53 protein-coding genes, 12 tRNA genes, 2 rRNA genes and 1 pseudogene are annotated in these 57,162 nt (G+C 52.8%); 57 read left to right on the plus strand and 11 right to left on the minus strand.

All coding sequences use genetic code 11. The annotated features are described in order from the left end of the window. The 14 genes from F1379_RS20145 to F1379_RS20210 form a co-directional block, all read left to right on the plus strand. Positions 1–141: ribosomal RNA gene (locus F1379_RS20145) — 23S ribosomal RNA — on the plus strand; the annotation flags it as partial. A gap of 126 nt (positions 142–267) precedes the next feature. After that, positions 268–384, plus strand: a 5S ribosomal RNA gene (gene rrf / locus F1379_RS20150). A gap of 15 nt (positions 385–399) precedes the next feature. After that, positions 400–475 (plus strand) — tRNA-Asn (locus F1379_RS20155). Between the two features lies 1 nt (position 476). Continuing rightward, positions 477–552, plus strand: a tRNA-Thr gene (locus F1379_RS20160). Between the two features lie 8 nt (positions 553–560). Next, a tRNA-Glu gene (locus tag F1379_RS20165) sits at positions 561–635 on the plus strand. A gap of 48 nt (positions 636–683) precedes the next feature. Continuing rightward, positions 684–759 (plus strand) — tRNA-Val (locus F1379_RS20170). Between the two features lie 52 nt (positions 760–811). Continuing rightward, positions 812–885: transfer RNA gene (locus tag F1379_RS20175), tRNA-Gln, on the plus strand. A 5-nt stretch (positions 886–890) separates the two neighbouring features. Next, positions 891–963 (plus strand) — tRNA-Lys (locus F1379_RS20180). Positions 964–977: 14 nt separating this feature from the next. Next, positions 978–1,061, plus strand: a tRNA-Leu gene (locus tag F1379_RS20185). 9 nt (positions 1,062–1,070) lie between these two features. Continuing rightward, a tRNA-Gly gene (locus F1379_RS20190) sits at positions 1,071–1,145 on the plus strand. A gap of 6 nt (positions 1,146–1,151) precedes the next feature. Beyond that, positions 1,152–1,228 (plus strand) — tRNA-Arg (locus tag F1379_RS20195). A gap of 11 nt (positions 1,229–1,239) precedes the next feature. Then, positions 1,240–1,313 (plus strand) — tRNA-Pro (locus tag F1379_RS20200). 12 nt (positions 1,314–1,325) lie between these two features. Continuing rightward, a tRNA-Gly gene (locus F1379_RS20205) sits at positions 1,326–1,399 on the plus strand. Positions 1,400–1,412: 13 nt separating this feature from the next. Next, positions 1,413–1,486: transfer RNA gene (locus tag F1379_RS20210), tRNA-Pro, on the plus strand. A gap of 97 nt (positions 1,487–1,583) precedes the next feature. On the opposite strand, the gene F1379_RS20215 is transcribed toward F1379_RS20210, so the two are convergent. Both F1379_RS20215 and F1379_RS20220 read right to left on the minus strand, forming a co-directional pair. Further along, positions 1,584–1,997, minus strand: coding sequence for an ImmA/IrrE family metallo-endopeptidase (locus tag F1379_RS20215; protein ID WP_150273181.1), 414 nt, complete (start codon positions 1,995–1,997; stop codon positions 1,584–1,586). A gap of 44 nt (positions 1,998–2,041) precedes the next feature. Further along, entirely contained in the window at positions 2,042–2,476 is a 435-nt protein-coding gene (locus F1379_RS20220; protein ID WP_150273184.1) for a helix-turn-helix domain-containing protein, read from the minus strand. Between the two features lie 282 nt (positions 2,477–2,758). On the opposite strand from F1379_RS20220, the gene F1379_RS20225 reads away from it, so the two are divergent. The 26 genes from F1379_RS20225 to F1379_RS20350 all read left to right on the plus strand — a co-directional run bounded on the left by F1379_RS20225 (position 2,759) and on the right by F1379_RS20350 (position 31,538). Beyond that, a complete protein-coding gene (locus F1379_RS20225) occupies positions 2,759–3,235 on the plus strand; it encodes an ArpU family phage packaging/lysis transcriptional regulator (RefSeq protein ID WP_150273186.1) in 477 nt (158 codons plus the stop codon). A gap of 377 nt (positions 3,236–3,612) precedes the next feature. Continuing rightward, a complete protein-coding gene (locus F1379_RS20230) occupies positions 3,613–4,023 on the plus strand; it encodes a phage tail terminator family protein (protein WP_150273188.1) in 411 nt (136 codons plus the stop codon). Further along, positions 4,020–4,181, plus strand: a complete 162-nt coding sequence (locus F1379_RS30055; protein ID WP_203457145.1) for a hypothetical protein — start codon at positions 4,020–4,022, stop codon at positions 4,179–4,181. Before F1379_RS20230 ends, F1379_RS30055 begins: the two co-directional genes overlap by 4 nt. Then, positions 4,181–5,503, plus strand: a complete 1,323-nt coding sequence (locus F1379_RS20235; protein ID WP_150273190.1) for a phage tail sheath family protein — start codon at positions 4,181–4,183, stop codon at positions 5,501–5,503. Before F1379_RS30055 ends, F1379_RS20235 begins: the two co-directional genes overlap by 1 nt. A gap of 1 nt (position 5,504) precedes the next feature. Beyond that, complete coding sequence (locus tag F1379_RS20240; protein WP_150273192.1) at positions 5,505–5,975, plus strand: phage tail tube protein; 471 nt, start codon at positions 5,505–5,507, stop codon at positions 5,973–5,975. Positions 5,976–6,089: 114 nt separating this feature from the next. Continuing rightward, the gene (locus F1379_RS20245; RefSeq protein WP_150273195.1) at positions 6,090–6,512 is read left to right on the plus strand and encodes a phage tail assembly chaperone; all 423 of its coding nucleotides are present in this window, start codon (positions 6,090–6,092) and stop codon (positions 6,510–6,512) included. A 192-nt stretch (positions 6,513–6,704) separates the two neighbouring features. Next, complete coding sequence (locus tag F1379_RS20255; protein ID WP_150273197.1) at positions 6,705–9,074, plus strand: hypothetical protein; 2,370 nt, start codon at positions 6,705–6,707, stop codon at positions 9,072–9,074. Then, positions 9,075–9,830 carry a LysM peptidoglycan-binding domain-containing protein gene (locus F1379_RS20260; RefSeq protein WP_150273199.1) on the plus strand — a complete coding sequence of 252 codons (756 nt, stop codon included), beginning with the start codon at positions 9,075–9,077 and terminating at the stop codon, positions 9,828–9,830. A gap of 12 nt (positions 9,831–9,842) precedes the next feature. Then, on the plus strand, positions 9,843–10,805 hold the full coding sequence (locus F1379_RS20265; RefSeq protein WP_150273201.1) for an XkdQ/YqbQ family protein: 963 nt from the start codon (positions 9,843–9,845) through the stop codon (positions 10,803–10,805). Positions 10,806–10,809: 4 nt separating this feature from the next. After that, complete coding sequence (locus F1379_RS20270) at positions 10,810–11,103, plus strand: DUF2577 domain-containing protein (RefSeq protein WP_150273203.1); 294 nt, start codon at positions 10,810–10,812, stop codon at positions 11,101–11,103. Next, positions 11,100–11,528: a DUF2634 domain-containing protein gene (locus F1379_RS20275; RefSeq protein ID WP_150273205.1), complete on the plus strand. Its 429-nt coding sequence runs from the start codon at positions 11,100–11,102 to the stop codon at positions 11,526–11,528. Before F1379_RS20270 ends, F1379_RS20275 begins: the two co-directional genes overlap by 4 nt. Further along, positions 11,521–12,579, plus strand: a complete 1,059-nt coding sequence (locus F1379_RS20280) for a baseplate J/gp47 family protein (RefSeq protein ID WP_150273208.1) — start codon at positions 11,521–11,523, stop codon at positions 12,577–12,579. Before F1379_RS20275 ends, F1379_RS20280 begins: the two co-directional genes overlap by 8 nt. A 3-nt stretch (positions 12,580–12,582) precedes the next feature. Next, positions 12,583–13,131 (plus strand): putative phage tail protein, encoded by a 549-nt coding sequence (locus F1379_RS20285; RefSeq protein ID WP_150273210.1) that lies wholly within the window; start codon positions 12,583–12,585, stop codon positions 13,129–13,131. An 11-nt stretch (positions 13,132–13,142) separates the two neighbouring features. Then, on the plus strand, positions 13,143–16,871 hold the full coding sequence (locus F1379_RS30060) for a pyocin knob domain-containing protein (protein ID WP_203457146.1): 3,729 nt from the start codon (positions 13,143–13,145) through the stop codon (positions 16,869–16,871). 14 nt (positions 16,872–16,885) lie between these two features. Beyond that, positions 16,886–17,266, plus strand: coding sequence for a hypothetical protein (locus F1379_RS20295; RefSeq protein WP_150273212.1), 381 nt, complete (start codon positions 16,886–16,888; stop codon positions 17,264–17,266). Positions 17,267–17,513: 247 nt separating this feature from the next. Beyond that, complete coding sequence (locus tag F1379_RS20300) at positions 17,514–17,918, plus strand: hypothetical protein (protein ID WP_150273215.1); 405 nt, start codon at positions 17,514–17,516, stop codon at positions 17,916–17,918. Positions 17,919–17,921: 3 nt separating this feature from the next. Next, positions 17,922–18,632, plus strand: a complete 711-nt coding sequence (locus tag F1379_RS20305) for a M15 family metallopeptidase (RefSeq protein ID WP_150273217.1) — start codon at positions 17,922–17,924, stop codon at positions 18,630–18,632. Continuing rightward, positions 18,629–18,907: a holin gene (locus tag F1379_RS20310; protein WP_150273219.1), complete on the plus strand. Its 279-nt coding sequence runs from the start codon at positions 18,629–18,631 to the stop codon at positions 18,905–18,907. Before F1379_RS20305 ends, F1379_RS20310 begins: the two co-directional genes overlap by 4 nt. Before the next feature lie 340 nt (positions 18,908–19,247). Further along, positions 19,248–22,040 carry a phosphoenolpyruvate carboxylase gene (gene ppc / locus F1379_RS20315; RefSeq protein WP_150273222.1) on the plus strand — a complete coding sequence of 931 codons (2,793 nt, stop codon included), beginning with the start codon at positions 19,248–19,250 and terminating at the stop codon, positions 22,038–22,040. 795 nt (positions 22,041–22,835) lie between these two features. Then, a complete protein-coding gene (gene sigW / locus F1379_RS20320) occupies positions 22,836–23,402 on the plus strand; it encodes an RNA polymerase sigma factor SigW (RefSeq protein ID WP_150273224.1) in 567 nt (188 codons plus the stop codon). 125 nt (positions 23,403–23,527) lie between these two features. Further along, positions 23,528–24,142: a zf-HC2 domain-containing protein gene (locus F1379_RS20325; protein ID WP_150273227.1), complete on the plus strand. Its 615-nt coding sequence runs from the start codon at positions 23,528–23,530 to the stop codon at positions 24,140–24,142. Between the two features lie 213 nt (positions 24,143–24,355). Continuing rightward, on the plus strand, positions 24,356–25,186 hold the full coding sequence (gene cdaA, locus F1379_RS20330) for a diadenylate cyclase CdaA (RefSeq protein ID WP_150273229.1): 831 nt from the start codon (positions 24,356–24,358) through the stop codon (positions 25,184–25,186). After that, on the plus strand, positions 25,179–26,624 hold the full coding sequence (locus F1379_RS20335) for a CdaR family protein (RefSeq protein WP_150273232.1): 1,446 nt from the start codon (positions 25,179–25,181) through the stop codon (positions 26,622–26,624). The genes cdaA and F1379_RS20335 overlap by 8 nt, the downstream gene beginning before the upstream one ends. 110 nt (positions 26,625–26,734) lie before the next feature. Continuing rightward, positions 26,735–28,075 carry a phosphoglucosamine mutase gene (glmM, locus tag F1379_RS20340; protein WP_150273234.1) on the plus strand — a complete coding sequence of 447 codons (1,341 nt, stop codon included), beginning with the start codon at positions 26,735–26,737 and terminating at the stop codon, positions 28,073–28,075. Between the two features lie 637 nt (positions 28,076–28,712). Then, positions 28,713–30,545 (plus strand): glutamine--fructose-6-phosphate transaminase (isomerizing), encoded by a 1,833-nt coding sequence (glmS, locus tag F1379_RS20345; RefSeq protein WP_150273236.1) that lies wholly within the window; start codon positions 28,713–28,715, stop codon positions 30,543–30,545. 213 nt (positions 30,546–30,758) lie between these two features. Continuing rightward, positions 30,759–31,538: a hypothetical protein gene (locus F1379_RS20350; RefSeq protein ID WP_150273238.1), complete on the plus strand. Its 780-nt coding sequence runs from the start codon at positions 30,759–30,761 to the stop codon at positions 31,536–31,538. Between the two features lie 155 nt (positions 31,539–31,693). Here F1379_RS20350 and F1379_RS30370 read toward each other — a convergent pair. After that, positions 31,694–31,906: pseudogene (locus F1379_RS30370) on the minus strand (class I SAM-dependent methyltransferase); the annotation flags it as partial. Between the two features lie 262 nt (positions 31,907–32,168). Between F1379_RS30370 and F1379_RS20360 the strand changes: the two are divergent. Together F1379_RS20360 and F1379_RS20365 are read left to right on the plus strand one after the other, a co-directional pair. Then, positions 32,169–33,653 (plus strand): amidase family protein, encoded by a 1,485-nt coding sequence (locus F1379_RS20360; protein WP_150273241.1) that lies wholly within the window; start codon positions 32,169–32,171, stop codon positions 33,651–33,653. Between the two features lie 82 nt (positions 33,654–33,735). After that, on the plus strand, positions 33,736–34,611 hold the full coding sequence (locus tag F1379_RS20365) for a copper amine oxidase N-terminal domain-containing protein (protein WP_150273243.1): 876 nt from the start codon (positions 33,736–33,738) through the stop codon (positions 34,609–34,611). A gap of 103 nt (positions 34,612–34,714) precedes the next feature. On the opposite strand, the gene F1379_RS20370 is transcribed toward F1379_RS20365, so the two are convergent. Further along, positions 34,715–35,611, minus strand: a complete 897-nt coding sequence (locus tag F1379_RS20370; RefSeq protein WP_275262614.1) for an ROK family protein — start codon at positions 35,609–35,611, stop codon at positions 34,715–34,717. A 170-nt stretch (positions 35,612–35,781) separates the two neighbouring features. On the opposite strand from F1379_RS20370, the gene F1379_RS20375 reads away from it, so the two are divergent. Then, positions 35,782–36,396 (plus strand): spore coat protein, encoded by a 615-nt coding sequence (locus F1379_RS20375; protein ID WP_150273247.1) that lies wholly within the window; start codon positions 35,782–35,784, stop codon positions 36,394–36,396. Positions 36,397–36,490: 94 nt separating this feature from the next. Here F1379_RS20375 and F1379_RS20380 read toward each other — a convergent pair whose 3' ends face one another. Beyond that, complete coding sequence (locus tag F1379_RS20380) at positions 36,491–37,360, minus strand: helix-turn-helix transcriptional regulator (RefSeq protein WP_150273263.1); 870 nt, start codon at positions 37,358–37,360, stop codon at positions 36,491–36,493. Between the two features lie 116 nt (positions 37,361–37,476). Between F1379_RS20380 and F1379_RS20385 the strand changes: the two genes are divergently transcribed. From F1379_RS20385 to F1379_RS20395, 3 genes are all read left to right on the plus strand, one after another. Continuing rightward, positions 37,477–39,000: a glycoside hydrolase family 31 protein gene (locus tag F1379_RS20385; protein WP_150273264.1), complete on the plus strand. Its 1,524-nt coding sequence runs from the start codon at positions 37,477–37,479 to the stop codon at positions 38,998–39,000. Positions 39,001–39,197: 197 nt separating this feature from the next. Further along, complete coding sequence (locus F1379_RS20390) at positions 39,198–40,781, plus strand: methyl-accepting chemotaxis protein (protein ID WP_162551228.1); 1,584 nt, start codon at positions 39,198–39,200, stop codon at positions 40,779–40,781. A 367-nt stretch (positions 40,782–41,148) separates the two neighbouring features. Further along, on the plus strand, positions 41,149–41,982 hold the full coding sequence (locus F1379_RS20395) for a class I SAM-dependent methyltransferase (protein ID WP_150273266.1): 834 nt from the start codon (positions 41,149–41,151) through the stop codon (positions 41,980–41,982). An 81-nt stretch (positions 41,983–42,063) separates the two neighbouring features. Here F1379_RS20395 and F1379_RS20400 read toward each other — a convergent pair whose 3' ends face one another. From F1379_RS20400 to F1379_RS20415, 4 genes are read right to left on the minus strand one after another with little or no spacing between them, the layout of a single operon-like run. Further along, positions 42,064–42,903, minus strand: coding sequence for an ABC transporter permease subunit (locus tag F1379_RS20400; protein WP_239004751.1), 840 nt, complete (start codon positions 42,901–42,903; stop codon positions 42,064–42,066). 2 nt (positions 42,904–42,905) lie between these two features. Further along, on the minus strand, positions 42,906–43,886 hold the full coding sequence (locus F1379_RS20405; RefSeq protein ID WP_150273270.1) for an ABC transporter ATP-binding protein: 981 nt from the start codon (positions 43,884–43,886) through the stop codon (positions 42,906–42,908). Next, on the minus strand, positions 43,883–45,052 hold the full coding sequence (locus F1379_RS20410; RefSeq protein WP_150273274.1) for a hypothetical protein: 1,170 nt from the start codon (positions 45,050–45,052) through the stop codon (positions 43,883–43,885). Before F1379_RS20410 ends, F1379_RS20405 begins: the two co-directional genes overlap by 4 nt. Then, the gene (locus tag F1379_RS20415; RefSeq protein ID WP_150273280.1) at positions 45,009–45,575 is read right to left on the minus strand and encodes a sigma-70 family RNA polymerase sigma factor; all 567 of its coding nucleotides are present in this window, start codon (positions 45,573–45,575) and stop codon (positions 45,009–45,011) included. The genes F1379_RS20410 and F1379_RS20415 overlap by 44 nt, the downstream gene beginning before the upstream one ends. A 326-nt stretch (positions 45,576–45,901) precedes the next feature. Between F1379_RS20415 and F1379_RS20420 the strand changes: the two genes are divergently transcribed. After that, positions 45,902–46,246: a YojF family protein gene (locus tag F1379_RS20420; RefSeq protein ID WP_150273285.1), complete on the plus strand. Its 345-nt coding sequence runs from the start codon at positions 45,902–45,904 to the stop codon at positions 46,244–46,246. 23 nt (positions 46,247–46,269) lie between these two features. Further along, positions 46,270–46,953, plus strand: coding sequence for a bacillithiol biosynthesis deacetylase BshB2 (gene bshB2, locus F1379_RS20425; protein ID WP_150273291.1), 684 nt, complete (start codon positions 46,270–46,272; stop codon positions 46,951–46,953). 163 nt (positions 46,954–47,116) lie between these two features. On the opposite strand, the gene F1379_RS20430 is transcribed toward bshB2, so the two are convergent. Further along, positions 47,117–48,046, minus strand: coding sequence for a hypothetical protein (locus F1379_RS20430; protein ID WP_150273296.1), 930 nt, complete (start codon positions 48,044–48,046; stop codon positions 47,117–47,119). Positions 48,047–48,155: 109 nt separating this feature from the next. On the opposite strand from F1379_RS20430, the gene F1379_RS20435 reads away from it, so the two are divergent. The 3 genes from F1379_RS20435 to F1379_RS20445 all read left to right on the plus strand — a co-directional run bounded on the left by F1379_RS20435 (position 48,156) and on the right by F1379_RS20445 (position 50,977). After that, positions 48,156–49,043 (plus strand): hypothetical protein, encoded by an 888-nt coding sequence (locus tag F1379_RS20435; protein WP_150273302.1) that lies wholly within the window; start codon positions 48,156–48,158, stop codon positions 49,041–49,043. Between the two features lie 273 nt (positions 49,044–49,316). Beyond that, positions 49,317–49,721 carry a MarR family winged helix-turn-helix transcriptional regulator gene (locus tag F1379_RS20440; protein WP_150273306.1) on the plus strand — a complete coding sequence of 135 codons (405 nt, stop codon included), beginning with the start codon at positions 49,317–49,319 and terminating at the stop codon, positions 49,719–49,721. 29 nt (positions 49,722–49,750) lie between these two features. After that, positions 49,751–50,977, plus strand: coding sequence for an epoxide hydrolase family protein (locus F1379_RS20445; protein ID WP_150273311.1), 1,227 nt, complete (start codon positions 49,751–49,753; stop codon positions 50,975–50,977). Positions 50,978–51,258: 281 nt separating this feature from the next. Here the strand turns inward: F1379_RS20445 and F1379_RS20450 are convergent, their stop codons facing one another. Continuing rightward, entirely contained in the window at positions 51,259–51,897 is a 639-nt protein-coding gene (locus F1379_RS20450; RefSeq protein WP_150273316.1) for a GntR family transcriptional regulator, read from the minus strand. A 218-nt stretch (positions 51,898–52,115) separates the two neighbouring features. Between F1379_RS20450 and F1379_RS20455 the strand changes: the two genes are divergently transcribed. The 6 genes from F1379_RS20455 (at position 52,116) to F1379_RS20480 (ending at position 56,922) form a co-directional block, all read left to right on the plus strand. Continuing rightward, complete coding sequence (locus F1379_RS20455; protein ID WP_150273322.1) at positions 52,116–53,015, plus strand: phosphate/phosphite/phosphonate ABC transporter substrate-binding protein; 900 nt, start codon at positions 52,116–52,118, stop codon at positions 53,013–53,015. A 25-nt stretch (positions 53,016–53,040) separates the two neighbouring features. Beyond that, positions 53,041–53,835, plus strand: a complete 795-nt coding sequence (gene phnE / locus F1379_RS20460) for a phosphonate ABC transporter, permease protein PhnE (RefSeq protein ID WP_150273326.1) — start codon at positions 53,041–53,043, stop codon at positions 53,833–53,835. Next, on the plus strand, positions 53,835–54,692 hold the full coding sequence (locus F1379_RS20465) for a PhnE/PtxC family ABC transporter permease (protein WP_150273331.1): 858 nt from the start codon (positions 53,835–53,837) through the stop codon (positions 54,690–54,692). The genes phnE and F1379_RS20465 overlap by 1 nt, the downstream gene beginning before the upstream one ends. Before the next feature lie 16 nt (positions 54,693–54,708). Beyond that, positions 54,709–55,488 carry a phosphonate ABC transporter ATP-binding protein gene (phnC, locus tag F1379_RS20470; protein ID WP_150273336.1) on the plus strand — a complete coding sequence of 260 codons (780 nt, stop codon included), beginning with the start codon at positions 54,709–54,711 and terminating at the stop codon, positions 55,486–55,488. 68 nt (positions 55,489–55,556) lie between these two features. Next, entirely contained in the window at positions 55,557–56,300 is a 744-nt protein-coding gene (locus F1379_RS20475; RefSeq protein ID WP_150273338.1) for a tyrosine-protein phosphatase, read from the plus strand. 181 nt (positions 56,301–56,481) lie between these two features. Next, a complete protein-coding gene (locus F1379_RS20480; protein ID WP_150273343.1) occupies positions 56,482–56,922 on the plus strand; it encodes a hypothetical protein in 441 nt (146 codons plus the stop codon). Positions 56,923–57,162 lie beyond the last annotated feature (240 nt).

Consider the following 57,162-nt stretch of genomic DNA (forward strand, 5'->3'; position numbering starts at 1 on the left):
GCATCTAAGCGTGAAGCCCCCCTCAAGATGAGATTTCCCAGTATGTAAGACCCCTTGAAGACGACGAGGTAGATAGGTTGGAGGTGGAAGTGCAGCAATGCATGGAGCTGACCAATACTAATCGGTCGAGGGCTTATCCAAAAACTACCCCAAAAAGTGAAGAAGAGGCTGACGAAGCGGATTCCGAATACTTTCCGGGGGCCCCGAAGAGATGAAGGGCAAACACAAATTCGTTTCGATCCAGTTTTCAGGCGATCAAGCCTGCCGTTTGGTGGCGATGGCGGAGGGGTTCCACGCGTACCCATCCCGAACACGACCGTTAAGCCCTCCAGCGCCGATGGTACTTGGACCGAAGGGTCCTGGGAGAGTAGGACGCCGCCAAGCGGAACTATATAATATTCCCTGATAGCTCAGTTGGTAGAGCACTCGACTGTTAATCGAGTTGTCACAGGTTCGAGTCCTGTTCGGGGAGCCATGCTCTCATAGCTCAGCAGGTAGAGTGCTTCCATGGTAAGGAAGAGGTCACCGGTTCGAATCCGGTTGAGAGCTCCATCTTGTAAGGCCCGTTGGTCAAGGGGTTAAGACACCTCCCTTTCACGGAGGTAACATGGGTTCGAATCCCATACGGGTCACCAATCTTTATTTAAAGGTTATCATTTTGCTTTGAGGACAACCTTACATATGGAGGCTTAGCTCAGCTGGGAGAGCATCTGCCTTACAAGCAGAGGGTCGGGGGTTCGAACCCCTCAGCCTCCACCATAATCATCTTTAGCTTTAATGTGATTTTGGACACTCTATTGGTGTTCGCCCTAGGGGATTAGCCAAGCGGTAAGGCAACGGACTCTGACTCCGTCATCATAGGTTCGAATCCTATATCCCCTGCCAAGTGCGAGCCATTAGCTCAGTCGGTAGAGCACCTGACTTTTAATCAGGGTGTCGAAGGTTCGAGTCCTTCATGGCTCACTTTTATTGAATATGCGCGTGTGGCGGAATTGGCAGACGCACTAGACTTAGGATCTAGCGTCTTTGACGTGGGGGTTCAAGTCCCTCCACGCGCACCATTTATATTTGCGGACGTGGCTCAGCGGTAGAGCATCGCCTTGCCAAGGCGAGGGTCGCGGGTTCGATTCCCGTCGTCCGCTCCATATTTTGCGCCCTTAGCTCAGCTGGATAGAGCGTTTGACTACGAATCAAAAGGTCGGGAGTTCGAATCTCTCAGGGCGCGCCATTATATTTTATCGGGATGTAGCTCAGCTTGGTAGAGCACCTGGTTTGGGACCAGGGGGTCGCATGTTCAAATCGTGTCATCCCGATTTTACATCTGTGCGGGTGTAGTTCAATGGTAGAACTTCAGCCTTCCAAGCTGATAGCGTGGGTTCGATTCCCATCACCCGCTCCATATAATTTTATAACGGGATGTAGCTCAGCTTGGTAGAGCACCTGGTTTGGGACCAGGGGGTCGCATGTTCAAATCGTGTCATCCCGATCCAATAGTCTGCGGACTGCAAGAAACTCTTACTTCGGTAAGAGTTTTTTTGTTGTACTGGAATGTAATAAGTGAGATATAGAGAACCTATGTTCGATTATTCTTCCAAAAAAAAGCGCATTTCAGGTGGTATTCCGATACGCTGGAAATAAACTTTAAGAGATTCATCCTCTTCGGGTACGTAGCCTGCGGACAACAGTTTCAATGCAAAGAGATTGGCCTGCCGCTCCATCTTGCCGGGTGCAAAGAAAGAATTCTCCTCCAGGAAAAAGCGGTTCATCCATTTATGCAGCCGGTCATGACCCAGTTCATGGGCGCAGACAAATCGCTGCCACTCTGCCGAAAGCCCCTGGTGAATCACAATAAACCGTCTTCGTAATATCCGGTAGTATAAACCTTTGGTTCCTTCGCCCAAATCGCAAAAACGAATATGAATGCCAAGCGCTGCGGCTAACTCAAAAGGGTCGCTCGTTTTATATTTTATAATCAGCTTGTTGATTAACTCATCCATATTGTTCACCTGCGGGCAGTTAGTGTAATGTATATGCAATACGGTTATTGACTGGAATCATCACCGGGTTTCTTTCGTTTATTCATCTGTTTGGCCTCCCAGAAGAGTCCGGTTAATACATCCTTAATCCGCTGCTTGTCCTCTTGATTAAGCGGAATACCGTCGAACATCAATTCTCCATCATCCTCCAGCATCGTGCGGAAATCCCGCTTATCCTTACTTGTAGCCCATTCTGGAATATGGGACTCACTATGCCCTGCATGCTCCTCAAGATGCCCGGCCCGTTCCATCAGTGCCTCATAAGAGCTCTCCAGCGCATCTGCAAGCTTTCTTAAGGTTGCGGGCTTGGGCACGCCTCTTAACCCGTTCTCAATTCTTGATATTTGCGATCCGCTAATTCCAGCTCTACCAGCAACCTGATTAATGGTCAGGCCCTGCTGTTCCCGGAGCTGCTTCATATACTCTCCAAATGCCGTCATCGACCACCACTCCTTTTGAGCTTATTACCTAATGGTAATAATATAAAACACTTTTGTCAAAAGGTAAAGATATCGAGCATTAAATTGCCAAAAGACAAGAAAAAGGTTGGTAATCGGGGATTATGCTCCTAAAATGGCTTACTCCTGCGTTTTACGCCACAGGCAGAAAGTGGTATATTATAAAAAAATGCGAACAACATGAGAACACTAAGGATTGTACCACATTTCTGCAAAGACTTCCGCATCTGATCTCATTTAACTTAAACCAAGGGAGTGTATTTAATGATTAAATTATCCTCATTGCCCGAACTCGACCGACGTCGTACCCAGGTTACTATAGAAAACATGCTTGAACGGTACCGTATTTACAAGACCGTTACTTTTGAGGCAAGAGAAGCTGCAACTACTTACTCTTACAATGAAAGATTTCATGGTCCAACACATGCGGTATCCGATCAGACGGCATCGATTGCCTCATATAATGTGGATGTGCCTGCAGCCAGAAGAGGATACTGCGAAGCTATTGATTCCGTAGTGGACAGGCTGGACAAGAGGGAACAGCAGCTGGTGCGTGAGCGGTATATGCGCAGAGATGAAATGTATGATTACACCATTTACAATCACGTGTTTGATCCGCCGGTCAGCAAGGATACCTATGTGAAGATTAGGTCAAAGGCTTTTTACAAAATGGCACTGGCGCTGACGGACTTGGGGCTGATGTCCCTGGAGGCTTTGATCAAAGATAAATCTCAGCGTTAGGCAGTGAATACGAAAGGACAATTTATCAAGCATGGCAGCCGTGTTATCTGCATCCGCAGATGATGCGGCTTTTTTGATGAAGAGGTGAACGAAGACATCCATTGTTACTCTGTCGGCGAGCCGCTGCAAAACCGGCGGTTTTCGTCTCAAGATTCTCCCAAGCTCCGCCGGTGTTCCGTCTCTATGCGGAAATAAAGGGGGTATGATTATATCATGGCAAATGAAGCAACAGTTGCAATTACAAGCTCCTGTGCTAATCTGCCAACCTGAAAGAAGGATATGCTCTCTACTGCAGAGAGCGTATCCTTTTTGATTTCTTAGAGACAAGGAGGAGAGAGAGCAGCCTGTAAAGTTCAACGTATGAAAGGATGGATAGAATGCCTGTACAACAGCTGCGGGAACACATTTCGGATGCGCTTAAGCGGGCTTACCCGGAGATTCCCGTATTTGCCGGCGAAAATGCGCAAACGCCCCATTTCGTGCTGGAGCTGATCTCGGCTACCTATGACCGGCAACGGGAAGGCAGGTATATGGCGGTTTACCGCTTTGGAATACGTTTCGAGCAGGGAGAAGCGCTTCAAAGTGAAAACATGGCGGATGGTTTATGTGAAGCTTTGAGCGGCAGTGAGCCGGGGAATTCGGCGTACCGGGTTGTTCGGCAAGCGTGGGAAGCGGGGACGGAAGGCAAAGGTCCGCTTTTTACGGTGGATTATATGCTCTACCTGAACCAAACCCTGGCGGAGCCGGAGATGATGAGACAGATGATTGGAGGAGAACGGCTGAAATGAGCATGGACCGTTATTGCAAACAGCAATTAATTCGCTCCACCCAATTTAAGCTTGCGGAAAAGGATGTACTGAACGCAATGCTGGAGGAAGACGGAAGCTACACGCTGGATGAGGCAAAGGAAGTACTGGAGCTTTTTCTAAATAAGGAGGTTATCTAATGGCTGGTGGAATTTGGACAACACAAAACAAGGTGCGGCCGGGTGTATATGTAAACGTAACTGGAACAGGAAGTCCTGTTGGCAAAATGGGAGATCGCGGGGTAACGGCACTGGCGCTTGCCCTGCCATGGGGACCAAGCGGTTCGCTTCTGAAGCTCACGCCCCAAGACGATATGCAGAAGCAGCTCGGATATGATCTGACGACTCCGGCGCTGCAGCCGGTACGCGAAGCACTGAAACGTGCAGGCACCCTGCTGCTGTACCGTCTGAATGAAGGAGTAAAGGCACAGGGTACGGGCAGCGGCTTGCAGACTACAGCGCTTTACGGCGGCGAACGCGGCAATGACCTGAAGGTGGTCATCGAGAAGAATGTGGACGATAGCGCTCTGTTCGATGTCCGCACCCTGCTGGACGGCGTTGAAGTGGACAACCAAAGCGTGGCTGATGCCGGGGCACTGGCTCCAAACGACTATGTGCATTTTGCGGAGAGCGATGGCGTTCCTCTTGCACTGAGTGCAGGCATTCCGCTAGCCGGCGGGGCCAATGGCACTGCGACGGCTGCCGAGCACAGCAAGTTCCTGACGCTGCTGGAGGTACAGGATTTCCAGACGGTAGGCCTTGTGTCCACAGACAATTCGCTGAAGTCACTGTATGTGGCTTATGTGAAGCGGCTTCGTGAAACCGAAGGCAAGAAGGTTCAGGCGGTATTGTCCGATTATGCTGCAGCCGGGCATGAGGGCGTCATCAGTGTGGCGAACGGGGTAGTACTGGCGGACGGTACGCTCGTCGATAAGACGAATGCGGTAGCCTGGGTAGCCGGTGCGACGGCTGCGGCCGCTGTTAACGAATCGCTGACTTATCAGGCCTATGACGATGCGGTGGATGCCGATGTTCGCTTCAGCCATTCGGAGACGGTGGACAAGCTGAACCGCGGGGAGCTGCTCTTTACGTACAGCGGCGGCCGTGCGGTGGTGGAGCAGGATATTAACACCTTTACGACTTATTCTCCGACCAAGGGCAAAGCCTTCTCCAAAAACCGGGTGCTGCGCGTGCTGGATAGCATTGCCGGGGATATGAAGCGGATCTTTGAAAGCTACTTTATTGGCAAAGTTGCCAATAATGACGATGGCCGGGGGCTGTTCTGGTCCCAGTGTGTGTCGTATATGAACGATCTGCAGAACCTGGGGGCCATTGAAAGCTTCGATGCGCAGAAGGACATTACCGTCGTCGCCGGTGCGGACAGTGACAGTATCGTACTGGAAGTGGCTGTGAAGCCGGTCGATTCCGTAGAAAAAGTATATATGAAAGTGAAGGTGGTTTAAGATGGCATTTTTGAAGGCTAGCGATACGCTGTCCGGCCAGGAGGGCCGCGCTTATGCAACGATCAATAATCAGACGGAAGAGATGTTCTATGTAAAAACGCTGGAAGCGACGGTGGAGAAGCAGAAGGCGGAAGTGAAGACACTGGGCCGCCGCGGGGTGCAGCATAAAGCGACAGGTTGGTCGGGCAGCGGCACAATGACGATTTTTTATATGACGAGCCGGTTCCGCCAGCTGATGCTGGAGTATATGAAGACCGGGGTCGATCAATACTTCGACATTGTCGTTACCAATGAAGATCCTTCCTCCTCGGTTGGCGCGCAGCGCGTCATGCTGAAGCATGTCAATCTGGACAGTGTAATCATGGCTTCGCTGGATACCGAATCGGAGGCGCTGGAGGAAGAAGTGAGCTTTACCTTCGAGGATGTAGAGCTCCAGCAGTCGTTCGCTGCCCCGTCCAGTCTCGGTCAATAAACGAGTAGAACAAAGGCGATAGGCGTAAGGTGAGATGAGAGACCCGGGCGTAGATATACGGAGGGTCTCTTCTCATGTTATCACAACCATTCCAATTATATTAGGAGGATGTATATGAGTGATTTAAGCTTGTTTTTTGCGCAAAATGCTGCCAGTGACACTACCGAGGAATTCGTGGTTTCGCACCGCTTCAAGGATAAAGAGGGCAACCCGGCGCCTTGGCAACTGCGCAGCATGACTGAAGAGGAGAATCAGGAATGCCGGAAAGGCGCTACCCGCAAGATTAAGGGCAAGAACGGCACCTATACGTCGGAGATTGACCCGAATGAGTATATGGCCAAGCTGATGACCGCCAGTGTGGTCTATCCCGATCTGAAGAACAGCGAGCTGCAGCGCTCGTATGGCGTGATGGGAGCAGAAGCGCTGCTGCGTAAAATGCTGCTGCCCGGCGAATTTGCTTCGCTTGGCGAGCGGGTGCAGGCGCTGAACGGTTTTGATACGGATATGAACGAGCTGGTAGACGAAGTAAAAAACTGATCAACGAGGGCGACGGTGAGGCCAACCTGGCCTACTACGCCCTCCACGAGCTGCATATCCTGCCGCATGAGCTGATGAAGCTCTCCGTACGCGAGCGGGCGGCCATTTACGCCATGATCTCGGTCCGGGTGGACAAGGAGAAGCGTGAGCGTGCGCGGAGCAAGGGGAAGAAGAGATGAAGGGGGTGAAGGAATGGCACAGGATGCATCATTGAAGCTGTCCCGGAAATCGCTGTTGGTGTGGAATGTGATCGGCAAACAAGTCAAAAAGAGTAATGGACAGACGGAGTCAGCCAATCGTTTTTTGGGGAATATTCAGACTTTGCTTAAACAGGCCAATGGACAAAATAGTATTCTGTCAAGCAGGATAATTCAAAATCTGGAAGACATAAATGAGACGTTAGTTGAAGGGTTTCATAAGATACCAGAGCCATCCGACAGCACGAAAATAATTGTTGTGCAGCAGGATCAGAAGGCTATTCAATTCCAACAGTTGGCATTGCGAATAATAAGTACTGCTCCTGCTACCGAAGCCTCTAAGAAAGAAGAGGAGAAGGCCACAAAAGTAAATTGGTGGAAGGGGCTTAAAGAAGGGAAAGGAAACAAGGAGAACAAGCCGGACAATTTTCAAACTACTGAAACTCTCGGTAAAAAGGCGCTCGCCAACACGGAGAAGTCAAACAGAAACAATATCAACACTGACTCGAAACCTGCGGTCTCTGAAACCAATACGACTCAGGAGACGAATAAGGAAACGAATAAGGAAACGACAGAGAAGGCTACGGACTCCAACAGTCAAAACGCAAAAAAGAAGAAGGATTCAGCGAGTCCGGCGGAGTCAAAAAGCAAGAAAACTCCAAGCCGACAATCATCTGATGTTAAAGATGACAGACCTCCAAAAGATTATATGATGGATCAAATCCTCAGACTATTTAATAAAGTTAAGTCTTTAGGTGAAAAAGCCATGGCTCCCCTATTTGATACAGGGAACTTAAAGAGTTCTGAGGGCGGCAGGGACGCTGAAACGAAAAAGCGAGCTCAAGGCAACGCACCAGCCAATCCTGCGTCGAACTTAAACAGTAATACAACGGCTCCTTCGGGGCAGGTCTCTCAAGCTGCACCAAAAAAGGATTCCAAGGTTATGAATTTTCTGAAAACGGCCGATATCGCCAAACCCTTCAATGCGATCAAATCCTTTGGAGAAAAAGCGGTAACCGAAGCGGCAACGGACGAGGATAAAAAAAATTGGAATACAATGAACGAGAACATCGATAAAGCTCTGGGGCAAATTGGAGCAAAGGCAATGGGAGCCCTCCGGCCCGTAATGGATACCATCAACACCGCACTGACTTCCGGACAATTGGCGCCTCTAATTGATGCCATGGCAAACGGGTTCCTTGTTATTGCCAATACGATAGGCATGGTCGTGGATGGCTTGCTATGGCTGGCCGGTATTATACAAGAAAATTGGTCATTCATTAAGCCGATTCTGGAGGCGATAGCCATTGTCTATTTGGCGGCAATGATTGTTCAGGTGTATATGCTGGCTGCGGCTTGGCTGGCGGCCAATTGGCCTATCTTGCTGGTTATTGCGGTGATTGCTGTACTATTAATGATTCTTCAAAAGCTGGGTGTTTCGGCCTCTGAGGTTGTAGGTGCTATAGTGGGGGCTTTCGGCGTCCTTGTGGCTGTAGTTCAGAACATAGGAATCTGGATAAGCAACATGTTCTACCTTGTTTGCGATGGCATCATCAATGCTTTTAATAATGCTGTTTATAATGTGAGAGATTCTTTACATGATCTGGCCTCCAGGGGGTTGAACATCCTTTACAGCCTGGCTTTAGGGGCTGAAGGGTTTGCCGGTGGGTTTATGAAGGTTATGGCAGAGGCAATTAACTGGGTGCTTGGCAGATTCAAGGCTATGATTGACGCGATGAGTAAGATCCCGTTCTTTGATAAGCTGGGGATCGGCAATATTAAAGTGGATATGGTTGAACCGAAAACTCCCCATGCGGCCAGCGATGCCTTAAATCAAATGAGGCAGGGGCTGGAAGATAATAAGCCTGAGCCGCCGGTTCTGCGCCAAACCCCACTGCAGAATTATGTGAATCTGGGCGACAGCTATAATAATTATAAGCAAAAGGGCAGCGACTTCATGGATAATTTCATGGACAAGGGGAAAGCAGCCACAGACAAAATAAAAGGGCTAACCAACACTTCTGCCGGGGCAAATCTGCCTGGCACCGCAAAACCTGCGGCCCCGAAAGTCGCCGGTAATTCGACCACTCTGTTAGCCAATCAATACAGCAACCTCAACAACGTCAACAGGGTCAACGAGGTCGGTGAAATCAACGAAGCCGTGGACATCTCAGCGGATGATCTGAAAATGCTGCGCGAGCTGGCGGAAATACAGGCGATACAGAATTTTGTGGAGCTGACGCCGACGGTGCAGGTAACAACCGGTAATATCAATAATGCCGGGGACATCGACAGTATTATTGCCAAGATCAACGACAAGCTGCAGGAAGCGTTCGTCTCTACGGCCCAGGGGGTGTACACGTAAATGACGGAGGAGTACGGTTTTTTTCTGAGCTTCAATAATGCTGAGGAGGTGATCCGGCTTCCGGTCAATCCTGAAATACTGGAGATTAAGGAGTCGGGAGACGGCAAAAGCTATACAGTTATCGACCTTGGCGAAATCAATGCCATCGCCTATCCCAAGCTGACGGAGATTACTATTGAGAGTATGTTTCCGTCTCAGTGGTACCCGTTTGTGGTAGCAGGGAATACACCAACCGACAAATTGCTACGGCCCTTCGATTACGTGGAGCTGATCAAGAAATGGATGAACAGCCGCAGGCCGGTCCGTTTCGTGTTCACAGGGCTTAAGGCAGACGCAGATACAGCGGCAAAAAGCGAGCAGGAGCCGGGATGGCTAAATTTAGCCCGCCAGAAGGCGGCGCAGTCTGTGGCCGGGGATTTCGGCATCAATATGGCCGTCAGTATTGAGAATTTCGCCTGGAAGCTCAGCGCGGGCAATACCGGGGATATCGAATACACGCTCGGTTTGAAAAAATATGTCTTCTATCAGGCAGCGCCTGTGAAGGTCGTCGGGGGTGAAGCCAAGCCGCAGCAGAAGCGGGACAGTGATAAGAAGGCAGCGGCCACCTACACTCTCAAGGCGGGGGATACTCTGTGGCGTGTTGCCCTCAAAGAACTTGGCGACGGCAGCAAGTACAAAACTCTCCAGAAGCTGAACGGTATCCCTGACAGTGAGCTAAACAGGCTGCAAATCGGACGGGTCATTAAGCTGTCGTAGGAGGCGAGACGGATGGAGCTTTTACTCAAAAATAAGGACGGGCTGATATGGGACATCTCCGGCATTGCCACCGACATCTCATGGAAGACCTCCCGCAGCGGGAAGCCCGCCGCCCTGGAGCTGACGCTGGTGAACAGCGGGATCTATCAGCATCCGAAGTTTGCAATCCACAACGGGGATATCCTGCAGTTCCGCAGAGACAATGTCAACGTATTCTACGGGTTTGTGTTCAGCCTGGATACCGGGGCAAGCCAAGAGATAAAGCTAACTGCATACGATCAAGTCCGCTATTTACTCGGGAACGGCAGCTATGTGCTGCAGAATGTGACGGCCAGTGAGTTAATCACCAAGATCGCTAAGGATTATGGGCTCCAGACCGGAGTGCTCGATTCTGCCGGGTATAAGATTCCCTCTCTGATTGAGGACAATAAGAAGCTGCTGGATATCATCATGGGAGCGATTGGCAGCGAGCTGCAGTTTAACGGCCAACTGCTGGCTTTCTATGACGATTTCGGCAAGCTGACGTTGCGCAAGCCACAGGCAATGCTGCTGAATATCATTTTGGGAGCGGGGCATTTGCTGTACGATTACTCACTCAAAAAAAGTATCGACGACGACACGTACAACACGATTTTTCTGTACAAGGATAACGAGGAGACAGGTAAACGAGAGTTCTTCCCGGTGACGGATCAGGAGAACGTGGCCCGCTGGGGTCTGCTGCAGCTGTATCAGAAGGCTGACGATAAGGCCAATGCTGCACAGATTCAGGAGAAGGCTGCAAATTTGCTTAAGCTGCATAACCGGGAGAAGCTTAGCTTGTCTGTGCAGGCGATCGGGGATATCCGGGTCCGAGCAGGGAGCTTCATCTATGTGCTGCTTGAGGATTTTGACACACAGGTATTCCTGGTCGATCAGTGTAGCCATAAGATTACAGGCGGAGAGCATACCATGTCTCTGGATATTAAGGTGGTGTAAATAGATGCTGGATATTATCAAAAAAGCGAGCCTCGGAGCCGTAGCCAATACGAATCCGGTGGCTTTTTCGTTTGGCACGGTGGTCGGGAATGAACCTCTGGAGATCCAGGTGGATCAACGGTTTGTACTGTCGGGTCCGGCATTGGTCCTGCCTGAAGCCATTATGGAGTGCAAAGTTAAAGTGGGTGACAGCGAAGTTCTGCTTCGACGAGGGCTTGAGCCCGGCGACCGGGTACTGCTGGCCCGGATGCAAGGCGGACAAAGCTACATTGTCCTGGATCGGCTGGTGCCGTCATGATTCCGGTTATAGGAAGATTGGGACCCATCACCGCCTCCTTGGAGAATGCAGCCGCATCCGGTTCTATGGCGCCTAGCCTTACCTACCGGATGGACTGGGAACGCAAACGTCTAGTGGGACGAGTGGATGGGCTTGAGGCTGTAAAGCAAGCCGCTGCCAAGATTCTGCAGACCTGGCGTTACGAGCACCTCATATACAGTGCGGATTATGGAACAGAATGGCGCCTGGTGCTGGGAAAGGACCGGCTGCTGGCCAGAGCTGAGCTGCGCAGAGTGGTCACCGAGGCGCTGCTGCAGGATGACCGGATAGAGAGGCTGGAAGACAGCGGGATCGAATTCAGCGGAGACAATGTCAGCTTTAGTTGTTTGGTGGTCACCCGCTACGGCAACTTTGAGCTCAGAAAGGAGATGAGCGGCGATGTATGAGGACCAGACTTATGAAGCATTACTGGAACGGATGCTGTCCCGGGTTCCGGAAGGCATCGACAAGCGCGAAGGCAGCATTATCTACGATGCGCTGGCTCCGGCAGCGGCAGAGATGGCGCAAATGTATATCGAACTGGAGATTAACAACAATTTGTATTTTGCGGATACGGCAAGCGGGGAATATCTGGAGCGGAGTATTGCCTGGAGCGGTGTGACCCGGGCTCCGGCGGGTAAGGCCCAGCTTCGGGGCGTTTTCTACAACAACGCAGGTGAATTACTGGATATTCCCCTGGGGAGCCGGTTCTCGCGGGAGTTAATCAATTTCACTGCAGCTGAGAAGCTCTCCCCCGGAAATTACCGGATGGTCTGCGAGATGGCCGGAGATGAAGGGAACCAGACTCTCGGTGCCCTGCTGCCCATTGATTATATTGCAGGTCTGGCCCGTGGGGAGCTGAGGGAGCTGCTGGTTCCGGGCACCGATGCCGAGGACGACGAATCCTTGCGTCAGCGTTACTATGCTGCAGCACGTCGCCCTTCAACCAGCGGCAATAAGTATCATTATATGGAGTGGGCGCAGCAGATCAGCGGCGTTGGCGGAGCAAGGGTGTTTCCGCTCTGGAACGGCCCGAAGACGGTGAAGGTGGTTATAGTTGATGCCGATATGCGGCCTGCCACCCCAGTTCTGGTAGAGCAGGTGCAGAAGCATATCGATCCGCTCCCGGGACAGGGTGAAGGACAGGCGCCGGTGGGAGCGGTAGTTACGGTTGCAGCGGCGATCGGGAAAAGTATCGGCGTTGCCGCGAAAGTCAGTCTGGCAGCGGGATATTCGCTGCAACCGGTGATTGATGCGTTCGCGGCAAAGCTGGAGACATACCGCCTTGAGAAGGCTTTTGACAGGAGCTATATCAGTTCGTCGGTCATCGGCTCGCTGCTGCTGAGTACCGATGGTGTAGTGGACTACAGCAATCTTTTGCTGAACGGCAAGACGGGAAATGTCACTCTGGGTGAGACGGAAGTGCCGCTGTTCACCGGTGCGACGCTGGAGGTGTAGCTTATGGGATATCCGGAGAGAATTGATCTACTTGAATACCTGCCCGAGTATTATGAGGGCGTTCCGGAAATGGAGATGCTGCAGGCCAGTGCCGGTACAGAGTGTGGACAATTAGCTTATAGTATTGCCGACAGCGGATCGCAGAAGAACGTAGAATCGGCGACATGGGGCCTGTCCCGTTGGGAGAAGGTACTTGGGCTGACGACGGACTTAAGCAAATCCGATGTCACCCGCCGGGAAATAATTAAGGCGAAGCTTCGGGGGAGCGGCACAACGACGCCTGAGATGATCCAGCGAACGGCTTCAGCGTTCTCGGGCGGGGAAGTGGAAGTGGTGGAGGTACCCGGAGAATACAGCTTTATTGTTCATTTTGTAGGAACGCTGGGTATTCCGGCTAATATGGCCGGGCTGATTCAGAGCATTGAAGAGATCAAACCGGCCCACCTGGATTACAGCTTTGAGTATACGTATACATGGTGGGATTCCCTTAAGCCGCTGACCTGGGCAAGTGCACATGACCGTACATGGGACGATCTGAGAGTATATGAATAGGAGGAGGAGCCATGAAGACAACAAATAATCTGAAGCTGAAGAAGCCGGATGGAAGCGATTATGTTGATATTGCGGATCTGAACAGCAATATGGATCTTATAGACACAGCGGTCAAAGGCGTGCAAGATCACACCGCCGATGCGGTCAAGCATGTTACAGCTGCCGAGCGCAGCGCCTGGAACGGCAAAGCTTCCACTACGGCCGCAACCTCATCCGCTGCCGGGTTGATGTCCGCCGCCGACAAGACCAAGCTGGACGGAGTGGCTACGGGAGCAAATAACTATACACACCCTGCAGGCGATGGTAACCAGCATGTCCCTGCCACCGGAACCACAAACAATACCAAGGTGTTGAAAGCCGGGGCAACAGCGGGGAGCGCAGCCTGGGGGGCGATCAACGCATCGGAGGTGGTGGAGGATGCCAGCCACCGCTTTGCGACAGATGCGGAGAAGGCGGTGTGGAGTGGGAAAGCTCCGCTGGTTTCCCCGGCGTTTACGGGGACGCCTACAGCTCCGACAGTGGTGGCAGGTACAGTTAGCACACAATTGGCAAACACTGCATTTGTAAACACCAACGCGACAAAGCGGATAGTGCTAACAGGACAAGGGCAGAACACATCGTACCGCCGTACGGTAGTCGCGCTGTGCGATGTCACAAATACCGATGCCGCGGCCAGTTCATATAGTAATGGTCTGCTCACTATGCACCGCTATAATGGATTAAGTGGACAAGTTACGGCTCTGGTGGCATGCGAAAAGCACTACAATTCAAATGCGATGAACTATACAGCCTTACGCATGGGTGTAGGTGCGGGCAGGTTCCGGCCATGCACGTTTACCTATAAAGGCGTAAAGTATGGCGGACTTGACATTTACATCGCAGACGCTGAGCTGCGGGACATTGAGTTTAACGGAGCTACAAACTTCGGGATTTTTGCCGTTGATTACTACAATAACCAAACCAGCACAGTTATCAATGTGGAAATAAATAACTCACTGAGTTCTGTAGAAGGAACCGACTATTTTCCCATTGGTGATTTTACCTTCAATGGTGCAGGAATTAACGCGGTGTCATTGGGCGGGGTGGCAGCCGATGACTATGCACTGCTGGCTTCTCCGGCATTTACAGGTACACCTACGGCACCAACCGCTGCCAAGGGGACTGATACGGAACAGATTGCCACGACTGCATATGTAATGGACAGTGCCTTACGATTGGGATTTTTAGGTGCGGGGGACTTTAACACGTTTCTTACTCCCGGCATGTATAGACTGGGGGCCGGCGGGGATTTCACTAATGGCCCCGGTACTTATGCTTATGGGCAGCTACTTGTGGTCCGTGGTGGGAATTACGATACGTATGCGCAGATAGTAATTCCTTATAATAACGCTAATATAGCATATCGAACAGGCACCGTATCTTCGATAGCATCAGCCACATGGTTGACACTATGGAACCAAGGTAATTTTAACCCTACCACGAAAGCTGATTTAGCAAGTCCGGCCTTCACAGGCATACCAACGGCTCCGACACCGGCGTCCACCGTGAACAACACACAGTTGGCAACCACGGCGTTCGTTCAGACGCTTATTGGAGCGCAGATGACGGCACCTGTGCAGCTCGCAAACGGTACCGACTTGGATACGATTATCACTTCCGGGTTTTATCGTTTGGGAACAGGACACGTAAACGTCCCCGCAGGCCTGAATACAGACTACGGCATGCTGATTGTGTCCCGCTTGTCAACCGTGGTAACACAGATGTTTGTGCCATCTCGGGGTAGCATATCGTGGGCAGTGCGTGGGGGTACGCCGTCGAATGCTGGAGGCACGGGTACGTTACCTGCTTGGACATTGTTTGCGGGCCTTGATACGAACGGGGATGTTGCGCTCAGTGCCATACCTGACCAAGTGCAGAAATACAGCCTTACGCAGGACAGCGGTAGGAACCGCAGGCTGGATGATAACACAGACCTAAACACTGTGACACTGGCAGGTTTTTACGATGGTACCCAACTAGTTAATGTTCCACCTGTAGGGGAACATTCATCTCTTTGGTGGCACATCATGGTACAGACGCATTCAGGCGCTTCAAACGGTGAAAACTACGTGATTCAGAGGGCTTCGGGGCTTAGCACAGTGGGATTGTGGGAGTTCACCCGCCGCCGCTACAATGGGGTATGGAGCGAATGGCGGGAGGTACAGACGTATAAGGACCAGAACTTAAAAGCGCCCACAGACCTTCCAAGCACCTATACCGGAAAAACCACCACAATATTCTTCGTTAATAATGTGGCTGGATGGCCTAGAAGCTATGGCACAGTAGTGACGATGAAAGGTCATACAGCGGCAGAATCGGGTGTTACTCAGTACTTCTACCCTTACAACAACGATGACTCGATAAAGTACCGCCATGGTTTATTTAACCAGAACGCATGGGGCGAATGGCGCGAACTTCTGGACTCTACCCACGCCGCTAAGACCCTCATGCAGCGGGATACAGCACCTTCTAATCTTAATAATGCTACCACACCCGGTTCATATTTATTAGGAGCGGAAGCAAGTCATTCTAACGGGCCGGGCTTCGCATGGGCAATATTGGATGTGACGGTGAATAATTCGGGGTATGTTAAACAAGTGGCTACGCAAGTATTGGGCAATAATCAGAAATATCGCAGCAGATCAGAAACCGGGACATGGTCAAGCTGGATTAAATTAGTGACTGAGCCTGATTTAACAGCTGCCGTACAGGCTCCACCTTATGCCGTAACCGCTGGAACGAATGCGGCTCTGACGGCCAGCATAAGTCCAGCTCTTACAGCACTGTCAGCAGGCCTACGGGTAACCATCAAAGTCCATGTTGCTGTAGCTGGATCAGTTACGCTCAACCTTAACAGCCTGGGAACCAAAAGCATCAAAAAGCCAAACGGCAATAATCCGACATTGGCACTCGGCGGGGTATACACGCTGGTCTATGACGGAACGGCTTTTATCTTACAGGGTGAAGGGGGGGAGTATGGAACAGCAGCGGCATCCGATGTACTAGCTGGCAAGACCATTGGAACAGAATCAGGATTGATAACAGGAACAATGGCCAATAATGGGGCTGGCGGTACGGTAACTCCTACTTCCTCGGCCCAGACTAAGCCAGCAGGCTTTTATTCTTCAGCAATTACGATAGCTGGAGTCAGTGTACCGGCAGCCAGTGTTGTAGCTGGAACAACAATTGCGGGAGTTGCTGGAGCCCTTCCTAGTAGAGCGAACGATCAATTGTCGGGGACTATAAATTATGAGGGCAACGGCAGAATGGCAGTAGGCTTTCCGACTGGGGCTTATGTTACCAATAGCGGCTTTGGTAACGGACTTGCTTCGGTGGCTATTCAAGATCCGGACTTCATTTCAAGCAATATCCGCAATGGTGTTAATATATTTGGAGTAATCGGCAGCTTAATCGAAGGCAAGCGATATGCTTCAGGTTATCATACCGTTCAAGGGGTATTTGAGGATGTCTTTATCGGAAATCTTGGATTTGCTCCCAGAACGGCGATAGCCCGTAAAGCGGACGGTACGGATGACTATGGCATTTATCAGCCTGACCTGGGGATAAATATTTACGTCAGATACGGTTATGTATGGAATAATGCCTGGAAGCCGGATTACCTCGCCAGCAACTCGCTGTCATTATATTTACCGGATTATGTGACGCTTTCAGGAACCTATAACTATTACGTATTCGGATAAAGGGGAGACTGGCCATGGAGATTGGCATGAAAATATATTACGAGAAGGATACGGGGAAAGTTATTTTAAACACAGGTGAGAAATCGGGGAATGTTGCTCCTACCACTCGGGAGGAGGACTTCTCATATTTCAAGGTGCTGGCTGAGCGCGTTCCAGATACCGTCGGATTGATTGAGCTAGAGTATCGACAGTATGCTCAAGACTTCTTAAATGCAACCTCCTATCGAGTTAATACGGAAACCGGGGAGCTTGAATTTTGCTATGAGCCTTTTCCTTCAAGTGAACAGGGTGAGCAGGCTTATCAAAAGTCCCTGTCTGAGCAATTTGCGGTGCTTGAGCAACGGACTGAAGCCACTGAAGCTGCCATTTTGGCGCTGCTTGATTTGGGGCTATGATAACAACGGAACGGAGGCGACTGACAGATATGTATCTTTTTCTGCTTAATATGTGGACTATGGGTAAAGTTACAGAGGAGAAACTTAAGAGCTATTATCCGAAATATATTACCTCCGAAGAGTTGAACAGACTTTTAGCAATAACGCAAAATGTGTAATTAGCGCCCCTGAGGCGTTTTTATTTTGCCCCCGGTTGTAGCCGGGGGGTTCTTTTTACCTAAAGTATATAGAGAGAGGGGGCCTTGGGGTGTCCAGCGGGGAGTATGTGATGCAAGGGGGGACCGGAGGTGTAAACGATTTGGAGAAGCGCATAGAGGACATGGAGCACGGGCTGACTTCGATGAAGAACGAGTTCGTACGGCTCTCCGGGGAAGCGCTGGCTGCGGATAAGCGGCTGAAGGTGCTGGAGGAGAATGTCCGGCGCCACGAAGAAAGTCTGACACAGCTCAAGGAAACCACCATTGAAATGAAGGTTCAATATTCATCAATCATTGGAAAAATAGACAGTCTGGAGAACAAAATTTTTTCGCTGCTGCAGCAGACGGGAAAGGATACCGCGGCAGAGCGCAAGTTCTGGATGGATTTGCTGAAGTACGTGCTCGGCGGGACGATCTTCGTCATTATTGGATATGTTTTTTTGGGAGGAGCTTAGCAGATGCTGACACTGGCTCAGGTAAAAAGTAGATCCGGCTCCCGCCTCACCGGCCTGCATCCGACGGTACTGACAGCCACTGAACTGCTCATCGAGCGATGTTACGCTGAAGGCGTGCCGATCCTGATTACTCAGGGGCTGCGCACCGTGGCGGAGCAGAATGCATTGTACGCTCAGGGGAGAACCAAGCCCGGCGCGATTGTCACCAATGCCCGCGGCGGCTACAGCTATCACAATTACGGGCTGGCGGTTGATTTCGCGCTGCTTCTGCCCGGCGGTTCGAGTGCATCATGGGATATGAAGCGCGATGGCGACGGGGACGGCACTTCAGATTGGCAGGAGGTTGCCCGGCAAGCCAAGGAACTTGGCTTTGAATGGGGCGGCGACTGGAGCAGCTTTAAAGATTATCCCCATTTACAGATGAGCTTTGGATTAACGATCAGCGAACTGCGGGGTGGGGCAAAGCCTGTGGGGGCGGCGGTAGAAGCGGTCCAGAGACTGCTTCAGAAGAAGGAGGCTACCGCATTGAATAAAGATATTAGTGCAACCGTGAACGTCAACGGCGTCAGGATTGCCGATGGTTTTATAGACAAGGGTGTAACTTATGTGCCGGTAAGGGCAGTTGCGGAAGCGCTGGGAATGACAGTGGGCTATGATCAGACAAGCCGTACGGTTACAATTGCTTCTGCTGTTAAGGAGGTCAACGGACAATGAGTAATGAAAATTTTGACAATGTGCTGGCGTTTGCTTCAGCGCTCTCGGTAGTGATTCTTGCACTCGTACAGTTAATCAAGAATAATATTAATCTTCCGCGCAACATAATTCCTTTTATTGGTCTTGGCGTGGGATTGCTGATTGGTGCGGTGGCATACCCTTTTACCGAGCTGGATCTGACGCTCCGCCTATGGTCGGGAGGGCTCGCCGGATTGTCGGCAACCGGTCTGTTCGAGCTTGCTTTCAATAATCGGATCGGAAATACGAAGGAATGACAGGGATTCAGAGATAGAGCCTGCTCGAAAGAGCAGGCTTTTTTTGTTTTTTCAAACCCCAATTCCCAAAACGCAGCTTTGCATGTATAATTCTATCAACACATGGGAGCTTGCCCTGGTTTAAATCATTGTCCGGCGGATCACATTATGAATAAGAAGAAATGCTGCTCTGTGATTTATGACTGCATAAAAAGCCTGAATGGTGTATAATCGTAGTTACTGCGACGCTTTACAGCGCAATAAACCCTTAGCTGCTGCCGCCGGTTTATTGTATGCTATGGGAAGCTTCGACTTAGACAATGTTCATGAACATTGATCCGGAAGAAATGGGGGGAGCAGCATGACTGAACTTACGACTACCGTTAGCAAAAGCAACTCCAACAATCTGCTGCGGCGGGACGTACGGTTCCTGGGGAATATTTTGGGCGAAGTCCTGGTTCACCAGGGCGGCAACGAGCTGCTGGAGATCGTGGAGAAGATCCGCGAGACGAGCAAATCGCTGCGCTCACTGTTTTTGCCTGAACTGCACAATGATTTCAAAGAAATGATTAACTCACTGGATGCGGAGAACCGGCATCAGGTCATCCGTGCATTCGCAATTTATTTTCAGCTGGTGAACATTGCCGAGCAGAATCACCGTGTGCGCCGTAAGCGCGACTATGAACGGTCGGCTGGCGAGACGGTGCAGCCCGGTTCGATTGAAAGTGCCATTCAGGAGCTGCGTGAGCGTGATTTCTCACCTGCGGATGTCCATGAAATCATGAATACGATGTCTCTGGAGCTGGTAATGACCGCTCATCCGACAGAGGCCATGCGCCGTGCGATTCTTGATATTCATAAGCGGATTTCCGATGACGTCATGGAACTGGATAACCCTACTTTAACCTTCCGGGAACGCGAGCAATTGCGCGAGAAGCTGCTGAATGAGGTAATCACGCTCTGGCAGACAGACGAACTGCGTGACCGTAAGCCGACGGTGCTCGATGAAGTGCGTAACGGAATGTACTATTTCCACGAAACGTTGTTCCAGGTGCTGCCGGATGTATATCAAGAATTGGAACGATGTCTTAACAAATATTATCCGGGCCAGCATTGGCATGTACCGACCTATCTGCGTTTTGGTTCCTGGATCGGCGGTGACCGCGACGGTAATCCGTCAGTGACAGCCTCGGTTACAGAGCAGACGCTGCGGCTGCAGCGCAAGCTGGCTATTCGTGAATACCAGCGGATTATGCGGGAGCTGATGCAGTATTTGAGCTTCAGTACCAGCATTGTCAACGTGACCCCTGAACTGCTGCAATCCATTGAGAGCGACCGCGAAATGATTAATCTGGAGAAGGCCAAATCGTGGCATAACGACAACGAGCCTTACCGGATTAAATTAGCCTATATGATTGCCAAGACCCATTACGTGCTCGATGATGAGAAAAAAGGCACACCGGAACGCTACGCGTCACCAGAGGATTTCATCAAGGACTTGAATATTATCGACCGCAGCCTGCGGCATCACTATGCCGATTATGTAGCGGATACTTATATTAAGAAGCTGATCCGCCAGGTAGAGCTGTTCGGCTTCCACACAGCGACGCTGGATATTCGCCAGCACAGCAAAGAGCATGAGAATGCGATGAGCGAGATTTTGGCGAAAATGAATATTGCCGAGAACTACGGCCAGATGCCGGAAGATGAGAAGATTGCCCTCTTGGAGCAGCTGCTGAACGATCCGCGTCCGCTTACCTCCCCGTACCAGCGGTACAGTGAGAGCACAGAGGAATGTCTGGCGGTATACCGCACGGTGTATACACTGCAAGAGGAATACGGCAAGCAGTGCATCACCAGCTACCTGATCAGTATGGCAGAGGCGGCCAGCGATATTCTGGAAGTGATGGTATTCTCGAAGGAAGTCGGCCTGTTCCGCAAGGATAATGACGGTACCGTCGTCTGCACCCTGCAGGCAGTGCCATTGTTCGAGACCATCGATGATTTGCATGATGCTCCGCAAATTATGGAGCGACTGCTGAAGCTGCCGATCTACCGCGAGGCAGTACGGGCTATGAATGATCAGCAAGAGATTATGCTCGGGTATTCCGACAGTAATAAAGACGGCGGTGTGGTGACTGCGAACTACGAGCTCCGCGTTGCCCTGAAAGAACTTACAGCCATGGCCGAGAAATTCGACATCCGCCTGAAATTCTTCCATGGCCGCGGCGGTGCCCTTGGCCGCGGCGGCATGCCTCTGAACCGCAGCATCCTGGCCCAGCCGGCTTCCACCATCGGTGGCGGCATCAAGATCACCGAGCAGGGTGAGGTTATCTCTTCGCGCTACTCGATGAAGGGAATCGCCTACCGCAGTCTGGAGCAGGCGACCTCTGCGCTGGTCACAGCTGCGATCAATGCCCGCTTGCCGCAAGCCAATCTCTATGAGGATAAATGGGAAGAGATCGTCTCACGGATTTCCGAAGTATCGCTGAAGAAATATCAGGATCTGATTTTCCGCGATCCGGACTTCTTCGCTTACTTCAAGGAGTCGACCCCGCTGCCGGAAGTGGGCGAGCTGAATATCGGCTCGCGTCCTTCCAAGCGAAAGAACAGCGACCGCTTTGAGGATCTGCGGGCGATCCCTTGGGTCTTCGCCTGGACGCAGAGCCGTAATCTGCTGCCGGCGTGGTACGCTGCTGGAACCGGCCTCCAGAGCTTCTACGACGGGAAGGAAGAGAACCTGAAGGTCCTGCAAAATATGTATGCAGAGTTCTCCTTCTTCACGACATTAATCGATACGCTGCAGATGGCAATTGCCAAGGCTGACCTCGTCATCGCCAGGGAGTATGCGTCCATGGGCAAGAACGAGGAAGCCCGCACCCGCATCTTCGGTGAGATCGAAGCCGAGTTCAAGCTGACCTCGGAGCTGATCCTCAAGATCACCGGCCAGCAGGATATTCTCGACAATGTTCCGGTGATCCAGGAGTCGATCCGTCTGCGCAATCCTTACGTCGACCCGCTCAGCTATCTGCAGGTGCAGCTGCTCGCCGAGCTTCGCGCGCTGCGCGAGGCCGAGGGCGACGACGCCGAGCTGCTGCGTGAGGTGCTGCTCACCATCAACGGCATTGCCTCCGGCCTCCGGAACACCGGCTGATGCCGTAGATGTTGATACATCAATCCCCGCCACGCCTTTAAGAGGGTGTGGCGGGGATTTTTTTATTAGGAAGCCGGCGCAGCCGCTTCTCCCGCCGCTGGGGAGGGCGGGGGAAGGTATGGGTTTTGCAGTTAAGAAGCCGGCGCAGCCGCTTCCCCGCCCGCCGCAGAGGAGGCGGGGAAGGTATGGGTTTTGCAGTTAAGAAGCCGGCGCAGCCGCTTCCACCCGCCGCAGAGGAGGCGGGGAAGGTGGTGGGGTTTGTCAGTTAGAAGCCGGCGCAGCCGCTTCCCCCGCCGCAGAGGAGGCGGGGAAGGTGGTGGGGTTTGTCAGTTAGAAGCCGGCGTAGCCGCTTCCCCCCGCCGCAGAAGAAGGCGGGGAATCAACCGGGTGAAGAAGCTAATCTAGCTTCTTCAATCCAAAACAAGGGGTGAAGCCGGCGAGTGTAACGCCGCTTCACCCAGTGCCCCTATTCCAATGTTAGCGAGGGAGTAGGGGATTGGAGGCGGAAGAGAGGCATGGAGAAGAATTTTGGAACTGGAGGAGCGAATGCATCCGCCTTTGTCTTCCGGATTTCAACCGTGGACAACGGTTATATTGAGGAAATCCGGAGACAACAGCGGCCGGAGGTCCAAATATTCTTTGGAATGCCGACAGAACCGACTCTATTTTTCCTACCCCGAGCCTAACAACCTTTTCTTGATTTTTACACCCACATGTTTTACGATTTATATGCTTGTACCGTGGATATTTATAGAGTCGAAGTACCAAGGGCGGCAAGTCTGGGGGAGTTAACAGGTGGAGAATTTGGAAGGCAGATTGACGAAGCTCGCCTTAAAGGGCGACCAAAGGGCATTTGCCGAGCTTGTGGAACTGTATAAAGACAAGATATATCATCTGGCTTACCGGATGCTGAACAACCGCCATGAGGCGGAGGACATCGTGCAGGAAACCTTTTTGCGCGTGTACCGGAATTTAGACCGTTACGATGACAAGCAGAAGTTCTCGACCTGGATCTACCGGATTGGCACGAATCTCTGTATCGACAGGCTGCGCAAGCGGCGGCCGACGTACTCACTGGATGCGGAGATGAATGACCAGGAAGGTATTGACGGGTATTCCATGATTCCGAGCGACAATGTGACACCGGAGACGGAACTGCTGCTGTCCGAGACACAGACGCTGATTTATGAAGCGATCGACAGCTTGCCGGTCAAATACCGGTCGGTGATGATTCTGCGTTATTTGCAGGATTTGTCGCTGCAGGAGATCAGCGATGTGCTGGATATGCCGGTGACGACGATCAAGACCCGCGTGCACCGCGGACGTGAATTTTTGCGCAAAAAATTAGGTCCGAAACTTTAAAAAATGCAGATTTAATTTGAAACATATTTCCGGCAGCGACGTATGAAGGAGAGCAGGTCGTATGATCTGCCTTGGGGTAGTCACTAAGCCGCCCGAAATAAGCACTCACGAAAGGATTGGCTCCTATGGAATGCAAACTGGCCGTCTCTATGATGCATGACTACTTGGATGACGACTTGCCCGAACTGCAGCAGAGGGAATTGAAGGAGCATCTTCTATCCTGTCCGGATTGCCGTGCAAAGTTCAAGGAACTGGAACAAACCGATATACTGATGTTCTCGCTCATGCACCATAACCCCGTCACCTCCGATGATCTTGTGGGGCGGATTATGAGTGCATTGCCGGCAACCAAGAAAGAGCGGGCTTTTGTTACCTGGATTAAGCGGCATCCGGCGTTAACCGCTGCTTCCGTTTTTATTCTGGTGATGCTTATGAGCTCGGTAACGTTCTGGAATCAGGATAAACAGCTTGTGGTCAGGGGCACTAATCTGGATCAAGTCGTCATTCAAGGCGATACTGTAATTGTTCCCACCGGTACTACCGTGGCCGGAGATTTGACGGTGGAGAACGGCAAGACGCAGGTATACGGGGAAGTGAACGGAAACGTCACTGTGATCGATGGTTCTCTCTATCAGGCTTCAACCGCCCATATTTCCGGGCAAGCCAAAAAAATAGACCAAGCATTAAGCTGGATCTGGTATAAAGTGACGAATATGTTCTCCGAAGTTGCCTACCGTTAAATCAAGGGATGCCGCTGAAGCGGAAACCTCATCTACGCGCCTCTTTTTCCGGAAAGATGGCGCTTTTTTGTTGTCCAATTGTTGGGAACCGTTGAAATCGGCATCCTTCAAACTTGCAACCGGGGCGTGAACGTTATAACCTAGATATAAATACGGAGCTTACAGACATTTTACATAAACCCAGCATATTCGATCAGACGGGGGTTTGAGGCAATGAGTTATTTTACCGACTTGACCTGGAAAGAAACTATAAAAGACATCATCGATATTTTGATCGTTAGCTATATAATTTATAAGGTGCTCAATATGGTCCGGGGCACACGCGCTGTACAGCTCCTCAAAGGTATCCTCGTGCTGGTGTTTATCTGGGCGATGAGCACGGTGCTGGATCTTTATACGCTAAAATGGCTCATGAACCAGATTTATACGTTCGGGATCTTTGCGATCTTTATTATCTTTCAGCCGGAGCTGCGAAGAGGGCTGGAACAGCTGGGGCGCGGGCGCTTTTTCGGAAGAGGCTCAGAGAATGACGAAGAAACGAGCAAGCTGATCGGCGAGGTCATTAAGGCCCTGAATTATTTATCCCAGCGAAAAATAGGGGCATTAATTGTGTTTGAGCGGAAGACCGGGCTCAACGAATATACCGAGTCAGGCATACCTATGGGTTCAGCCGTCAGCTCAGAGCTGCTGATCAATATCTTCATCCCGAATACTCCGCTGCATGACGGGGCGCTAATTATGCAGGACGGACAGATTGCCGCCGCAGCCTGTTATCTGCCGTTGTCCGAGAATCCCTTCATCAGCAAAGAACTGGGGACCCGGCATCGCGCGGCGATCGGGATAAGCGAAGTGGCGGACTCGGTGTCTGTGGTGGTCTCCGAAGAGACCGGTCAGATTTCGCTGGCCATCAACGGACAGATTGTACGTGATATTAAGGAAGAATCGCTGATTTCCAAGCTCCATCAGGAACTCAGTCCTACTGCATCGCTGAAGGAGAAGAGCTCCGCTTTCTGGAAACGGAGGGGGGACAAGCACCATGGATAAGTGGATGAAGAATAATAACTTCAATAAAGTTCTGGCCCTTGTCTTCGCTGTGATTCTTTGGACGATTGTTCATGTGGATAACGAGCCGGTGAACCAGACCACCGTCAGCACACAGACTAAATTCATTGAGAATGTGAAGGTCGAAGTCATCAATTTCGATGAGGAGAAGTATGTGCTAACGAAGGATGTCGATTACGTCGAGCTGGAAGTGGCGGGCAGAAACTCGGACCTTAATTTCAAGCTGTCGGATGATTACAAGGTCATGCTCGACCTGGAAGGCATAGAACCGGGAGACACCACGCTTCCGCTGCACTATGAGCTCCCGAACGGCGTCAGATTGTTAGATATGAATCCCAATGAAGTGAATGTGCATATTGAGCTGCGCAATACAAAAGCTTTTCCGGTTACCATTGTAACGAACGGCGAGCCTGCAGAGGGCTATCAGCTCGGTACACCGATTGTTTCTCCGGATACGGTTGAAGTGACTCTGCCGGCGAGTGAACTGGAGACGGTGGCGAAGGTGGAGGGGACGATTGAGCTGGACGGGGAGAAAGATACATTCACGGAACGTAAGCTCCGGCTGCACGCCTATGACAAGGACGGCAATGAAATCCAAAATGCAGTGATTGAGCCGTCTACCGTATCGGTGGAGCTGCCGATTTCGCTGCCGAGCAAAACCCTGCCGCTTGACATCGGCTTTACGGGCCAGCTGCCCGGCTCATTGACCTTGTCCCGGGTAACGCCCGAGCAAGACACTGTGACAGTCTACGGATCCGAAGAGACACTGGCGACCTTGTCGACCTATGAGGCGACGGTTGACTTAAGTGCCCTGGACGCCGCCGGGACCCGACAGCTGGAGGTGGAGCTTAAGCCTCCAGAGGGAACGGCAAGGATTGAACCGGCCAAAGTAAATGTGTCCATCTCGGCGGCAGAGATTACACAAAAGACCGTAGAGGGCATTCCTATCAGGCTGGAAGGGGTCGGCAGCGGACTGACGGGGAGTATTGTCTCTCCGGCTGCCCAGACCTTGACCCTCACGGTATCGGGAGCGCCGACGCTGCTCGATCAACTGGACAAGGACAGTATCAGCGTTGTGGCTGATGTCGGCGGTCTGTCCGCTGGCGGGCATCAGGTCTCCCTGCAGGTCTCACTGCCTCGCTTCATCTCCCTTGTAGATGCTGCCGAGCCGCTTACGGCCACGGTCGAACTGCAGCCGCCCGCTACTGCACCTGAGAGCACGCCGGCGCAGGGCGGAGCAACAAGTACTCCGGAGCCAAGCGCGGAGCCGGTTACGGGAGATGAGATAGGGCCGGAGCCTTCTCCTACCGGGGAGGGGGCGGCTGTGGTTTCCCCGACGCCTTCGGAGGCACCGGCTGTACCCAGCAGCTCACCTTCTGGGGGAGAGAATGGGAATGCCGCCACTAACGGAGAAACGTAACTTTCCATGGGAAGTTGCGTCTATTCATTCGTACACCTGAGCAAGGCTACCGGAATATTTTATACGAAACATTCATTAAGCTAATTGCGGCATAATAAAGGAGATATCAGATGGGTAAGTATTTTGGAACAGATGGTGTGCGCGGGGTCGCGAACCGGGAATTGACTGCAGAAATGGCTTATAGTATCGGCCGCTGCGGAGGATATGTGCTGGCTGGCAACGTGGAGAAGCCTAAAGTCGTAATCGGTATGGATACACGGATTTCCGGACCGCTGCTGGAATCGGCGCTCGTAGCCGGGATGTTGTCGATTGGGGCTGAAGTCATTCGCCTGGGTGTAGTGACAACGCCTGCGGTAGCATATATTACAAGACTGCTGAAGGCCGATGCGGGAGTGATGATCTCCGCTTCGCATAATCCGGTGGAAGATAACGGCATTAAGTTCTTTGGCGGGGATGGGTTCAAGCTGACGGATGAGACGGAGCTTGAAATCGAGAAGCTGATGGATGCGGAGAAGGATGATCTGCCGCGCCCGGTAGGCGCCGGACTGGGAACGGTTAAAGTCGACGATGCGGCCAAATATGCCTATCTGGAGTATTTGAAGACAACGATTGGCCAGAGCTTTGAGGGGCTGAAGATCGTGCTGGACTGTGCGCATGGCGCGGCTTATGAACTGGCACCGCGGCTGTTCCAAGAGCTTGGTGCGGAGGTTATTGCGATTGGTGCGGAGCCCGATGGCCTTAACATCAATGACGGCTACGGCTCGACGCATCCGGAGACGCTGCGTGCGGAAGTCCTGCGCCATGGCGCCGACCTGGGCCTTGCATTTGACGGAGATGCCGACCGGCTGATTGCTATCGATGAGAACGGCGACGAAGTGGACGGCGATTTCATCCTGCTTATCTGCGGAGAAGCGATGAACCGGGCCGGCAAGCTGAAGGACGGAACGGTTGTATCCACAGTGATGAGCAACATCGGCTTCTACAAGGCCGCCGAGAAATTGTCGCTGAATACAGCCAAAACGGCGGTCGGGGACCGCTATGTAATGGAAGAAATGCGCCGGGGCGGCTTTAATCTGGGCGGCGAGCAGTCCGGACATGTGATTTTCCTCGACTATAACACGACCGGCGACGGTATTCTCACCGCCATTCAACTGGTGGACACTATGAAGGCCTCCGGCAAGAAGCTGAGCGAGCTGAAGTCGATGATGACGAAGTATCCTCAGGTTCTGGTCAATGTACGGGTGCAGGATAAGACCAACTATCCGAACAATCCGGCAATTGAAGCGGCAATCAGCGATGTTGAAGCGAAGCTGGGTGACAACGGCCGTGTGCTCGTGCGTCCTTCCGGTACCGAGCCGCTGATCCGGGTTATGGCTGAAGGTCCGGACAAAGATGAACTGGATGCTTATGTGGGGCAAATTGTTGAGGTTGTGCAGCAGCAATTGGTTTAATAATGGAGTAATAACTTTTCAGCGGCAGCGGATATTTGCGTGTCAAATGTCCTGCCGCTGAAATTTTAGTGAAATATTTCAAGACTATACATGCTTTACAGCATTGCCAAAATGATGTCAGGTGCATATAATGATTAAGTGTCATTTCAGAAGGAAAGCGGGGATTGTGAGGTTAGACCAGCAACATAAGCGCCAGAGCTTGCACTAGCGCGGGGGAGAAGGGAGACCGGAGCAGCCGACAGGCGGCCGGAGGAACGGATCACGGCAGCAGCAAGCTGACGAGGTGGAGGTGTTCGGAATGTTCGGCGGGGACCTCCCGGTGATGCACCAGAGCCGTAAACAGAACCGGAAAATGCGGGGGCGACCCTGCACACAACGTTTCTGTGGGTGCCACATTTCATAACATTCATGGGTATGCGCGATCAGGACAGAATCAAGGAAGGTTCTGCCTCGGCAAGAGAAGAAGACTGTGCATTTCATGAACGGTGTATGCAAAGGTACGTTTAGCCATAGTACATTTATTTTATTGCTCCCGAAAGTGCACAATTGAATAATAGCTTGTTCTCATATACATGCCGCACGGCACGTTTCTTTCCTGACGCCTCCCATATACGATAATTGGACGGAGGAATTTATTATGTGTGGTATTGTAGGATATATTGGTAATCAGAATTCGCAGGGAATCTTGGTAGAGGGCCTGAAGAAGCTGGAGTATCGTGGATACGACTCCGCTGGCATCGCTGTATTTACACAGGAAGGCCTGCAGGTGGTTAAAGCTAAGGGACGTCTGGCTAACCTGGAATCGAAGCTGGAAGAGCACCCGCTTGCAGGCAGCGCCGGCATTGGGCATACCCGCTGGGCGACGCACGGAAAACCATCCGACGCTAATTCCCATCCTCATACCGACAACAGCCAGAAGTTCTCGGTCGTGCATAACGGCATTGTCGAAAACTATCTGGAGCTGAAAGAAGAACTGATGGCCGGAGGAGCGCATTTCACTTCCGAGACGGATACTGAGGTTATTTCCCATCTGATCGCCCGTGAGTATGAAGGGGATATCGTGAAGGCTGTACAGAAAGCGATCACCTACATGCGCGGCGCGTTCGCCCTTGGCGTTCTGACGGAATATGAACCGGATAAGCTCGTAGCTGTGCGTCAAGCCAGCCCGCTGATTATCGGGATCGGGGAAGGCGAGAATTTTATCGGCTCCGATATTCCTGCATTGTTGAAATATACCCGTAACGTATACATCCTGAACGACGGCGAAATGGCTGTACTGACACGGGATGCTGTCGAACTGATGACGATTGAAGGCAATTTTATTGCTCGGGAAATGATTACTGTCGATTGGGATGCTGTGACTGCGGAAAAAGCCGGTTATGAGCATTTCATGCTGAAAGAAATCCATGAGCAGCCAAGAGCATACCGCGACACCATGCTCGGCCGTGTTAACGCGGAAGGTAACAAGGTAATCCTGCCGGAGCTTAGCCTGACGGAAGAGCAAATCAAGAACATCCGCAATATCCAGATCGTGGCTTGCGGTACCGCTTATCATGCGGGTCTTGTCGGACGGACAATGATCGAATCACTCGTACGTATTCCGGTGGAAAATGATGTTGCATCCGAATATCGTTACCGTTCGCCAATCGTTTCTCCTGAGACGCTGGTCATCGTGGTCAGCCAATCCGGTGAAACCGCCGATACACTGGCAGCACTGCGTGAAGCGCAAGCCAACGGTGCTCACGTACTGGCTATCACCAACGTGGTAGGCAGCTCGATCGCCCGCGAAGCCAATGATGTGCTCGTAACACTGGCCGGACCGGAAATTGCTGTAGCCTCGACCAAGGCGTACACTTCGCAGCTGATCGCGCTGGCCCTGTTCTCGCTCTATCTGGCGGAAGTACGCGGCACACAGACTGCTGAACAAGTCGCTCATATTCTCGCTGCTATGCAGGCTCTGCCGGAGCAGGTTGAAACGATCCTGGCGCAGAAGGACGCGATCAAGACTTATGCTGAGCAAATTTCCGACAACAAGCATCTGTTCTTCATCGGCCGCGGCGTAGACTATGCCGTAGCTACCGAAGGCTCGCTGAAGCTGAAGGAAATCTCCTATATTCATTCCGAAGCCTACGCTGCGGGTGAGCTGAAGCACGGTACACTGGCACTGATCGAAGATGGCATCCCGGTCATCGCACTGGCGACCCAGGAAGCTGTTCTTGAGAAGACGGTCAGCAACATCAAGGAAGTGAAAGCACGCGGTGCAGAAGTACTCGCCATCACCCACGAAGAGCATGTCACCGACCTGCTCAAATCCGTTGACCAGGCCTTCGTCATTCCGAAGACCCTGCCGCTGCTGACACCGACCCTGTCGGTAGTAACGCTGCAATTGCTGGCTTACTACACATCCCTGGCCCTGGGTCACGATGTGGATAAACCGCGTAACCTGGCGAAGAGTGTTACGGTGGAGTAAGGGAAGAGCTTGTAGGGTACGTTTTGTCTGGTAATAAAAAAGTATGGAACCAGTAAAGAAAGTTTGGAACTATATTAGTCATCATGAGCCGTCCTACAATTTGAGGACGGCTTATTTTTGCTCCTAAATTAAAGCAACTTTCTCTTTCTATGAAAAACGAAAAATAAGACGGTAGACGAATTCAGAATATTGCTTATAAGGAGGACGTATCCAATGTCTTGGCTGCTTTTTGGTTTATTTTCTACAATTTACTTACTTTTAGTTTCAGCTAGTTTCATATGTTATTTTAAGATAAAGAAGAATTTTTTGTTTTATTATTATTCAGCATCACCAATAAACTGGATACTACAAAACGTGTTATTATTGTTTGGTCTGAATGCACAATCTGTTTTTATTGAAAAAAATGAAGGAGTATTTATCACGATTTTCACAGCAATGGTTGTTTTATTAACTGCTCAAATCTTATTTTTTGTTGTTGTAGTTCTGATAGAGCTTACTAAATTTATAAAGAATGACAAAGAATTCAATAGGCTTAATCCAAAATATCAGGGAGTTGCATTGATTTTTTTGCTAATTTTAATGCTTGTAACACCAAGCATTATTTTTGGAATGTTTTATGATCTTTGGATTGAATACGTAAACGTGATTGATCATAGTGAATTGAAATTAAAGATGTACGATTTCTTATATTTTTCAATTGGCATAAATTATTCGCTCCCGATGTCGGGGTCACTTGGGAAACTGCAAGAATTAATAAATGTGAACTATTATTTAAGAACTGTGCAAATAATCCACATACTTACAGCGAAATTACTAGAACTAATTTTGATAGGCTTTATTATTTCAAAAATAACAAAGCTATTGGAGAAAAATAGAGATGAATTCTATGTCTCTGAAGAAATAAAAAATTTATATAAATTAAGAAATCAAAAAATATTAACCAACGACCAATTCGAACTAATAAAAGAATCCATAATTTTGAGAATTTCATAGTTACTCAGTGTAAGTCCATGGGTTGCTGGATTAGTATAGTGACGAAACAAATAAAGAGATGGTGGTTACGGACGCCCTCTCTTTTTAATGCTTCGTATCATACTCTTACTCTGCTTAAAAGGCTATAATTTCAGTGCTCCATGGGAGCACAGATACCCTGAGACATCGCCAAATAGCTGGCATTTATCTTCGGAGACAAAGGCTCCGTAATGCGGAAGTGCGGTAGCGCCCAAGACTTCATTACCTTTGGTATCCCAAAAGAGGCTGTTTGTTGTATGTATCGATTCCTTGTCCATGTCGACCGTGATAGTGCTCCCAACCTCGCCAGCGCCAATAACGTTTGTTCTGTAACCCGAATTGTTGTCGATGCCGTACCATCTCCCATTATTAAGAATATGAGCTGCCATAGCGTTTAATAAATACGAACATTCGTGCTGTAAATCCCCCGTTAACGTATCATTTTTCTAATAACATATCTACCCAAAAACTACCATTCACAGATTAGTCGATCTCCCGGACATGACTGTCCAGTTTATTTATGGTTGTTTTATCCCGATCATAGGGTCTGCCCATGTTGTATTATTGAAGCAGTTAACTATATAAAACTTCTGATGGGGCGTGTACAACAATATGAAAGATATCTTTAATCTCATAAATTTGGATATTGAAGAAGCTGGTATATTAGAGCTGCAAAAGGCGATGGAACAAGGTGAACTGACTGCGCAGGATTTGGTGTTCAGTTATTTGTCGCGTATCGCAACCTATGATCAGGATGGCCCTCACATCAATTCGATCATGGAGATAAACCCCGACGCCATCTTCATCGCCGAAGCGCTAGATTTAGAACGTCAGCGCAAGGGGAGCAGGGGACCTCTCCACGGCATTCCGGTTCTTGTTAAGGATAATATCGAGACCGGAGACAGGATGCGTACCAGTGCAGGAGCTTTGGCATTAGCGCAGCATGTTAGTACGAAGGATGCTTTCCTGATCAACCGGCTGAGAGAAGCGGGGGCCATTATCCTGGGGAAGACGAATATGACGGAATGGGCCAACGGGGTATCTTCGACCATGTGGGCAGGTTATAGCTCCAACGGAGGTCAGGTTGCGCATCCCTATGGCGATTTTTTCGTTGGCGGCTCCAGTACGGGCTCGGCGGCTGCGGTGGCAATGAGCTTTGCTGCGGCGGCGGTAGGCACAGAAACCTCTGCTTCCATTCTAAGTCCGGCCATCCAGATGTCCATCGTCGGAATCAAGCCGACCGTCGGCTTAATTAGCCGCTCAGGAGTGATTCCCTTTTCTTATTCGCAAGATACGGCAGGGCCGATGGCAAGAACAGTATCAGATGCGGCAGTCCTGCTTGGCGCATTGGCGGGAAGGGACGAGCAAGATCCGGCGACCTGGCGGAATGACCCTGTTCTCCCGGATTACACCGCATGCTTGGACAAGAATGGACTGCAGGGAACGAGGATCGGGATCTTCAATGATGTGCCCGAGCACATGAGGGAGTCCGGTGAATATCATCAGGAGTTATTTCATCGGGCTGTCTCCGCATTGCGGGAAGCAGGAGCTGAAGTGGTGGAAAGGATCGACATTCCTTCCTTTCATGGGCCATGGCAGTGGAACAAGATGAATGTTGAATTCAATCATGGAGTGAATAATTATTTGCAGCGCCTTCCGGCACATCTCCCGGTCCATTCCTTGTCTGAGCTCCTGGATTGGAATGAACAACATGCTGATGCAGCCCTGAAATACGGTCAAGATTCATTGGAATTCCGGGCGAGTCTAAATAATCCCCTGAAGAATAAGGATTACATCCAGCAATCTATTATGGATCTACATCTGGCCCGGACTAAAGGGATTGATTATGCGATAGATGGTCATCAGTTAGATGCAATCATGTTTCCCGCTTATCTTGGGGCGGATATATGTGCCAGAGCCGGTTATCCGTCCATTGCTGTTCCAGCGGGGTATGGAGCAAACGGCAGACCGTTTGGCGTTACCTTTGCAGGTAAGGCGTTTACGGAATCTGCTTTGATTCGCATCGCGTATTCTTTTGAACAAACAACGAAGCATCGCAAGAAACCGGTAATCCATAGTGAATTAATCAAAGATTAACTTTTCGCGATATGTAGTATCATCATGTCAGGCGGGGTGAGGGAAGAACTGCTTCTAATTCTGAGTAGGAGGAGGTTATTGTATGATCAGAAAATGGGCAATTTCCTTGCTGGCTGCAGCATTGCTTATGCTTCCTGCAACATCAGTGCCCAGTGCTGCAGCGGCTGTGGCGAATTCCGCTCTTATTAACAACGGCCAAATCGATAACGGGCGGGTGCTCGTTCCGCTGCGCGCGGTGTCTGAGCATCTGGGTGCGAGTCTGCAATGGTTTCAGTCGGACAAGGTGGTGAAAATAAAAAATGGAGACACGACAATCTGGCTGGCCGCCAATTTTAAACGTGTCATTATTGAGAAGCCACCGGCGCCGGATAACCCTAACATACCGCAGCGGGAATATGTAGATCTGGAAGCTGCCACACAGGTTATTAAAGGCGCGACGTATGTTCCGCTGCGTTTTGTGAGTCAATCGCTGGGTGCAAATGTGACATGGAATCAGCAATCCAGACAGGCTACAGTGACATTGGGCGACAAGGGACTCGTTGTGGGTATGGAGCAGCCTGCTGTTCAGATCTCCGATCATCAAAAAATCACAGAATCACGCCTGAATGTATTGTCCGGCAAATTAAATCAGGCAGCAGATGTATCGTCGATAAACAACGTAAATTCAACCTTCAAGCCGTATTTTACCGATAGATTAATCAAATCCATTATTCAAAATAAAGGCTTGAGTACAGTGGACACCTATGAAGCGCCGGTATCTTCGCCTATTTATATTAGCAAGACTTCTGCCGTGCTTTCCCAATCCGTTATCCTGGCAAATGGCCTGACCGGAGAAGATCAATACGTCGAGGACCGGAACATCACCCTCGTATTTACGGATGGTGTATGGAAGGTCGACAGCGTCAGCATGACATCACGGTTGCTGATTTCCGGGTTCGCGGATTATCATCCTGAGTAACTCTTATATCCTATGGACAAGAACAAAGCGCACTGGCGAATCAGCCAGTGCGCTTTGTTTGTGCCGGGGGCTGTAGCTAAGAAGCCATCGGGTTCCGCCGCCCTTAGCTCCGCACGGCCAATGCCGCATCAGCCAGCGCCAGCGCGCCGGCCAGACCGGCATTGTCCCCGAGCTTCGGCGGGACGATGTAATCGCCGATGCTGCCTTGCAGGGCCGGGTGGGCGACGTAACCGTTCAGCAGGTCCTGCAGCTTCTGTTGAATCAGCGGGAACAGCTGGGACTGCTTCATTACCCCGCCGCCCATGATTATTTTTTGCGGAGATAAGATCAGGACATAGTTCATCAGAGCCTGGGCCAGATAATAGGCCTCCATTTCCCAGGCCGGATGGCTATCAGGCAGATCAGCACCGTTCACCACTCCCCAGCGCTTGACGATAGCCGGACCGGCCGCCAATCCTTCCAGACAATCCTGGTGATAAGGGCAGGTTCCCTCATACGTATCCTTGGGGTGACGCCGCACAATAATATGACCCATCTCCGGATGAGATAATCCATGGACCAGTCCGCCGTTCACAGCGGCCCCGGCGCCGATGCCCGTACCGACCGTAATATACAGACAGTTGTCCAGTCCTTGCGCCGCGCCCCACCGCAATTCACCCAAGGCGGCCCCGTTAACATCGGTGTCGAAGCCGACTGGAATATCCTGCTCCCGGCGCACGGCGCCGACCAGATTAAACCCGCTCCAGTGGGGCTTCGGTGTCGTTGTTATGCAGCCGTAATCCGGAGTTCCCGGAATCGGGTTAATCGGACCGAAGGAGCCGATCCCCATGGCCCCGACCGTTTTGCTGCGGAAATAGTCCCCGACCAGCTTCATCGTCTCCTCCGGCGTCGTCGTCGGAAAGCTGACTCTGTCGACAATCGTACCGTCACCGTAACCTATCCCGCATACAAACTTGGTGCCTCCCGCTTCAATCGCACCCAACAGTATCTGATCTGTCATCTTGTTCTCCTCCATATTCAGTCTGCCGTGTATAAGCGACTATATCATAATTGATCCAAATTTGTATCTCCACTGAATAATTAGCCGATCTTAGATTGACAATATACTTGGCCTGTACGCCACAGGCGAGGTTCACAAATTCCAACGAGATGACTTAGGAGGCTAAATAAATGCAATTTGAACAGCAGCAAAACATTGAAGCCGGCGCTATTCCGGCGCAGCTGAACCACGGGGCCCACGAAGTGCTTGATGTTCATGAGGTGTTAACGGGAGCTGTAAACACACTGAACACGTATACAATGTTGAGCCAATATGTGCAAGATCCTGAGCTACGGGGCATCCTGGACCGTCAGAAGCAATTTATGACAGCAGAGTATAACACAACCTTGGAATGTTTTAAAACAGGACAAGATCCTTCCGTGCCAACGCAAAGCTATAAAATGAATCAAGGGAATGACGTTGCATATGGCCTGAAGCCAAGCCCTCCGAAGCAACCGATTCAGGGAACGGCAGCGATTAACGACGATGTGATTTCCTCCAGTATGCTTTGTGCCGTTAAATCCGGCGCAACGGCTAAGACCATGGCTGCTCTGGAATCCACCAATCCGGTGGTGCGCCGGGTTTTGGCCGATTCCCTCCCCAACTGCATTGAGATGGCTTACGAAATTTCGCTGTACCAGAATAAACAGGGGTACTATCAAGTACCACAGCTGGCCCAGCAGGACATGCAGCTCATCCAGAACAGTTACGCACCGGCTGCAGCTGCACTGCCGCCGCTTCACTAAGCTTAAAGCAGGCATTTCGATATGCCCGGATGAACTTCCGGGGAATGAAAGAGAACACCCTGGGGTGTTCTTTTTGCTATGCAGCTGCCCTAGCCTACTCATAATAAACCGCATGATACGGGAACTCCAGCTTCTTCTTCCGGTATTCCTTGGGCGTCATGGACATGTACTGCTGGAATACTTTGCCGAAGTAGCTGGGACTGTCGAAGCCGCACCTCCGGCCGACCTCCTGGACGGGAAGCTCGGTGGTCCGAAGCAGGGAGAGGGCCGCTTCAATCCGCCGGTCGCGCAAATAGGCCAGGGGAGAGGTCTGCTCGGAACGCTGAAACAGCCGGCACAGGTGGTATTTATTGATCCCGCAGTGCTCTGCGAGCATATCCAGGGTGAGGGGCTGGGCGTAATGCTCCTTCAGGTATTGTTTCGCCCGCTGGATCACCGTAGTGGAATGGGCGCTGATGTCTTTGCCGATCGCCCTGCTCGTCTGCACCAGCAAGAGCATCCACTGATACACCATGGCCGACAGCAGATATTTGTCCGTGGTCTTCCCGGTTGCGATGTGATCGAGAAGCTCCCTCAGCCCGGTAATTACCGGCGAATCCGGCTCCCGGTGAATGACCGGTCCTTCCCGTTCCGTGACCAGATCCCAGATCCGGTTCGCTTCATCTCCCCGGAGGTTCAGCCACAGAATCTCCCAGGGCTCCTGCCGTTCCTGATAATAGTATCTGTGCTTGCTCGGAATCTTAACCAGAAAGCCGGTGCCTGGAGGCAAGGGGACCGTCCGGTTATCCACCTCCATATACCCGAGACCGCTGATTGTGTATTGAAAAATAACATGTCCAGAGTCCGGACGCGCATCCCCGGAGAAGCTGTAGCCTGGGCTCCTGATCGATTGCCAGCCGATGGAATCCAGTGTCAAGATTGATTTATCATCACTTCGAAAGGCATAGGAGGAATGCTCTGTCAACTGCCGCACTCCTTTCGTTAATAAGTCAATTTTGTTATATTATAGCGCACAACATTTAGATTGTCCCGGGCGGCTCCATGGCGGTAAGATCGTGGTAGATAAAGGAGTGAATGATAATGTCCACACACGATCAGACAATGAAGCTTGAGCTGCTTGAAGGTGAGTACTGGTGGGGCGGACGGACAGCCGACGGAATGGATATGCCCTACGGGCGAGCGTTGTTCGCGGCGGATTTGAACAGCAATCATAACGGCAATCAGGCTGCCCCCTTGCTGATTTCCAATAAAGGGAGATACATTTGGAGCGAGGCGCCCTTTCATTTCCGGCTGGAGGAAGGCTCTCTTACGGTAGGTGGCGGGGAAGTGCTTACAGGAGAGGGGTACGGGAGCTTAAAGGGGGTGTTTCAGCAGGTTTCCCGCACCTGTTTCCCGCCTGACGGGGGCATTCCCGAAGAGCTGCTGTTTACTGCACCCCAGTATAACCTGTGGATTGAGCTGCAGTATGAGCCGACTCAGGAGAAGGTTATCGACTATGCACGGAGCGTGCTGGAGCACGGAATGCCTCCAGGCGTAATCATGATTGACGATAACTGGCATGAGCCCTACGGCACCTGGACGTTTCACTCCGGGAGGTTTCCCGACCCCAAGGGCATGTTGGAGGAGCTTCATGCCATGGGGTTTCAGGTCATGCTGTGGGTGTGCCCATTCATCAGCCCGGATTCCCGGACGTTCCGGACGGTCGAGCCTGCCGGTCTGCTATTGAAGGATAACAGCGGGCGGACGGCCATCCGCAAATGGTGGAACGGCTACAGCGCCGTGCTGGATTGCACGAACCCCGGCGCTGTGAAGTGGATACAGGACCGGCTCGATGATCTGCAGCGTGACTACGGTATCGACGGCTTCAAGCTGGATGCCGGGGATGCGGAGTTCTATGCGGAGGATGATCTCGGTTATACCCCCGCAACCCCCAGCGGGCACAGCGAAGCGTGGGCCAGAGTCGGGCTGAAGTACAGGCTGAATGAATACCGGGCCTGCTGGAAGCTCGCCGGCCAGCCGCTGGTCCAGCGGCTTAAGGACAAGGGTCATCAATGGGGTGCCGGCGGGCTGGGGGCGCTGATTCCCGATGGGCTGGCCCAGGGGCTGCTCGGTTATGCCTACACCTGTCCCGACATGATCGGCGGAGGAGAGATCGGGAGCTTGACTTCGGCACAGATAGATCCGGAATTATTCGTCCGTTATGCCCAGTGCTCGGCGCTGTTTCCGATGATGCAGTTCTCGGCGGCGCCGTGGCGGGTGCTGGATGAGACGCATTTAGGCTATTGCATCGAAGCAGCCGGGCTGCATGCCCGGTTCGGTCCGGAGATTCTGGAGCTGGCCCGGCACGCATCGCAGACGGGCGAGCCGATAATGCGGCATATGGCTTATGAATTCCCCGAAGAAGGGCTGGAGACCATCAAGGACCAGTTCATGCTGGGGAGCTCCACACTGGTCGCTCCTGTAGTAGAGAAGGGCTGCCGTGAACGCCAGGTTGTCCTCCCGCAGGGGACATGGGCCGGAGATGACGGCAGTGTTGTGGAGGGGCCGGCCGTTCTGAACATTGAAGTGCCGCTCGGCAGACTGCCGTATTACCGGAAGCGTTGATGCGCGGCCCAGGTACGTTATAATTCACAAGAGCGTCTATATAAATAGACATTTACCGCAACCGGTCGTCCTATCAGGGCGGCCGTTTTTAACGTGGCGGCACTTTCTGCGGAATCCATGAATTTTTATATGCAAAAATTTGAATGGACTGCCGATAAATATGAATGAAAGACATCAGCACCCTGGGAGGGCACATTATGTTCATTCGTCACTGGAAAGTCTCCACCAAAATGGTATGCCTGCTGGTCCTGTCGGTTCTCTTTATGGCCGCAATCGGCGTATCAAGTTATATCTCACTGCAGGGTGTAACCGCCAAGTCCAAAAAAATGTATGAGGAAGAGATGCTGGCCTCGGGGTTCATACAACAAATCCTGTTTAACAATGCGCAAATCGATGCCTATAATCTGGAGCGGCTGATAGATTCAGCCCCTGCCAATAACGACCTGCTGCTTCAGCAAATCGCTGACCGTGTCACAGAGAACATAGCCGCGCAGAAGGAATTCGAAGCCATTCCCAAGACGGCGGGCGTTCAGGAGCAGTATTCACGCTTTAAATCGCTGATCACGCAGAACAATGAAGTGAAGAAGAGCTTCGATACTTACCTTGCCGCCGGAAACCGGGAGGATGCGTACCGGGTATATACCGATCAGCTGAAGCCGATCCGTCAGGAAATGATCGGGGCTATCGAAGCCATGGTTGACGAACAGCAGGCGAATGCCAAGACGTTCTATGAAGACAGCCAGGCAAGTGCAGACCGCTCGAATGTTCTCACGTTAGCGATAACGGTGCTGGCTGTGGTGCTGTGCGGACTGATCGGGCTCATTATTGCCCGCACGATTACCGGTCCGATCGGCATTTTGCAGGATGTCATGGCCCGGGTCCGCAAGCATGATCTAACGGCCGAAGCTAATTATCACTCCCGCGACGAGCTCGGTCAGCTTAGCGACTCCGTTAATGAGACCGTCAGGAATTTACGGAGCATGATCGATCATATTGTGGATGCCTCGGGCAATGTGGCCGCGTCCAGCCAGCAGATTTCTGCCAACTCGGACGATGTCTCCGCCGGAGGCATGAAGCAGGCGGAGGATACCCAGGTCATCGCTGAGCTGTTCAAGGAGCTGTCCATCGCTGTCAATGACGTGGCGCTCCGGGCGGAAGAAGCGGCTGAAATATCCGCGAACACGGTAGCGACAGCACTGGAGGGCGGGACGGTTATTCAAGCTTCCCTGCAAAGCATGGATGACGTAAATGAACAGATCAAGCTGCTGGAGGAAGATTCGGAGAAGATCGGCGAAATTATTGCAGTAATCGACGAAATCTCGGCGCAGACCAATCTGCTGGCACTTAATGCGGCAATTGAAGCCGCGCGTGCGGGCGAGCAGGGCCGGGGCTTTGCCGTAGTGGCGGCTGAAGTCCGCAGGCTTGCGGAGCGGAGTGTCGGCTCTACCAAGCAAATTGCCGCGCTCATCCGCCAAATCCAGGAGAATACACGGATTAGCGTAAGGACTGTCTCCGAAGGGGTGAGCCATTCCAGACAAACGAAGGACTCCTTCGAACGGATTATGCAGCAGGTGAATGATACTTCCGAGAAAATAACGATGATTGCGGCCGCCTGCGAAGAGCAAGCCGCGCAGACCGCGATGGTCACACAGTCCATCGAATCGATTGCCGCCATCAGCGAAGAGACCGCCGCCGCCACCCAGGAGACGGCAGCTACCTCCCAGTCCCTGGCCCAGCTGGCCGAAGAGCTGAATCAGACTGTCAGTACATTTAAAGTGTAGCAGCATATAGCATTATTGCCGTAGAGCGGGAGCTCTACGGTTTTTTTTGCCGGGAGCAGGGTTTCGGGTTCAAAAGCTGCTGCTGGATGCTTGATATAACAGGAAGTCCCTGTTAAAGTTTCAGTATAACCACATGAAAGCCGGGTGAAGAGATTCGGCACGGCAGAAGTTTGATATTCAGGAGCTTTGCTGTGACTGGAGAGCGCTAACATTCAATGGAAGGCGAAATAAATAAGTATGTACCTATGCTTATTTGTTGTGCTCAAAATTGATGTTTGCTCTCCGGATAGCTTCACTGTGTAGACCGTAGAGCGACTGCTCTGCGGTCTTTTTGGTATTTCAAAAAGTATATTGGGAGGAATGAAGAATGTTGGACAATTGGTTTCAACTTTTGCAGCAGCCCGGGAGGTTCAAACGCTCGGAGAAGATGTTTTGGCAGGACCCGTATATTGCAGGACATTTGCTGGAGGCGCATCTGAATCCGGAGACGGAGGCAGCCAGCCGGAAGCCGGATTTTCTTGACCGTTCGGCGGACTTTATAACAGGGGCGGTTATGAAAGACGGTGATACACGAATTATGGATTACGGCTGCGGTCCGGGGCTGTATTGCGAGCGGCTGGCGCAAGCCGGCTTTAGGGTCACCGGGATTGATTTCTCGGAGAATTCCATCCGGCATGCCAGAGAGAGTGCGCGGAACAAGCAACTGGACATCGATTACCGCTACGGCAATTACCTGGAGCTGAACGATGCGGGACAATATGATTTGGTAATCCTGATCTACTGTGATTACGGGGCGCTGGGGCCGGAAGACCGGAAGCAGCTGCTGCTGAATATCCGGAGAAGCTTGAAGAAAGGGGGAAGGCTGCTGCTGGATGTGTTCACAGAGCACCGGTTCGCCGGCCTCACGGAGGGCAGCCGCTGGTCGCTGCATCCGCATGGCGGCTTCTGGTGTCCGGATGCCCATCTGGAGCTGTCCCAAAGCCTGAAATATGACGGGTATCTCTCACTGAACCACACGGTCATCGTGACCGGCCAGCACACGGATGCCTACTACATCTGGGATCAAGCTTTTTCGAGGGAGATGATTGTGCAAGAGCTGGCGGCTGCGGGGTTTACTCTGCATTCTCTCTATAATGATGTTGCCGGCGGGACTTATCTTGCGGGGAATGACACAATGGCATTATTGCTGGAGTCGAAATAGGGCAGGCGTTCTAATCTGTACATTAACCAAGCCTTATCCGGGTGGATAAGGCTTGGTCTGTTGCAATGAAGGGGACGCAGGCTACAGATCCTTGCGGCTGAACGCCCGGCAGCCGAGCAGGAGCATGATTGCTGCATATCCTACAGTATATAGGAGGAAGGCATTGGAGGGGACATTCGATATGGAGAAAGGACCCATATCCGATATCGCCAGCCCGGCCCAGTCTGCTCCTCCTACCAGCTCGTACAGACTCCTGCGGTAGACGGAGTCGGTGGGCAGCAGCAGCCCGGTTACCAGAGCAAATTTCTCCACCGCAGGGTTGACTCCGCCATAAACGGAAATTCCTTCGACCAGTCCGCTGAAGAGGGCGAACCCGTAGAGCAGGGCGGAGCAGATTCCGTTCCCCAGCATCGGCAAATATACGGAGCCGAGCATGGTGAGCGTGAGCAGCAGCAGCGGCATCCAGATGAACAAGACAAGGCCCCGCAGCAGATCTCCGATCAGGATGGGAAGGCCGGCGAAGCTATGGATGGCCCACACAAGGGACAGGAACAGCGCCGCGCAATACACGGTGATCCAGACGGCATGACCCAGCCATTTGGCGAGGTACAGCCTCCAGCGGGGAATGGAACGGGCGGCGACGGCCAGCAGCAGGCCGCTCTCCTGCTCGCCGGTAACGGTGCCCATAGCGGAGAAGAAGACGAAGAAGGCCGTCAGCAGCTGGGCGAAGAACAGCCCGAGCACCATGAGCACCATGCCGTTCAGCATCCGTTCGGCGGGAGAAGCTTGGCTTAGGCCGGTAACACCGGCCAGCTCCCGGACGCCGAGCGCGAACAGAATCATGAAGAGCACGGTGAGAATCAAAGTAACCAGAAATACCCGTTTGCGGGTCAGCTCCTTAAAGGTGGCCGAGATGTACATGGTCACTGGCGGACACCTCCCTGGCGGGATTCCGCCATCCGGATGAACCACGCCTCCAGGCTGTACGGCTCAGGGCCGGATTCATAGAGCGTCAGGCCGCTGCGGATGAACAGGGAACAGAGGTAGCCGGCCTGTTCCCGGTCCGTGACGCGGGCGGCGATGAGCGCATTGCCCTGGTTATCCGATTCGGCCAGGTTCAGCAGGGAAGCGAGCGTTCCGGGGAGAGCCCCGGTGAGCTCCGTCCAAGTCTCCGGCAGCCAGCCGCCCAGCCGGAAGCGCCAATTGATGCCGCTGCCCCCGTCTGTGCTCCCGAGCAGCTGCTGCAGCGGACCAGCCGCCACCAGCTCGCCGCCGTACAGGAAGGCGGCTTCATCGCACAGCTCTTCCACATCCTCGAGCAGATGGGTATTGAGGAACACCGTGACGCCCTTGCTCCGCAGCCGCTTCAGCAGGCTGCGGATCTCATAGCGGCCGATTGGGTCAAGTGCCGAGGCGGGTTCGTCCAGGATGACGAGCTCGGGCTCCAGCAGCAGCGCCGCCGCAAGCCCGAGCCGCTGCTGCATGCCCTTGGAGAAGCCGCCGACCCGGCGGTCTGCGGCTTCGGCCAGGCCGACGAGCTCCAGGGTGTCGCGGACCCGGGCCCGGAAGGCTGGCGTCCGCGTCTCCTGCGGCCGCAGCCCGCCGAGCTGGCCGTGGAAGCGGAGCACCTCCACCGGAGTCAGCCAGTCCTGAAAGCGGAACAGCTCGGGTAAATACCCGAGCCTCTGCCGTGCTTCCGGCCGGCCCAGCGGCTGCCCCAGAACGGTGGCCCGCCCCGAGTCGGGGCGGTGGAGGCCGGCCAGCATTTTAACGAAGGTGCTCTTGCCGGCACCGTTCGGACCCAGCAGGCCGAAGATGCTGCCCTCCGGCACCTGGAGGGTGATGCCGCGGCAGCCGCCGCGGCCATTATAGGTCTTGGTCAATTCCGCCGTCTCGATCATCATTGCCGGATCAGCACCTCCGCAGCCTGCCGGAAATCGGACTCCGCAGGGAAGTCCTGCGTGCTGCCGCTAAGGAGGCTCATCCGCTCTCCGTCGAGCCAGAGCAGGAAGCGCTCCGTGCCGCCCTCGGCCATAACTGCATCATGACCGTTCAGCTTAATGACGGTGGTCGTGCCGTCAACTGCCGGAACCGGCAGGGTATTCTGCCAGTCACCGATGGCGGCCAGCTTGGTCCGCAGGCTGTCCGGCAGTACAGGCAGGCCGAGCACCGCATCGCGGACGGCTTCCGGATCAATGCCATTCCCCACCGTCAGCTCCGGCTTGCCGAATTGCAGCAGCCGGACGGGGTGGCCAGACAAGGTACCCGCCGAGACGACGCCGTCAGGGATCGCAAGCGTGATTGGCTGCCCGTCAGCTTCGGCTGGAAGGTTGGTATCGCTGCCGAAGCGGGTCAGCAGCCGGTTGACGGCTTTCACGTTCAAGTTGAAGGTCAGCTTGGAGGCCGGCTGAAAGGCGGGAGCGGTAGGGTGCTCCAGCCGGAGCAGCGTGCCGCCCATCCGCGCCTGCGCCTCGTCCCAATTCAGATCCAGCGTTTCGCCGCCGCCGGAGAAGGACAGGCTGCCGTATTGGGCCAGATTGAAGCTGCGGTCTCCTTCAGGCGAGCCGTTCTCCAGCAGCGCAGCAATTGCAGTCATATCGTCCGCTGTAATTCCGACACCGACCATTTGCTGGATGCGGAAGGTATGCTGCATGGAGGCCAATACCCGGTTCCCCAGCGGAGTGGTGAACAATCCTACGGCAATAGCCACAGCAGCAACGCCTGTCGTCACTCTCCGCAGCCGGCGTCTGGCCGGCCGTTCGGTCCGCCAGGTCCGGCCCGCGGTCTCTGCATGGGCCAGTTCTGTGCTTCCGGCCGAACGGGCGAACCCCGGCCCATGCGCACTTTCCAAGCTATCGTTGTGTTTCATCTGATGTACACCGTCCTTGTCATAATGGTTGTGATTATCCTTTAATGCTTCAGGCTTCATATGATCCGTAGAATCCGTTCCGGCATTCTGCTGCCAGAACGCCGGAACCGGCTCCCGGGCTGCGCGGCTCTCGAACCGCTTCAACGCCCGCTCTGCATCAAAAACCGGCTCCCCGCCGGTCTGTTTCGTTTCGTCCGCCATCGCGCTCTTCCTCCTGTCCATATTTCTTCTTCAGCCGTGCCTCCGCCCGGGCCAGCAAGGTGCCGACAATCTTCGGGTTGACCTCCAGCCGGAGGGCAATTTCTTCGTAGCTGTAGCCTTCCTCCCGTAGAAGGAGGGCGGTCCGGTCACGGTCCGAGAGCTTGTGCAGCACCCGGCGGATCACATCTTTTTCCCATTCACGGATAACTTCCGTCTCTCCCGAAGGGACCGAGCCCTCCGACCAAACGGCGAGACGGGCGGTTTCCTTATCGAGTAATGTCTTCGTTGACGAGCGCTGGCGCAGATAGTCGTAGCCGATCCGGGTCAGTACCCGGTGCAGCCAGGCGCCGACGGCCTCCAGCCGCTCCGGCGGATTCCGGTAGAGCCGCAGGAATACCTCCTGGGCCAGATCCTCCGCCGCCGCGTAATCGCCGGTCAATGCATAGAGCTTCCGCGCCACCTCGGGGTAATGCTCCCGGAACAGGCGCTGGAAGAGCTCGGGTACCTGTGTTCCTTCCTCCATGTTGCCGCCGTCCCCCTTTCACTTAGTAAGACGTATGCCGGACTAGTTTTATAGCAGGTGCGAATGATGGAAAAAAATCGCTGGAATGCATACAGAATTCGCTGGCTTTATTATTTCCTCTAACATATCAGGGAAACCTGTCCTATACGAGGCCATTGTGCCAATGAATGAAGTCAGCGGGTTTAACTTAGGGGAGGCGTGGCGGTATCCTGGGGATAACGGATTTTGCTGCGATTGTGCTATACTTCGGTGTAGGCTTCAAATTAATTAGCCTGTGAACTATTAATAGAATTAACAATATTATCCTGATTGTAAGGAGGGCGCCAATGCAGCCGCTACAACCCCAAGACATTCAAACCCGGATCGACCGCCTCGCCGGTCAGGAACTGTACATACACCTCGAACTAACCTCAGGTGCGTATGCCAGCCACCTGGATGCTACCCGGCACCCGGCGTCAGCGTTTATTACCAATGCGGTTATCCGCTATTCCCAAGGCTCCATTTCCGGAGCGGGTCCCTACCGGATCGGACTGAAGACCGTGCAGGGCTGGGTGTATGCCGAAGGCCTGACCCATGTAGATGAAACGGAGCAGGAACGTATAATCCTGGCCGGACACGACAGTCTGGGCAAGCTGATAGTGGCCCTGCAGCTCGGACGGGAACCTTTCTAATGAGAGAAGAGGAACAAACAACCATGAACAGCAAACCGACTGAACGCCAGCGTATACTGGCAGTGTTTCCCCATCCCGACGATGAATCCTTTGTAGCAGCAGGGACGCTGGCGATGTACATCGCAGGCGGTATGGAAGTGACCTACGCCTGTCTGACGCTTGGGGAGATGGGCCGGAATATGGGGATTCCGCCGTTTGCCAACCGGGTGACCCTGCCGGCCATCCGTAAGGAGGAACTGGCGGCATCCTGCCGCGCCATTGGTATCCGGGACCTCAGAATGCTTGGCTTCCACGATAAAATGGTCGAATTCGAGGACCCGCAGGTGCTGGAAGCACGGATTACCGGACTGCTGGAGGAGCTGAAGCCGCAGATGGTCATCACCTTCTATCCGGGGTACAGCGTGCATCCCGATCATGATGCCACCGGAGCCGCCGTGATCCGGGCGGTCGCCCAGCTTCCGGCAGCGGAACGGCCGGTTGTCTACTGCAGCGCGTTCGCCGTGAACTGCGAGCAGGTAATCGGCCAGCCGGATGTGACCATGGATGTCACTGCGTTTCTTGAAGAGAAGATGGCGTCGATCCGCGCCCACGCCACGCAATTTCAGGCGGCGGAGCTGGTCGGAAACCGCGAGCTGACGGCTGAGGAAATCCGCCTCCGCTACGGCACGGAGCGTTTCTGGACGTACCGGTTCGGCGATGCAGAGTGACAGAGTAAACTTAGTGACCTGGGGTATCAAATACAAGGGAACAAGGGATTACTGAGGGTAGGGTCTTGATTGTGACAAAAAAAACAGTGGCAGTCCTACATTTTCCGTAATGTAAGTCTGCCGCTGCTGTTGTGTCTGGGGGGGGACGCTTTGTGAAGGTTCGTTATCCGACGGGAACCGGTTGTTCGATGACTGGAAAAAAGGTGCGCGGGTGTTTATGGTTATCCTTTGTCCTCCATACGGTTAAGCTATATCGCTCACCATTTAAATCAAATTTTAAATATACATCCGTATCGTTTACATCTTCCAAAAATGCCACTGTCCCCATGGCCAATAAACCTTCGGTGCTTAATCCGACAAAGAAGCCGCCTTTAGGCGTTTTAAGCAAATCTAATTCCCCTGAACCATCCTTCTTGGTATAAATGTATTTAATGGTGATGATTTCTGCGAGATTGCTTACTTCTGAACGGACCACTTCAACATGCTTTAAGAAAGCGATGCTGTCTTCAAAGGTAGTCACTTCAAACGGACCGTCATTAATATAATAGTGATACCAGAAATGATGCCCTGATAACACCCGGTCCCGCCCGCTAGTTCCACCTTCTTCTCCAATGAAGACATGCTCAAAAAGAGAGGTGCTGTTGCCTTCATACTGAGCGAACCATAAGTCCGTTAGTTTATCTATCCATTCCTCATCGGAAGCGGAGCCGGATATATATCCTTTACTTGCAGCGAATTCTCTGGCAATTTCCATTGGGGCTGTTGTTATGGCGAATTTCAGGAAATTCTGAATTTCGTCCCATTCTTTTTGGGGTGTAGGATCATTCTGATTCCTGCGCCAGTTGTAATTATCGTGGAGAGTTTTAAAGAGATCATAGGAGATTAGCTTGTGTTCAGGAATAACTACTTTTTTAATAACGTTTACTTGCTGATCGGCACGGGGCTCCGGATTTCCGGTTGGAAAAGGATTCATATCGACGACAACATATCCTTCTTCCGGAATTGCTTCATGCTCGCTCAGATCTTTGATCAGAGGCATCAGCCCGTTTTGTTTCATATCTGCATGCCAGATTTCACTAATATGATCGGCCATAAAGTCATCTCCTGTGTTTAGGTTTAATCTTACTCACGGATATAATGTTCTGCTGGTTGTTATGCTATTCACGAAGTGGACAGTTTTGAAAAAGAATAGGTGATATTTAATGGAGGAAAATCAAGCACTACATGGTTCTGTCCAGGCGGACAATTACAAGGTCTTTGCCTGGCTGAGCCGTTATCTGAACGATGCCCCGGACCTCATTAAGCCGGAGGAAATCGCGGAGATTACGCAATACGGCGTGGCTGAGGAATATGCCTTTGCCGTTATTCTGGCGGGAGCCTTCGGGCTGGATATTGCCGATGATCCGGCCGACAAGGCGCTGTTTAACCGTTACTTCAGCCAGATGATTCATAAGCTCGATGTGGAGGTGTACTACAACAATCCATATTACAGGAATATCCGGATTCCGCCGGTAGCTGTGGGCAGCAGTGAACTGAAATATGAAGCCTACCAGCCGTATGAAGGGTTTGTGTGCAACGATATTCTCCGTACGGCTGAGGGCAGGCAGCTTCCGCAGATCGGTTTTTTTGCAGAGGAATTCCGGTTCCCGGCGATTCTGGAGAACGGTCGAATCTGGATGACCATAACCCCCAATGAAATCGCGACGATGCATGAAGCGGTGGAGCAGGCGCATGGCCATGTGCTTGCCTTTGGACTGGGCCTTGGCTATTACGCTTATATGGCGTCCGAGCAGGAGCGGGTGGAGAGCGTAACCGTGGTGGAGATCAACCCCCATGTCATTCAGTTATTCAACGAACATGTGCTGCCCCAATTCGGGAATGCCCATAAGATTAAGGTGGTTCAGGCGGATGCTTTTGCGTTCGCGGAGGCGGAGCTGCCCAAAGGACAGTATGATTATGTCTTTACCGATCTGTGGCATGACGTATCCGACGGGATTGACCTGTATTTGCGGATGAAGACCTATGAACCGCTGAGTCCGGGCGCAGAGTTTGTGTACTGGATTGAGCAGTCGATGCTGTGTTATCTCTGATTGAACCGGTGTAAGCGGGCCGGACGGATGGGCCGTCCGGTCCGGCGGCAACGCTCGTCGCGGGCATCGTTGCGTAGATTTCCTGCTGTTTTGCTCGATTGCTCCCAGTTCGTTTGATACTACAGAGCGTGCCTATCACGGTGGGTGACGGTTGCGCAAGAAGGTGGAGTAGGCCGGAAAATTATATTAGCAATTTATATAAGTTACTGATATAATTGGCTCATGACTATAGAAAACTTTCCCAATCACGAATTAGATGTTGCTGAACTGGCTATGGCCCTTGAACAAATGACGAGATTTATGATCCGGCTGCCGTCTGTGGACAAAATGAGCTTCACCTCGTTGTCGGTGCTGCATACGCTGACTCTTAAAAGTCCGCTGCGGCTCACGGAGCTTGCGGCTACGGAGCAGGTGACGCAGTCGGCGATCACACAGCTAGTGACCCGGCTCGAACGGGACGGGCTGGCGGAGCGCCGGGCCGACCCTAAGGATGGCCGGGTGGTGCAGGTGCACATTACCCCGGAGGGAGCCAAGGTCATTGAGTCCCGGCGGGATGAGCGTATTGCCGGGCTCGGCAGGTATGTGGACGGACTGAGCCTGGAACAGCAGCAGAGCATCGCCGCCGCTATTCCCGCCCTGCAGCGGCTGGCCGAGCTGGGCAACGGGAAGCAGCCGTAGGCTGTTCTCGCACCAAAGGAGGAGAGACCATGAATGCAGCGCGGAAATTCCCGCTGGAGCCAAGCCCGATTCACGTGCCCCAGTCCATTCTGGATAATCTGAAGTCACGGTTAATGAATACCCGCTGGCCGCTGGATGCCGGCAATGAAGACGGATATTACGGTGTCCGCCGCAGCTATGTGGAGGAGCTTGTCCATTACTGGATTCATGAATTCGGCTGGCGCAAAGAGGAACAGGCGATGAATGCGTATGAGCATTATCAGGTGCAGGTGGACGGGGTGTCCGTGCATTTCATGCGCAAGCCGGGCGTCGGGCCGAATCCGGTGCCATTGATCCTGTCCCACGGCTGGCCGTGGACATTCTGGCACTGGTCCAAAGTGATCGATGCGCTGGCGGACCCAGGGGCTTATGGGGGCAATCCGGCGGAGGCTTTCGAGGTCATAGTGCCTTGTCTGCCGGGATTTGGCTTCTCGGCCCCACTGCCGGATCAACCGGACATGAATTTCTGGAAGATTGCCGATCTGTGGCATACCCTGATGACGGACATTCTCGGTTACGATAAATACGCGGCAGGCGGGTGTGATGTCGGCGCACTGGTGAGCGGTCAGCTCGGCCATAAATACGGCTCAGAGCTGTACGGCATCCATATCGGCTCCGCGCAGAAGCTCAGCTTCTTCAATGGCGAACGGGCCTGGGATTTCTCCGGCGGCCGCCCGCTGCCGGAGCAGCTGCCCCCGCATATCCGTGAAGGAATATTACGGCTGGACCGCCGGTTCGCCTCGCATCTGGCGATCCATGTCCTGGACCCCGGCACCCTTGCCTTCGGGCTAAGCGATTCGCCGGCCGGCATGCTCGCCTGGATGCTGGAACGGTGGGAGCGGTGGAGCGATAACCATGGCAATCTGGAGACTGTCTTCAGCAAAGACGACCTCCTGACTCATGCAACCATCTACTGGGTAAATAATTCAATCGAGACTTCAACGCGCCTTTACTCGAACAATAACCGCTATCCCTGGACGCCGGCCCACGACCGCTGGCCGGTCATCGAGGCGAAGACCGGAATAACCTTTGTCGGCTACGAGAATCCGCCGGGGGTGGCCACGGAGCAGCGCGTGCAGAACTTTCTGGACAGCGACCGCGCCGCCTGGTACAACCACGTCAACATTACCGCCCATGAGCGGGGCGGACACTTCATTCCGTGGGAGGTCCCGGAGGCATGGGTGGCGGATTTGCGGCGGACTTTTTTTCAGAGCTAACCCAGATTCGATCCACCGCATTGCCATGCCGGAAATCGGCTGCGGGCTGGATAAGCTGAAGTGGGACAAGGTGCGGGAGATTATCCTGCAGGAGTTCCAAGAGACTCCTGTGGAGATCGTTGTTTGCCGGCTATGACGGAGCGACCGGAGCTCTCGAAGTAACCGGAGCAGGAACTCTTCCCTAATTACAATGCTATATTCTGGACATAAAAAGCTTCCTGCCTCACCGAAACGGTGAACAGGAAGCTTTTTGATTGCAGGCCGGGCTTTCTCCGCCCACCTTAATAGAATGACCGGTTCTGGCGCATCCGCCGGGAGGCGGTGTGCAGAACCTCCCGCAGCTTGGCATAGTCCTGCGCCTCCAGCGCTTCGAGAATGCTGCCGTTCAGCAGCGTTGCGCTGAAATGCGGCTCCAGCGGGGTCATGCGGTAATTCATGACGGCGATCAGGACGATTTTGCTCTGCAGCGTCTCCAGCATCTGCAGCAGGCTGCGGTTGCGCACCGAGGAGAGCAGGCAGCGGTCGAAATCGAGCGCCTTGTGGATATAGGCCACATAGTCCCCGGCGTCGGTCGCTTCCTGCTGCTGACGGAAATGTTCGCGGAGCTGCTCCAGCTCCTTGAAGCCCTCGCGCTCCATCACCGAGACGGCATACAGCGTCATCGCCAGTGTGGTCTCGGCGACCTCGGCTGCCTCATGGTAAGAGACCTCCTTGACCAGAACGCCCCGCTTCTGCAGCGATTGCACAATGCCCTCCGATTCCAGGCGGGAGATGGCGATCCGCACAGGCGTCCGGCTGACGCCGAGCTGCAGGGCAATTTCATTCTCCGACAGCATCGTTCCCGGCAGAATCTCACCTTGAATGATTTGATTTCTTAGATAGGCATAGGCCGTGTCGATCAGCCTTCCGGATTCCTTCATAACGCTTCTCAGCCTTTCCTATGAGTCATGACGCTAGTATAGAACGAAAGAGAAGAGAGCGTAAAGTTAAGTTTGTGTAAAAGAATGTCATCGGAAGATCAACGCCCCTTTACAGAAATACCCGAAACCGCTAATACGGAGTTTACAAAAAATATGTAGTATTCTAGTTGTATTCATTATCAATTTGAAGTATCTACAACTACTTGGAGGTATCGATCGTGAAAAAAACGCTTAGCCTGCTCCTGCTCCTCTTCACCGCCGTAACCGTACTGTCCGCATGCGGGACGAACAAGGCGGGAGCCATGGACAAATTCGTCATTGCCTATCTGCCCAGCGAGTCGAACGACAGCGCCGCAAAGCTGAACAAGGACTTTGAGGATTCGCTGTCGGAGGCAATCGGCCTGCCGGTGGAATCCTATAAAGCAACCAGCTACAATGCCGCCATTGAAGCGATCAAGAACGGCAAAGCCGATATGGCGACCTTCGGTCCCTTCTCTTATATCGTTGCCGTGGACCGGGCCAAGGTAGAGCCGATTGTCGGCATCAGCCTGCCGTCGATGGCGAATGCACCGGCATCTGTAATCATTGTTCCGAAAGACTCCGAGATTCAGAGCATTGCCGAGCTGAAGGGCAAAACGATCGGCTTTGTCGATCCAGTATCGACCACCGGCCATCTTTTTCCGAAATCGATGATTGTTGATGAGATGGGTATTGATCCGGAAGAGCTGGAAACGAGCTTCTTCAGCAGCATTCAGTTCGCCGGCAAGCATGACACGGCTATTCTGGGGGTAGTGAAGGGTCAGTATGACGCAGCAGGAGTATCCGGGATGTATCCGGCCATGCTGGCTGCCAAAGGCTTGATTGAAGAGGACTCGTACCGAGTGATTGCCGAATCCGGTCCTCTGAATGCGACACCGATGGGTATCCGTTCCACGGTTCCGGAAGAGACCAAAACGAAGGTGAAGGACTTCCTGCTGAGCTACGACAATCCGGAGTATTTCGAGAATCTGTTCGGCATGGCCGACGCCAAGTTCGTGGAAGTGAGCGACAGCGATTTTGACAATATCCGCGATGTAGCCAAGAAGCTGAACCTCAGCACGGAGGAACTGCTTAAATAACGAACACGGAAGGGAGGCCGGAAGCATGAGCCAAGTCGTAACACCTCACATTCAGCAGCGGCAAAAAAAAGCCAAACACATGGTGTCACTCGCCTTGCTGGCGGGGGCGCTGGCCTTCTCCATCTGGTATGTGAAGTTTGATCTGATCGAATTTATCAGCGGCATTCCGCTGTTCCTGAACTTTCTCTTTACGGATTTCCTGCCGCCGAATTTTGCGAATATGGACAGTTACCTCCGCCCGGTGCTCGATACACTGATCTTTGCGGTGGTCGGCACGTTCATCTCTTCCGCGCTGGGGCTGGTCATCGCCTTTCTGATGGCGCGGAACACTGCGCCGCATCCGGCAGTGCGGATTGTGCTGCGAGGCATCGTCTCTTTTGTTCGGAACGTTCCGTTCCTGGTGTGGGCCTCGCTGCTGGTCGTCATCTTCGGAGTGGGCGCCATGCCTGGCCTGTTCTCCCTGCTGGTGTTCGGCACCTGCTTTCTGGCCCGGGTCTATGCCGAGTCGATTGAAGAGCTGGACAAGGAGGCGACGGAAGCGCTGGAAGCCAGCGGCGCAACGTACGGACAGATTATCAAGCATGCGATTATCCCGCAGTTTATGCCCGGTTACTTCTCCTGGACGCTGTTCATGTTCGAGATTAACATCCGCGCTTCGGCCATTCTCGGTCTGGTGGGGGCGGGTGGCATCGGCAGCAATCTGAAGCAATCGCTGGATCTATTCCAGTACAGCAGAGCCTCCATGATTATTGTGATCCTGATCGTGCTGATCCTGGCCGTGGAATTTCTGACTCAACGGATAAGGGAGCGGATTCTCTAATGCAGCAGCAAACCTCTTTTCAGGCGTATTCGCCGCAGCAGGCGCAACCTGGTGTTCAGAAGACCTCCGGCGGCAAAATCAGAATCGGACACCGCCGCACCCAGCGCCAGACCCGGCTGTTCTTTGCAGCTGCGGCCGTGCTGTTCCTGGTCTGCCTGAGCCTGCTCGATTTGAGCTGGGAGCAGTTCCGCAGCGGGATTGCCGGACTTCCGGACATTATGTCCAAAGTAATGACAATTTCCTTCCACGCGTTTCCGGCGCTGCTGGACGGAATGGTCACCTCGCTCATTATTGCTTTTCTGACGGTGGTCATCAGCGTGGTGATTTCCATCCTGCTTGCCTTTCTGATCGCGGAAAATATTACGCCGTTCAAATGGGCCGGACGCGCACTGCGCGTAGTCCTGCTGGTCATCCGTACCGTGCCGACGACCATTTGGGTGCTGCTGGCGGTGGCCAGTATGGGCTTCGGCTCCATGGCCGGGGTGCTCGGACTAATCTTTCCGACATCGTCTTACCTCATCAAGTCGTTCGCGGCCCAGATTGAAGAATCCGGCGATGACAACATTGAAGCTATGCGGGCCGTTGGCGCTTCCTGGCTGCAGATTGTGTTCAAGGGGCTGCTGCCGAACCTGCTGCTGTCGTTCCTGGCGATCATTTCCTTCCGCTTCGAAATGGAAGTGGCCGAGACGGTGATGCTGGGGATGGTAGGGGCCGGCGGGATCGGTGTGCTGCTTCAGGACTACATTTCCTATTATGAGTTCGCCGATCTGGCGATGGGAATTATCATTGTATTTGTGACGATCTTTGCCGTTGAACTGATATCAAACCGCGTCCGCAGCCGTTTGGCCAGACGTTAATCGCAGGAGGGATAGTATGACTACAATTTTGCAGGTGGAAGGTCTGGTCAAAAGTTATGCAGGCGGCACACTGGCGCTCAAAGGCATTGATCTGACCGTTGAAGCAGGCGAATTCATCGCCGTCATCGGCCCCAGCGGAGCGGGCAAATCGACGCTGCTGCGCTGCATCAACCGGCTGATTGAGCCGACAGAGGGAACGGTCGCTTTTCTCGGCGAGGCCATGAACAGCAAAAGCAAGAGCAGCCTGCGCCGCTGGCGGTCGCAGATCGGGATGATCTTTCAGCATTACAACCTGGTGAACCGCTCCAGTGTACTGGAGAATGTGCTGCATGGACGGCTCGGGTACATGTCCCCGTTGGCCGGAGTATTCAGCCGCTACAGTGAGGAGGATAAGCAGGCTGCCATTGCGCTGCTGCACAAGGTGGGCCTGGAGAATGAAGTATTCAAGCGTGCGGATGAGCTGTCCGGCGGCCAGAAGCAGCGGGTTGGCATCGGCCGGGCGATTATGCAGCAGCCGCAGCTGATCCTGGCCGATGAGCCGATTGCCTCGCTGGACCCGAAATCGTCGGCGGTGGTGATGGATACGATCTACGAGAACTGCCGGGAGCGGGGCATCGCCTGCCTGGTCAACCTGCATCAGGTGGAAGTGGCGAAGAAATATGCCACCCGGATCGTGGGCATTAAGGGCGGAGCCAAAGTTTTTGACGGATCTCCGGAAGAACTGACTGAAGAAATGATCTATAATATTTACCAGGGCAAAGAACATGAGATGCATGCACAGGCGGCGGGAGAGTAGCAGGTCAACCGGCCGCTTAAACGGCCAATGAAGCAACATCAATCCAATAACAAAGGCGGGCGGAATACATGACTACAACAACGAACGGCAGTATTGAACGGTTGCTTAAGCTGGAAGGTGCCTATAATGTGAGAGACATCGGGGGATACCCGGCGGAAGGCGGGGCAACGGTACAGCGCGGCCGCTTCTTCCGTGCCGATGGCCTGCACAGGCTGACCGGACGCGACCAGGAGCTTTTGCTGGACAAGGGTCTGCGCACGGTGATTGATCTGCGCCATGATGATGAATGTCTGGCGAAACGCAATGTATTCGCGGATTCAACCGCACTGGCCTACTACAATGTCAGTCTGATCAATCCGGCAACGACGATCGAAGCGGACATCCGCTGCCTGGGCGACATGTATGTGAATATGCTGGATGAATGCGGTCCGCAGCTCGGCCGGGTGTTTACGCTGATCGCTGAAGCCGGAGACGGCAGCGTACTGTTCCACTGCGCAGCCGGGAAGGACCGCACCGGTGTGGTCGCCTCGCTGCTGCTGGACCTGGCGGGCGTGCCGAAGGAGCTGATCGTGCAGGACTATGCCGAGACGGAGATCAATCTGGCCCCGCTGATGGCAGAGTTCCTGGCCGAGATGCCGGAAGAGATGCGCAGTGCCGGCTATGATGCGTTCATGGGCAGCGCTCCGGAGAATATGGAGATGCTGCTGGAACATTTGCATGCCCGGTACGGCGGCGCGGAAGCGTATCTGTCCTCTATCGGTCTGAGTGAAGCGCAGCTGGCAGAGCTGAAACGGAGATTGCTGGAAGCCTAATGCTGACATAGTATGATTGAGCACGATTAACCCGCGCGTGGCGCGGGTTTTTGGCGTGCCCGGATATATTATTCTCTGGAAGTGGGGGATCAGATGTAGTGGAGGATATACCGGAATCCGCCGCGAATATAGTGTGTCAGTTGAACGAAATTCCGCTTCTATAAATAAGGGGGCAATATTCATGCGATGGACAATCTGGCCTTTACGGCTATGTTTGATAGTTTTGGCTGGAGTCTTAGTATCGGGCTGTGCCATGGGCGGAGATGCCTATGTAAAAGAAGTGCAGCTACAGCAACTGGATAAAGACGCGCGGCTTTATGTGGATAGAATCAGGGACAATAACGGATTGTATCTCTATACTCCGGTAGGCGAACGCCAATATTTGATCGTCAACTATTCATCCGCAGTGAATGGGGAAGGGGCTTCCTATCTGGAAGAGCTTACGGCTGAGGTCCGGGAGGAGACGCTGAATATCGAGCTGGAGGAACGGTCTTTATCCGATTATTCGGATACACGGCTGGGTGACATGCGAATCTACCGGCTGAATGGCTCCAAGGATTATTCGGCCATCCGGATTTATAAGAATGGAACAGAGACCGCCCTGGATTCGGCTGGAACCTGAAGTTGGGGCACACACTTATAAGGTATTCTCGGAGATTCCAGTGCAGGAGATTCTGGCGAGGATTCGGTAGGTGAGATTCTGGGCGGGAGAATCTGGATGTAGAAACGTTAAGGGGTATTAAAATGACCTCAGGTAAACCTCAGCCAAACTCAATCGTTCACTGCAATTAGTTTGATTTTCGCACATTATTCAGCCTGTATCACGGATTTCAGGCGTCTAATTGGATTATCGTCACTTAAA

The sequence above is a fragment of the Paenibacillus tepidiphilus genome (assembly GCF_008635795.1).
GTDB classification, from domain to species: Bacteria; Bacillota; Bacilli; order Paenibacillales; family Paenibacillaceae; genus Paenibacillus_AQ; species Paenibacillus_AQ tepidiphilus.

Excerpts from the sequence above, each read along its gene's own strand:
- F1379_RS20285 (WP_150273210.1), top strand. The coding sequence starts at position 12,583 with ATGGGATATCCGGAGAGAATTGATCTACTTGAATACCTGCCCGAGTAT.
- F1379_RS20270 (WP_150273203.1), top strand. The coding sequence starts at position 10,810 with ATGCTGGATATTATCAAAAAAGCGAGCCTCGGAGCCGTAGCCAATACG.
- F1379_RS20360 (WP_150273241.1), top strand. The coding sequence starts at position 32,169 with ATGAAAGATATCTTTAATCTCATAAATTTGGATATTGAAGAAGCTGGT.
- F1379_RS20260 (WP_150273199.1), top strand. The coding sequence starts at position 9,075 with ATGACGGAGGAGTACGGTTTTTTTCTGAGCTTCAATAATGCTGAGGAG.
- F1379_RS20325 (WP_150273227.1), top strand. The coding sequence starts at position 23,528 with ATGGAATGCAAACTGGCCGTCTCTATGATGCATGACTACTTGGATGAC.
- F1379_RS20445 (WP_150273311.1), top strand. The coding sequence starts at position 49,751 with ATGAATGCAGCGCGGAAATTCCCGCTGGAGCCAAGCCCGATTCACGTG.
- F1379_RS20400 (WP_239004751.1), bottom strand. The coding sequence starts at position 42,903 with ATGTACATCTCGGCCACCTTTAAGGAGCTGACCCGCAAACGGGTATTT.
- F1379_RS20310 (WP_150273219.1), top strand. The coding sequence starts at position 18,629 with ATGAGTAATGAAAATTTTGACAATGTGCTGGCGTTTGCTTCAGCGCTC.
- phnC (WP_150273336.1), top strand. The coding sequence starts at position 54,709 with ATGACTACAATTTTGCAGGTGGAAGGTCTGGTCAAAAGTTATGCAGGC.
- cdaA (WP_150273229.1), top strand. The coding sequence starts at position 24,356 with ATGAGTTATTTTACCGACTTGACCTGGAAAGAAACTATAAAAGACATC.
- F1379_RS20240 (WP_150273192.1), top strand. The coding sequence starts at position 5,505 with ATGGCATTTTTGAAGGCTAGCGATACGCTGTCCGGCCAGGAGGGCCGC.
- F1379_RS20225 (WP_150273186.1), top strand. The coding sequence starts at position 2,759 with ATGATTAAATTATCCTCATTGCCCGAACTCGACCGACGTCGTACCCAG.
- F1379_RS20430 (WP_150273296.1), bottom strand. The coding sequence starts at position 48,046 with ATGGCCGATCATATTAGTGAAATCTGGCATGCAGATATGAAACAAAAC.
- ppc (WP_150273222.1), top strand. The coding sequence starts at position 19,248 with ATGACTGAACTTACGACTACCGTTAGCAAAAGCAACTCCAACAATCTG.
- glmM (WP_150273234.1), top strand. The coding sequence starts at position 26,735 with ATGGGTAAGTATTTTGGAACAGATGGTGTGCGCGGGGTCGCGAACCGG.
- F1379_RS20245 (WP_150273195.1), top strand. The coding sequence starts at position 6,090 with ATGAGTGATTTAAGCTTGTTTTTTGCGCAAAATGCTGCCAGTGACACT.
- F1379_RS20365 (WP_150273243.1), top strand. The coding sequence starts at position 33,736 with ATGATCAGAAAATGGGCAATTTCCTTGCTGGCTGCAGCATTGCTTATG.
- F1379_RS20395 (WP_150273266.1), top strand. The coding sequence starts at position 41,149 with ATGTTGGACAATTGGTTTCAACTTTTGCAGCAGCCCGGGAGGTTCAAA.
- F1379_RS20255 (WP_150273197.1), top strand. The coding sequence starts at position 6,705 with ATGGCACAGGATGCATCATTGAAGCTGTCCCGGAAATCGCTGTTGGTG.
- F1379_RS20450 (WP_150273316.1), bottom strand. The coding sequence starts at position 51,897 with ATGAAGGAATCCGGAAGGCTGATCGACACGGCCTATGCCTATCTAAGA.
- F1379_RS20265 (WP_150273201.1), top strand. The coding sequence starts at position 9,843 with ATGGAGCTTTTACTCAAAAATAAGGACGGGCTGATATGGGACATCTCC.
- F1379_RS20440 (WP_150273306.1), top strand. The coding sequence starts at position 49,317 with ATGGCCCTTGAACAAATGACGAGATTTATGATCCGGCTGCCGTCTGTG.
- F1379_RS20335 (WP_150273232.1), top strand. The coding sequence starts at position 25,179 with ATGGATAAGTGGATGAAGAATAATAACTTCAATAAAGTTCTGGCCCTT.
- F1379_RS20435 (WP_150273302.1), top strand. The coding sequence starts at position 48,156 with ATGGAGGAAAATCAAGCACTACATGGTTCTGTCCAGGCGGACAATTAC.
- F1379_RS20375 (WP_150273247.1), top strand. The coding sequence starts at position 35,782 with ATGCAATTTGAACAGCAGCAAAACATTGAAGCCGGCGCTATTCCGGCG.
- F1379_RS20475 (WP_150273338.1), top strand. The coding sequence starts at position 55,557 with ATGACTACAACAACGAACGGCAGTATTGAACGGTTGCTTAAGCTGGAA.
- F1379_RS20215 (WP_150273181.1), bottom strand. The coding sequence starts at position 1,997 with ATGGATGAGTTAATCAACAAGCTGATTATAAAATATAAAACGAGCGAC.
- bshB2 (WP_150273291.1), top strand. The coding sequence starts at position 46,270 with ATGAACAGCAAACCGACTGAACGCCAGCGTATACTGGCAGTGTTTCCC.
- F1379_RS20405 (WP_150273270.1), bottom strand. The coding sequence starts at position 43,886 with ATGATGATCGAGACGGCGGAATTGACCAAGACCTATAATGGCCGCGGC.
- F1379_RS20370 (WP_275262614.1), bottom strand. The coding sequence starts at position 35,611 with ATGACAGATCAGATACTGTTGGGTGCGATTGAAGCGGGAGGCACCAAG.
- F1379_RS20350 (WP_150273238.1), top strand. The coding sequence starts at position 30,759 with ATGTCTTGGCTGCTTTTTGGTTTATTTTCTACAATTTACTTACTTTTA.
- F1379_RS20390 (WP_162551228.1), top strand. The coding sequence starts at position 39,198 with ATGTTCATTCGTCACTGGAAAGTCTCCACCAAAATGGTATGCCTGCTG.
- F1379_RS20295 (WP_150273212.1), top strand. The coding sequence starts at position 16,886 with ATGGAGATTGGCATGAAAATATATTACGAGAAGGATACGGGGAAAGTT.
- F1379_RS20280 (WP_150273208.1), top strand. The coding sequence starts at position 11,521 with ATGTATGAGGACCAGACTTATGAAGCATTACTGGAACGGATGCTGTCC.
- F1379_RS20220 (WP_150273184.1), bottom strand. The coding sequence starts at position 2,476 with ATGACGGCATTTGGAGAGTATATGAAGCAGCTCCGGGAACAGCAGGGC.
- F1379_RS20415 (WP_150273280.1), bottom strand. The coding sequence starts at position 45,575 with ATGGAGGAAGGAACACAGGTACCCGAGCTCTTCCAGCGCCTGTTCCGG.
- F1379_RS20385 (WP_150273264.1), top strand. The coding sequence starts at position 37,477 with ATGTCCACACACGATCAGACAATGAAGCTTGAGCTGCTTGAAGGTGAG.
- F1379_RS20420 (WP_150273285.1), top strand. The coding sequence starts at position 45,902 with ATGCAGCCGCTACAACCCCAAGACATTCAAACCCGGATCGACCGCCTC.
- F1379_RS20275 (WP_150273205.1), top strand. The coding sequence starts at position 11,100 with ATGATTCCGGTTATAGGAAGATTGGGACCCATCACCGCCTCCTTGGAG.
- F1379_RS20305 (WP_150273217.1), top strand. The coding sequence starts at position 17,922 with ATGCTGACACTGGCTCAGGTAAAAAGTAGATCCGGCTCCCGCCTCACC.
- F1379_RS30055 (WP_203457145.1), top strand. The coding sequence starts at position 4,020 with ATGAGCATGGACCGTTATTGCAAACAGCAATTAATTCGCTCCACCCAA.
- F1379_RS30060 (WP_203457146.1), top strand. The coding sequence starts at position 13,143 with ATGAAGACAACAAATAATCTGAAGCTGAAGAAGCCGGATGGAAGCGAT.
- glmS (WP_150273236.1), top strand. The coding sequence starts at position 28,713 with ATGTGTGGTATTGTAGGATATATTGGTAATCAGAATTCGCAGGGAATC.
- F1379_RS20230 (WP_150273188.1), top strand. The coding sequence starts at position 3,613 with ATGCCTGTACAACAGCTGCGGGAACACATTTCGGATGCGCTTAAGCGG.
- F1379_RS20410 (WP_150273274.1), bottom strand. The coding sequence starts at position 45,052 with ATGGCGGACGAAACGAAACAGACCGGCGGGGAGCCGGTTTTTGATGCA.
- F1379_RS20480 (WP_150273343.1), top strand. The coding sequence starts at position 56,482 with ATGCGATGGACAATCTGGCCTTTACGGCTATGTTTGATAGTTTTGGCT.
- phnE (WP_150273326.1), top strand. The coding sequence starts at position 53,041 with ATGAGCCAAGTCGTAACACCTCACATTCAGCAGCGGCAAAAAAAAGCC.
- F1379_RS20235 (WP_150273190.1), top strand. The coding sequence starts at position 4,181 with ATGGCTGGTGGAATTTGGACAACACAAAACAAGGTGCGGCCGGGTGTA.
- F1379_RS20465 (WP_150273331.1), top strand. The coding sequence starts at position 53,835 with ATGCAGCAGCAAACCTCTTTTCAGGCGTATTCGCCGCAGCAGGCGCAA.